Source organism: Streptomyces sp. NPDC041713, from assembly GCF_055591085.1.
Genome location: NZ_JBVIZY010000011.1, coordinates 111,676 through 166,246, shown reverse-complemented (window position 1 = coordinate 166,246; position 54,571 = coordinate 111,676). Strand labels below are relative to the sequence as shown.

Below are 54,571 nucleotides of genomic sequence, written 5' to 3'. Positions count from 1 at the left end.
ACTGCGAAAGGACGCAAGTCGTGAGGAACTCACTGGATTGCGCGGCGCTCGACGCCGCCATGGAAGACGTCCACCGCGCCGGAATGCCGGGCCTGTTCGCCGAGGTGCGGGCCGGCGAGACGGTCTGGCGAGGCGCCGTCGGAGTCGCCGATCTCGGCACCGGCCGCCCGGTCACCGCCGACCTGCGGCACCGGGTCGGCAGCATCACCAAGACGTTCACCGCCGCGGCGGTTCTGCAGCAGGTCGAGAGCGGTCTGATCGGGCTCGACGCGCCGATCGGCCGGTACCTCCCGAAGCTCGTCCCCGGCGAACGCGGTGCCGCGATCACGGTCCGGATGCTCATCAACCACACCAGCGGCCTCGCCGAGTACCTTCCGTACGCGTATCCCTCCCTGAAGACGTTCCCCGATCCCTCGGGCACCCGGCCGCAGAGCCTGGACGACCACCGGCACACCCGTTTCGACCCCGTTGAACTGATCGAGATGGGGGTCACCGCGCCGGCGGTCGGCGCCCCGGGCGGCACTCCGGGGGTGTACTCCAACACCAACTACCTGCTCCTGGCCCAGCTGTTGGAACAGGTGACCGGCGCCCCGGCCGAAGAGTGCATCACCCGGAACGTCATCGAGTGCGCCGGCCTCCGGGACACCGAACTCCCCGCCGGGCCGTACGTCGACGGGCCGCACTCGCGGCTCTACGAGTCGTGGTTCGGCATGATCGACCCGCCGCGCGACTACAGCGTCTACGACATGTCGTTCGTGGGCCCGTCGGCCGCGCTCATATCGACCGTCGCCGACCTCAACCGCTTCTACGCCATGCTGCTCGCCGGAGAGATCGTCGAGCCGTCGTCGCTGGAGCAGATGCAACGCACCACCCCGGTCGTTTCCCAGGAAGGGAAGACGATCGAGTACGGCCTCGGCCTGCACCCGATGGAGGGTCCCGGGGAGGGTGTCTTCTGGGGCCACGGCGGCACGGTCTGGGGCGGTGGAGCGCTGGCCATGACCCGCGCCGACGGCAAGCGGCAGATGGCGCTCGCGGTGAACCTGCAGCGGTGGAGCAGTCTCGACTCCTCGGGCAAGCCGCACCCCCACCCCATCGACGCCGCGCTCGCGGCTCTTTGCCGCCTGGCGATGTACGGCTGAGTACGGCTGACCGGAGCGCTCCGCCCGCGTCCCGGTGCTCTGTCCGTGTCCCGTCGCTCAGGACCGCAGATGGCGGATGGCCGCGAGGACACGGCGGTTGTGGTCGTGCGAGGCGGGCAGACCGAGCTTGCCGAAGACCGCGGCGACGTGCTTCTCCACCGTTCCCGGCGAGACGAAGAGCGCCCGGGCGATGGCCGCGTTCGACCGGCCCTCGGCCATCAGCGAGAGCACCTCGCGTTCGCGCTCGGTGAGCGGCTCCCGCTCGGCCGACCGGTGACCCGCACCCGCGAGCTGCGTGACCACCTCCGGATCGAGCGGTACCGCCCGCCGCCACCCGCTCCAGCGCGTCCGTGAACTCCGCGATGTTCGCCACCCGGTCCTTGAGCAGATACCCGACGCCCGCGGAGCCGGCCGCGAGCAGCCGGGTGGCGTACTTCGTCTCGACGTACTGGGAGAAGAGCAGCACACCGGTGCCGGGGTGCGCGGCGCGGATGTCGATGGCCGCGCGCAGGCCCTCGTCGGTGTGGGTCGGCGGCATCCGGATGTCGACCACCGTGACGTCCGGCCGGTGCGCGGCGACCGCCTCGCGCAGGGCGTCCGCGTCGCCGACGGCGGCACAGATCTCGTGGCCCCGCTCGGTGAGCATCTGGGCCAGCAACTCCCGCAGTACGGCGGCGTCCTCAGCGATCACGACACGCATGTCGGCACCCTCTCACGCGCGGAGCGGCAGCTCGACGGTGATCGCCGTCGGGCCGCCCTCGGGGCTGCGGATGTGGAGGCGCCCGTCGACCGTGCGGACGCGCTGGGCGAGCCCGGTCAGACCGCTGCCCGCTCCGAGGGTGGCGCCGCCGCGCCCGTCGTCCGTGACGTGGAGCCGCAGCAGCCCGTCCCGCTGGGTCACGCCGATCGCGGCGTGCCGCGCCCCGCTGTGCTTGATGACGTTGGTGAGCAGTTCCGCGGCGCAGAAGTACGCGATGGTCTCGATCGCCGGAGTCGGGCGCTGCGGCACGTCCGCCGAGAGCTCGACCGGCACCGTGCTGCGGGCCGCGAGCGTGGCAAGGGCATCGGGAAGACCCTCGTCGAGGGCGGGCGGATGGATGCCGCGCGCCAGGTCGCGGAGTTCGGTGAGCGCCTCGGTGGCGTTCTGGTGCGCGCCGGCGACGAGTTGCCGCAGACGGCCGGTGTCCAGCGGCTTCCCGTCGGCCTCGGCGTCGAGTCGCTCCCTGATCATGTCCAGGCCCATGGCGACGGCGACCAGACGGACTTGCGCACCGTCGTGCAGATCGCGCTCGACCCGGCGCAGCAGGGCGACCGAGTCGTCCACGGCGAGGGCGCGGGTCTCCTCCAGGTCGCGTACCCGGTCGGCCAGCCGTTCGGGCCCGAGCAGCGCCCGGATGAGCCGGCGGTCGCCCTCGACGACGAGGCGTGTCACCCACGGCGCACACGCCAGGGTGGCGACGCCGATGAGGACGGCGAGCCATGTCCCGGCGAAGGTGTCGGCGTCGAGGCCGCCGAAGGGGACCGGCGTGAGCACCGGCATGCCCTCCGGGTCACCGGCGGTGGGCCGCTGGCCGAAGACTCCCCACCGCAGCGGCGCGGTGAGGTTGACCAGGCCGGTGACCCACCACAGGACGGCGTACGCGCCGAGGGTGCCCACCGGCAGCTTCGCGAGGACGTAGGCGGCCGCCCGCCAGCCGACGCCGTCCCGCAGCGGCGCGTCGATCCGTCCCACGAAGCCGCTGCCCGACGGCGTGGGCGGCGGCACGGGGGTCCGTTCGCCGAGCAGCGCGGCGGCGAGCCCGCGGTGGGCGCCGCCGAGCGCGCGGGCGAACCGGAGCCCGGCGACGAGGAACAGCGCGCCGACCACGGCGAGCACGAGGGAGACGGTGAGCCCCGCCCCGAGGGCCAGCACCACGGCGAGGACGACCCCGCCCGCGAGGCCGAGCGGGAAACCGATCAGGCAGTACGCCGCCTCGGCCCAGGCCCGCCGGGTGAAGGGAGCGCGGACGACCTCTGTCGCGGCCCGGTACAGGTGCCGGTACAGGGGGGCGACCGGGTGGTCCGTCGTGCGGTCGGCCGGGCGGCGGCCCCGGTGGTGTCCCGGGCTTTGGTCCGGCCGGTCGGTCTCTTGCACGTGCATGGTGTCAGTGTCCTTCACGCGTCCCGGCGGGCCAGCAGCCGCTCGCCCGCCGCGAGCACCGCGACGGTGTACAGGCAGAGCAGGGCGAAGCCCGTCCAGGGGGAGAAGACCCCCGACACCGGCTTGGCGACGGCGAGGGAGTTGGCGGCGATGATGGTCGGGAAGAACTTCGCGACCGTCGTCCCGGAGACCCCGCCGATCACCGCGGGCAGCACGAACGTGACCCCCACGAGCACCGCCACGGCACTCGCGGTGTGCCGGGTGATGGCGCCGACACCGATGCCGATGAGCCCGATCATCGCCAGGTACGCGCCGGACATCAGCACCGCACGCAGTTCCCCCGCGTCCCCGAGCGAAGGCCGCGGCACCCCGGCGCCGAGCGCCGCCCGGCCCGCGAGGAACGTCACGAAGCTGACCACTTCGCCGACGACCAGCGACATCCCGCCGTACACCGCCGACTTGGCCGCGAGGACCAGACGCCGGTCGGGGATCGCGGCGAGCGTGGCGCGGATCGTGCCCGAGGCGTACTCGCCGGTGACGACCAGGACGCCGAGGACACCGATCACGAGCTGGCCGACGGCCACCCCGGCGAGGACGTTGTTCGTGGCGTCGAAGGCGGCGGCCTTGTCCGCGCTCGGCGCCTTGGTGTTGGCCATCGTCACCACGCCGATGGCGACCATGGCGACGACCACGAGCAGGAGAGACCAGGAGGTGGACCGCAGACTCCGGAGTTTGATCCACTCCATGCGGGTGGCGTGCCGGAAGCGGTAGTGCCCCTCCGGGATCCGTGCGTCGCGTCGCCAAGTGGGGGACGACATGGCCGTACTCATGGGGAAACCTCTTTCGCGGTGGAGCTCGTGGGGAAGCTCGCGGAGTGGCTCACGGACGCGGCGGTCAGGGCGAAGAAGGACTCCTCCAAGGACTGACCGCGGGAGGTCAGCTCGCGCACGGAGGTGTCGGCGAGCAGCCTGCCCTGCCCGATGACCAGCAAGTGGTCGGCGGTGAGCGCCATTTCGCCGATCAGATGGCTGGAGAGCAGGACGGTACGGCCCTCGGCCGCCAGGGACTTCATCAACTCCCTGATCCAGCGCACCCCCTCCGGGTCGAGCCCGTTGACCGGCTCGTCGAAGAGGAGCACCCCCGGGTCGCCGAGCAGCGCGCCGGCGATGCCGAGCCGCTGCGCCATCCCCAGCGAGTACGTGCCCGCCCGGCGCCCCGCGACATCGCCGAGGCCGACGAGACCGAGGACCTCGTCGACGCGGCAGCGCGGCACCCCGCTCGCGGCGGCGAGCATCGTCAGATGCTGGGCCGCGGTGCGCCCGGGGTGGAAGGTGCGGGCCTCCAGGAGCGCCCCGACCTCACGCGCCGGCCAGCGCAGCTCGCCGTATGGCATCCCGTGAATGTGGGCGTGCCCGGCGTCCGGCCGGTCCAGGCCCATGATCATGCGCATGGTGGTCGACTTTCCCGACCCGTTCGGGCCGAGGAAGCCGGTCACGGCTCCCGGCAGTACGTCGAAACTCACCGCGTCGACGGCGACGTTCGGCCCGTACCGCTTGGTGAGACTCTGGGCCTCGATCATCACAACTCCCTGCCGTGTCCCGGACGTGTTCACTGCGTCTCACGCCTCACGCTAGGTCGGTGGGGGGATCGCCCGGAACGCAGCTTTCCTCCGTCTGTCCTGGGGGTTTTCCCCCAGGGGGCGGCGGCGCGCTGCGGCGTCCTGGTGACGGTCTTCTCCTGGTGGCGGTGTTCCTCCCGCGTGGGTGGCTTGATTTCACCCTTGGGTAAAGTGAGGAGAACGTGAAGAATTCGTGACCGTCAGCTTCTGGATGCGGCGGGAGGCTTCTGGACGCGGCGGGAGGCCGATGTGGTCGGCTCCGCGCGGCGGCGTCCATGACCACGGGCCGCGCTCCGGCCCACTGCCCCCAGCGGGGGGCCGGAGCGCTCCGTGGCCGGGGCGTACGGCTCAGCCCACCGCCCGTCGCACGAGCTCGGCGATCCGCGTCTCCACCTCCGGTGTCACCTCGGCGAGGGCGTAGCCGGCCGCCCACATGGGACCGTCGTCCAGCTTCGCCAGGTCGCTGAAGCCGAGGGTCGCGTAACGCGCCTTGAACTTCTCCGCGCTCTGGAAGAAGCAGACGACCTTGCCGTCGAGGGCGTAGGCGGGCATCCCGTACCAGAGCTTCGGTGCGAGGGCCGGGGCGTTGGCCGTGATGACGGCGTGGACGCGCTCGGCCATGACGCGGTCCGGCTCTGCCATGGCGGCGATCTTCGTGAGGACGTCCCGTACGGCCTCCGCCGCCTTCTCCGCGGCCGAGGTGCGGCGGGCCGCCTTCTTGAGCTCCTGGGCGTGATCCTTCATCGCGGCCCGCTCCTCGGCCGTGAATCCTTCGTGCTTGACGCTGTCGGTGCTGGTCATGTCGGTGCTGGTCATGTCGGGGTTGCTCCTTAGGGATGGGGGTTGTGGCGTCAGACCTGGTCGTGGTGTGGGACCAGCCAGCGGCCGTCACGCATCAGGTCGCGGCCCCGCAGCTCGTTCGCCTCTCGCCAGGCCTGGATGAGCACGGGGGTGACGCGGAACCAGCGGTACGACGTGGTCAAGGCGCGCGGGTCGAAGTGCGTACGGGCGACGAAGCGGTCGGTGACGGGGCGCGGGAGCTCGTCGAGGGCGAAGGATTCGACGCCGCCCTCGATCACGGTGACGTCGCGGGTGGCGCCGAGGGCGAGCCGGACGGTCCGGGCGGTGCGTGTGGTGCGGGCGGTGCGTGTGGCGGTCAGGTTCCGGCCGGTGGGGCTGTCCGCGGGGGTGGCCATGAGGAGCGCCTCGCCGTCCCAGTCGAAGGACAGCGGCACCAGATACGGCACGCCGTCCGCCGAGGCGGTGGCCACCCAGACGTCGACGTCGTGGGCGAGCCGGTGCTCGGTGTCGCGACGGCGTTGCGCCGGGGAGCGGGGAGCCGCGGTCACCGGTCCTCCAGGAGGCCGAGCAGGTTGCCGTCGGGGTCGATGAGGGTGGCCACCAGGCGGCCGCCGCCGACGTCGCCCGGAGCGTCCTTCACGGTCGCGCCCGCGGCCGTCAGCTCGGCGACCTTGGCCTCGATGTCCCGTACGTGCCAGTACGCCAGCGACGAGGTCAGTCCCTGCGGCCCGCCGCCCGGCAGGAGGCCGACGTGCTGGCCGACGTGCCGGCCGCCGGTGTCGAAGCCGACGTAGTACGGGTCGTCGACCTGCGGGGCGGTACCGAGCAGCGCGGTGTAGACGGCCTTCGCCTGGGCGAGGTCGGACACGGGAAGCAGCATGGTCCTGAGGTCCGGGGTGTCGGAGGAGGGGCTGAGGGGGCTGGTCACGGTAACTCCTGGTGTTTTGGCGGCCGTTGGCGGGCTCGTTCCTTGTGGTTGAAGCCTCTCCCGGCAGGGGCGGGGGCCGCCTCCGTGCTCACCACGGAAAGGACCACGGAGGGACCACGGAGGGACTACGGAAGAGATCGGTACCTATTCGGAGTCCTGTACGGATAATGAGCCGATGTCCACTCCAGTGATCTCGTCCCGGGAAGCCGAAGTGCTCGCCCTGCTCGGGGAACACCTCAGCAACGCGGAGATTGCCGCACGGCTCTTCATCTCCGTACGGACGGTCGAGTCGCATGTCTCCTCGCTGCTGCGCAAGTTGGAGATGCCGGACCGGCGGGCGCTGTCCCGCCGGGCGGCCGCGCAGGCACGCCCCGCCCCGCCCACCGAACAGCAGCCACGCCCTGCGCCCGCGCTCCCGGCACCGCTGACGGCGTTCGTCGGCCGGGTGCGGGAGCGCGCCGAGTTGGCCGCGGCGGTGACGGAGCGCCGGCTGGTGACCGCGGTCGGCCTGGGCGGGGTGGGCAAGACGCGGCTCGCGCTGGCGGTCGCGGCGGAGACGGCCGGTGCCTTCGCGGACGGCGTGTGGTTCGTCGACCTGGTCCCGGTCACCGACCCGGGCCGGGTGGGAGCGGCGGTCGCGGCGGCGGTCGGTGTGGGGGAACAGCCCGGCCGCGGCGTCGACGACGCGGTGGTGGCCGCGCTGGGGGACCGCCAGGCGCTGCTGGTCCTCGACAACTGCGAGCACGTGCTCGACGGGGTGGCGCCGTTCCTGGAGCGGCTGCTCGGGGCCTGTCCCGGGATACGGGTGCTCGCGACCAGCCGGGCCCGCCTGATGGTGCCGTTCGAGTGGGTCTTCCCCGTCCCGCCGCTCTCCCGGGTGGGCGGTGGCGGTTCGGAGGCGGTCGCTCTCTTCCTGGAGCGGGCGGCGGCGGTCGGAGGGGCACCGGTGCCGCAGGACCGCGCTCAGGTCGCGGCGCTGTGCGAACGGCTCGACGGCATGGCGCTCGCCATCGAACTGGCGGCCGCGCGGTGGTCCACGCTCGGTCTCGACGGGCTGCTGGCCGGCCTCTCCGACCAGCTCAGGATGCTCGCGGGCGGCCCCCGGGCCGATGGCAGGCACCGGTCGGTGCGCGCGGTCCTCGACTGGAGCCACGACCTGCTCGAACCGAGTGACCGGGTGCTGCTGCGGCGGCTGTCGGTGTTCATGGCACCGTTCACCGCGGAGGACGCGGCTGAGGTCGTGGCAGGGGCAGGGGCAGGGGCAGGGGCCGGGGCAGAGGTGGCGGGGTGCGCCGAGTCGGCCGCCGTCGCCGACGGGCTGGGGAGGCTGGCCGAGCAAAGTCTGCTCGCCGTGACGCCGTCCGAGTCCGGCACGTGCTACCAGGCCCTGGAGACCATCCGGCAGTACGGAGCGGAGCGGCTGGCCGACGCGGACGAGGCCGAGGAGGTCCGCGCCCGGCACCTGAGGTGGTGTCTGGCCGGCGCCACGGCCCTAACGGCAGCGACAGCCTCTGCTACCACAACCGCCGCCACCGCCTCAGGCACCGCTGCCGCGGACGCCACCGCTTCGGGCGGTACCGACGGGCACGTACGGGCCGACGCGCTGGCCCGAACCGAATCGCCCGCCCCAAGCGACTCGCCCGCCCCAAGCGAATCGCGCGCCCCAAGCGAATCGCGCGCCCGAACCGACGCGCGCGCCCGAGCCGACTGGCGCGTGCGGTTCGACGCGATGGCGGAGGATCTCCGGGCCGCCCTCGCCTGGGCCGCCGACCGGCCGGAGCGGCGTCAGGACGCCCACCGCCTCGCTCTCGCCCTGGCCGAACTGGCCTTCACGCGCAACCTGTTGGGCGAGGCGCAGCAACGGTACGAGCAGGCGGCGGGGCTCGCCGAGGACGCCGCGGCCTGCGCGGACGCGCTGCGGCACGCCGCCGGGGTGGCCGGCTGCCGAAGACTGGGCGACGACATGTTCCGTCTGCACCGGGCCGCCGCGGAGGCCGCACGCCGGGCGGGGGACGGCCCCGGCGCGGGGCGCGATCTGGCGGCGGCGGCCACCGTCGCGTACCGCTTCTCCACTTCGTTCGCGCGGATTCCCCCCGTGGCCGACGTGACGCACCTGCTGGACGAGGCACGGGAGTGGTCCGGCGAGGCGCCCGCCGCCGTGGCGGCCGTCGCGCTGGCCGAGGCGGCCGTGGTCGTGGACGCGTTCGGCGCGGTCCAGGGAGACGCGCGGAACACCGTGGACGAAACGGTGCGGCGAGCCGAGCGGGCCATCGAGCTCGCCCGGCTCGCGGGCGACCCGGTGGCGCAGTCCGCCGCCCTCGACGCGCTGTCCGGCGCGCGGAGTTGGGCGGGTGACGCGTTCGCGGTCGCGGCGGCGGCCCGACGCCGTATCGACGTGCTGACGTCCGTACCGCCCACACCCGCCGGTACGCACGAGCTGACGGACGCTCTGGCCATGGCCGCAGGCACCGCGCTCGGGGTGGGTGGGCTGCCCGAGGCGCGCCGGTGGGGCGGACAGCTCGCCGACCACCCGCTGCTGGCGGAGGCCGGTCACCACGCCACGTGCTGGATCCTGGCGGCGGACGCGTTCGCGGGCCATGTCGACGCGGTGCTCGGCCGCAGCGTGCGCTTCCTCGACGCCTGGGAGCGGAGCGGCCGCCAGCGATCGCTCTCGCTGGGCGCCGCGGCCGCGTCGGTGGCGATGACGCACGGCCTGCGCGGCGACCACGAAGCCCGTGCCACCTGGCTCGCGATCGTCGAGCAGGCGGACACGGTGCCGGAGCACCGGCACGGTTACGGTGCCGTCTTCGACGCCACGGTCCTGCTGCACCAGGGGGACGCGCAGGCCGCACTGGAACGAGTCGCTCCGGAGCCGGACCAGGTGTGGAAGTGGGTGTGCTGGATCTGGCTGCACTGGTACGTGGCCCTCCGGGCGGAGGCCGCGGTCCTGGCCGGCCACCCGGAGGCCCGCACCAGGATCGCCGCCGCCAAGGCCGTGGTCGTCGGCAACCCGGTGGCTTCCGCCCAGGTGTCCCGCGCGGAGGCGCTGCTCGACGGAGACGTCCCGCGCGTGCTCGCCACAGCGAAGGCGTTCACCGCGGCGGGCTCCCCGTACCAGACGGCCCGCACGCTGATCCTCGCGGGCGGCGCCCACGCGGTCACCGGAGCGACGGAGCTGGCGGGCCTCGGCCTCACGGTCGGAGGCGGCTCCGTCGCGGACACGGCATCCGCCGCGCGCATTACGTCGGGCTGACGCCGAGTCTGTCGCTTCGTCTGCCGCCTCGCCGATCGGCTCGGCGGCTCGTCATCAGGAGAATCCGTGCCCGCGCACCACCCGTACCGTCAGCACCCTCAGTCGGACCACCACCGCCCCGTCCGACGACCCGCACGCGAGGTTCGGCGGAGGGGTACTGCCCTGTGCGTCACGGCTCTGGCGGTGGCGCTCATAGGTCTGCAGGTCGGGCTTGGCTCCGCGGCTCAGGCCGTCGGCGGGCCCCAGCAGCACCTCGCGGCGGAGGTCCGTGTTCCGGTCGGGGCGCAGGCACCCGACAAGGCAACCGTCACAGAGGGGCAGGTCAAGGAGGTGGCGCCCGGGGGAGTGATCACGTACCCGAGCGTGACCAGCTGCCTCACGGTCACCGTGCGGCTGCGCGACGGCGGCCTCATCGGCGCGCACGCCAGTCTGTTCCAGGTGCCCGGTGCGCTGCGGTCCGACGAGATCCTGCCCGCGCTCCTGCGCCTCGTCGGCCCCCGGCCCGTGACCGCGGTCGAGGTCCGGGGCGCCGTCGGCGCCTGGCATCCCGGCTACTTCACGAAGGCGATCGAGAGTTACGGGGAGGGGGAGCAGGTTCCGGTCCCCGCGGCCCCGGACCCCGACGGGCTCGCCCGTGAGGTGTCGCAGGGGCTTGGATTGTCGGCCGGCGCGGTCACGGTCCAGGACGTACCCGACGGAGACCAGATCGTCAGCTGACGGGCAGAGTGCCCGAGCCCGGCCTGCGTGCTGCCGCGCCTGGGCTCGCGCAGGGCAGCAGCAGGCCCGCCCGACGCCTGGGTCACAGGGCCGACCGGGCGAGATGCGCCGCCGTCACGCATGAACGCGCCCGCGCGGGGCGAGGGCTGACAAGCATGGCCCCCCTGCCCCGCCTCGCCCCCATGCTCGCCACCCCGGGTTCGCTGCCGCCCCCACGGAGCGAACACCTGTGGAGCGCGGAGACCAAGTACGACGGGCAGCGCGCGCTGATCTACCTGCCCGGCGACCACACCCTGCTCATCCGCTCGCGCTCCGGCGAAGACATCACCGCCGCGTACCCCGAACTCCACACCCTGGCCGACACGCTGGGCGGCGTGCCGGCGGTGTTCGACGGCGAGATCGTCGTCCTCGACGAGGCGGGCCGCCCGGACTTCGAGCGGCTCCAGCCGCGCATGGGGCTGGCGGGTTCCCCGGCGAAGGCGGCCCGGCTCGCGGCCCGCGCCCCCGTGCACCTGGTCCTCTTCGACGTGCTGTTCTCGGCGGGCCAGGACCTGACCGGCCTGCCCTACGCCCGGCGGCGCGACGTCCTGGAGCAGCTCGTCGAGGCGGGCCCGAACTGGTCTGTGCCGGGCGCGGTCGCCGGACACAGCCGGGAGACCCTGGAGTTCGCCCGCGAACACGGCCTCGAAGGGATCGTGCTGAAACGGCTCGACTCGGTGTACGAACCCGGCAGACGGTCCCCGAACTGGGTCAAGATCCGCAACGTCCGCACCCTCGACGTCGTCATCGGCGGCTGGCTGCCCGGCCAGGGGCGCCTGACCGGACTGCCGGGCGCGGTGTTGGCGGGCCAGTACGAGGACGGCGTCCTGGTGTACCGGGGCAGTGTGGGCACGGGGTGGAACGAGAGGGAACGCGCCGACCTCGCCCACCTCTTGGGCATCGCCGCGATGGACGAGTGTCCCTTCACCCCCGTGCCGGCGGTACCCGGCGCCAGGTGGGTCCTGCCCCGGCTGGTCGCCGAGGTCCGCTACATCGCGCTGACCCGGGCCGGCCTGCTCCGCCACCCGGTCTGGCACCGGCTGCGCCCCGATCTCGCCCCCGACGGCTGACCGGCAGCCCTTCCCTCACCTCACGGACCCGACGACTCCACGAGAGCGCGGAGGAGTTCCGCACCCTCCTCCCACGCGCCCAGGCCGCTCTGCGAGTTGAGGTGGCCGTGGTCGCCGACGAGGTGGCAGCGCACCCCCCACGCCCGCGCGAACGAGGCGGATGCCGCCGGGTTGCAGTAGGGATCGTCACCGCTGGCCACCACTGCGCCGGGGCACGGCAGGGGACGGGCGGACAGGTTCAGGAAGGTGGCGGCCGCCGCACGGGGGAACGCCGCCGCAGCGGGGTCCGGAGGCGCGACCAGGAACGCGGCCACCTTCTCCGGTCGCGCCTGTTCCAGCCACTGCGCGGCGGCCCAGCACCCGAGGCTGTGGGCCACCAGCACCACCTGGCTGTCCCGGCGCGCGGCCGTCTCGTAGGCACTCTGGACGGACGACACCCAGTCCGGCAGATCCGGCGCGCTCCACGAGGCCGGGGCGATCCGGACCGCCGACGTCCCCCAGTGGGTCTCCCACAGGCTCTGCCAGTGCCGTTCGTCCGACCCGTCGATCCCTGGGATGACCACGTACGCGACCATCGTTCTCCACCCTCCCACCGTGTCCGTCGGGGCCCGCTGCTCTGCGGGCCCCACTCGGGACCATTCTCGGTGCGGCGGTGGCCGCGGCGGCAGGTGGGTCAGCCGAGCCAGCCGTACAGGGCCGCGGCGATCAGGAGCAGGACGACGACGCCCGTCAGGATCACCGTGCCGGTTCCGGTCTCCTGCGAACGTTCCTGTTCGGCCCGCTTCTCCTCGATGAACGCCTTCGTGTCGGCGTCCGTACGCGTGCGGACCCACTGCCCGTTCTGCCCCGGATTGAAAACCACCACGTGCCTCCCGTGTCAACTGCGGTGTACCTGACCACTTTTCGCCCCGGCAAACCACGGACCGTGCTGGTCGACGCGCGCGGGCATGTGGTGGCCCGGGGGCGGAACCGGGGCGAGGAGGCCGCCGCCACCGCCCCGCCCGGACAGCTCGCCGGCGCCGCCATCGCGCATGCGGAGGTCAACGTCCTCGGTCAACTCACCGTCGAGCGGTGGAGGGCGAGCATTCGACCACGGGGCACGGGCGGCGGCCCGACGCTGCGCGGAGATCCCCGGGTTCACGGACGCCGAGACGGTCGCCGTCGCCTACCGCCTCGCCCTGTCCCATCTCTCCCCATACCGCGGGCCATACGAAGGGGACGCGGGCGGCAGTGGCGACAAGTGAGCGTGTTCCTCCGGCATCCCCTCTCCGCCCACCATCCAGCCACCTCCACGTATCGTGCGACCGAACACGCCACACGACCGACGCACACCCACATCCCGGAGGAACGCCATGATCGGTGTCGAGGAGCTGGAGGCCACCGCGGCACACATCACGGGCCATGTGGTGCGCACGCCCACCGTGCCCAGCCCGGGCCTGAGCGCACTGCTCGGCGTACCGGTCACGGTCAAACTCGAACTGCTCCAGCGCAGCGGCTCCTTCAAGGCGCGCGGCGCCGTCGCCAAGCTCCTCACCCTGACCGACGCCCAACGCGAGGCCGGCGTCGTCGCCGTCTCCGGCGGCAACCATGGCGTCGCCGTGGCCGAGACCTCCGCCGCCCTCGGCGTACGGGCCACCGTCGTCATGCCCCGCACCGCCCCGGCACGCTCCGTGGACATCGCCAGGGCCGCCGGCGCCGACGTCCGCCTGACCCCCACCATGGCCGAGGCCTTCGCGCTCATGGAACGTCTGGAAGCCGACGGCCTGACCCTGCTGCACCCCTTCGCCGACCCGGTGGTCATCGCCGGACAGGGCACCGTGGGGCTGGAACTGGCCGAGGACGCGGGCCAGTTGACGGACGTCCTGGTCTCCATCGGCGGCGGGGGCCTGATCGCGGGCGTGGCGGCGGCGCTCAAGGCGCGACGGCCCGGCGTACGGGTATGGGGCGTGGAGACGACCGGAGCCGACGCCATGTCGCAGGCGCTGGCCCACGGCGGGCCGCTCCAGGTGGACGTGAACTCACGGATCAGCACGCTCGGCGCGCCCACGGTCTCCCCGCTGACGTACACGATGGTGCGCGACATGGTCGACGAGGTCCTCGTCGTGCCGGAGGCCGAGGCCTTCGCCGGAGTACGGGAACTGGCCGAACACGCCAAGGTATGGGCCGAGCCCGCCGCCGGCTGCCTCCTGCCGGCCGCCCGCCGCGTCCTGGCCAAGACGGGCAACGACACACACCTCGGCCTGGTGATCTGCGGCGGCAACACCACCATCGGCGACATCACCGCCTACACCGCATGACCCCGGTCGTGCCTTGGCCATCTTCTTCCGTTCATCAATTCCTGCCGCCGGATCTCCAGAAATCGGCGTCTGATGCAATGTGGGCGCCGAGCGCCACGTTTTCGTAAGGGGGAGTTTCGAATGAGGGTACCCAAGGTGAGCCGCAAGGCCGGTGTCATCATGGCCCTGGCCTGCGTGGTCGGACCGCTGACCGCAGCCACTCCGGCCGCCGCGTCCGAATCCGGCCGTAGCTGTTACTCCATCTCGAAGCCCTACAAGGGAATCAACGAAATCTTCGGAAAGGCGGGAAAGAAGGCCAACTGCCTGGCGGGGGAGATATCGCTCCAGCGTCATCGTGCGTGGGGCTGGCAGGTAGTGGGGAGTGTCCGCCTCACGGGCAGCTCATCCAAGCTGGTCATGTTCAAGTGCGCCGGACAAGGCACTTTCAACTACAAGACGTCGGTCACGCTGGATTACCAGATTTCCACCTATGAGAGCAAGGAAATCCGGCTGAGTTGCTAAAAGCGCTGCGCAAAAGAAGGTGGCCGGAAGTCCGTCTCACGGCTTCCGGCCACCACTTTTCGGGACTCTTGGGGTTGATGAGCGAGGCGCGATACGGGTCCGCCCCCCGAGTCGGTCCCGTCAGCCCGCCGCAGTGAGCGTCTTGTCGATCTCGCCGAGGAAGTCGTCGAGGTCGCCGGGGTTGCGGGAGGTGATGAGGTCCCAGTCGTTGGCGCCGCAGTGCATCACCGACTTGTCGACCCAGGTGCCCTTGGCGTTACGGATGTCGGTGGCGACCGAGGCGTACGACGTGAGGGTCTTGCCCTCCAAGACGTCGGCCTCCACCAGGAGCCACGGGCCGTGGCAGATCGCCGCGACCTTGCGGCCGGACTCCACGAAGGAGCGGACCATCGAGACGGCGGTCTCCTCGAGCCTCAGGGTGTCGGCGTTGACCGTGCCGCCCGGGATGAGCAGCAGATCGTACGAGGACGCGTCCGCGTCGGCGAGCGTCAGGTCCGGCTGGACGCTCTTGCCCGGGTCCTTGTCGCCCACGAGGGAGCGGATCTCGTCCGACGACACGGCGGCCACGTCAACGTGAGCGCCGCGCTCGCGCAGGTGCTGCACCGGCACCACGAGCTCGTCCTGCTCGACTCCGTAGTTGGTGACGATCGCCAGGACGCGGTGGCCGTTCAGTGTGTTGTCAGCCATGACGTTGCCTTCCTCTGGTGCTGTGCGTTTGGTGCGGTGCCGCGTCGAAGCGATGTCACAGCACCGCAACGCGCAGCCGACCGGACGCTCCGGTACCCCTCTTCAGCATGAGCACACGCCGGGCCGGCGCCAGATGAGTCCGGCGACCGGAGTAACCGTTCCGCAGAGGACGGGTGCCCCTGCACCCGCCGCGTGACCCGGGACCAAAGGCCTTAACTCTCCGGCGCCTCCTCGGCGCCGTGCTCGCTCTTACTCGCTGTGCGTGACTCGCTCTACTCGCTGTGCATGATCTGGATCAGGTTTCCGCAGGTGTCGTCCAGGACCGCGGTGGTGACCGGGCCCATCGCCAGCGGGTCCTGGGTGAACCGCACCCCCGCGCCGCGCAGCCGGTCGAATTCGGCCTGTACGTCGTCCACGGCGAAGGAGGCGGCCGGAATGCCGTCCTCGACCAGGGCCGACTTGTACGGCTTCACCGCGGGGTGGCCGTCCGGCTCCAGCAGCAGCTCGGTCCCGTCGGGCTCGTCCGCCGAGACCACGGTCAGCCACCGGTCCTCGCCCAGCGGGACGTCGTGCTTCTTCGCGAAGCCCAGCACGTCCGTGTAGAAGCGCAGGGCCTTCTCCTGGTCATCGACGAAGACACTGGTCAAATGGATCTTCATGGGGTGTCCTTCGGTGCATCGGATCCGGGCTTGAGCCAGCGGGTCACCATGTGCTCAAGGGGTTCGGTGGTCAGGTCGTGGAATTTGTACCGGCCCTGGCGCCGCGAGCGGACGAGGCCCGCCGATTCCAGTACCGCCAGATGCTGACTGATCGCCTGGCGGGAGAGCCCCACGTCGTGCTTGGTCACGAGCCGTGCGCAAATCTCGAACAGCGTCTGGCCGTCCCGCTCCGCCAGCTCGTCGAGAATGCGCCGGCGGGTGGGGTCGGCCAGCGCCTTGAAGACATCATCCGTCACACCCCCCACCATAGGCAAGTGCAGACTTGCCTATCAAGGTCCCGAGGGGCCCCGTCCCGAGCGGACCACCCGCCCACGGTCCGTCGAGTCAGTGCGCGATGCCGTCGATCAGCTCCCGGGCGCCCTGGCGCAGCAGGGCCACGGCCACCGACGTCCCCAGCGTCGCGGGGTCGAGCCGGCCCGCCCACTCGTGTGCGTTGAGCACCGTCTTGCCGTCGGGCGTGAACACGCAGGCCCGCAGCGACAGGTCACCGCCGCGCTCCGAACGCGCGTACCCGGCGATCGGCGAGTTGCAGTGGCCCTGCAGCACGTGCAGGAACATGCGCTCGGCGGTCGCCTCCCGCCAGGCGTCCGTGTCGCCGAGGTCCGACACGGCGTCGATGGTCGCCGTGTCGTCCTCGCGGCACTGCAGGGCGAGGATGCCCGCGCCGATCGGCGGGCACATCGTCTCCACCGACAGGATCTCGCTGGCCAGCTCGGGGCGGCCGATGCGGTCGAGGCCCGACTGGGCGAGCAGCAGCGCGTCCGCGTCGCCCGCGGCGAGCTTCTCCAGTCGGCGGCCCGCGTTGCCGCGCATCGGCACGCACTCCAGCTCCGGGTGCGACGCGGCGAGTTGCGCCACCCGGCGGACCGACGACGTGCCGATGCGGGTCCCCGCGGGCAGTTCGTCGAGGGTGAGGCCGCCGGGGTGGATGAGCGCGTCGCGGATGTCGTCCCGCTTGAGGAACGCGGCGAACGTCGTGCCCGCCGGCAGCGGCCGGTCCGCGGGGACGTCCTTGACGCAGTGCACCGCGAGGTCCGCGTCACCGGCGAGCAGCGCGGCGTCGACCTCCTTGGTGAACGCCCCCTTGCCGCCGAGCGCCGCCAGGTCGCCCATCCAGCGGTCCCCCGAGGTGGTGACCGGCACGACCTCGGTGCGGATGCCGGGGTGCAGTGCGGCGAGTTCGGCGCGGACGCGCTCCACCTGGGCGAGCGCCATGGGGGAGGAGCGGGAGACGATGCGGATGAGCTCAGGAACGGACATGCGGTCCACGATAAGGGCTCCGGCGGTGTGCATCGGACAGGCGTCCACCTGATCAAAAGACCGCAGGCGCGCGTGAGTTGACGGACGCCGGTGGCATGTCGGGCTCATCGGCTGCGGCGTGTCCGTCCCGGGGCGGGCTGCGAGGTTTCCGCCCGAGGGCCGGCTGCGGCGTGTGCGTCCAGGTCTCGGCGTGCGTCGGAGCTCGGTGCCCGTACGCCCCGGCAGTCCTCCGCATGCGCGTCCCCCGCCCGCCTCATACCGTGAGGTGCACGCAGCCGCGGCCCGGCGCCGCGCCCGCCTTCCGGGAGGCCCCATGTCCAGCCCTGCCGCGCCGGAGCACCCGGCGTCGATCACCCCCGAGCCGATGACGGCCACCCATCTGGCCGACGTCCTCGCCCTGGGCCGCCGGGTCTACGACACGTCCGTGAAGCCGTACACCTCCTGGTCGCTGTCGGCGATCGCCCGCCACATGGACAGCGAGGCCTCCGCCTGCTGGGTCGCCCTTGACGACGGGGACCGGCTGGCCGGGTTCGTGCTCGGCTCGATGGGCTTCGACCAGCGGCCCGACTGGGGCAACCTGGAGTGGATCGCGAGCGCCCCCGAGTACCAGGGGCAGGGCATCGCGAGCCGCCTCGTGAAAGCCTGCTGCGCGACGCTCACGGAGGCGGGCGCCAGCGCCGTCGTCACCGATGTCGAGTCCCGCAACACCGCGTCGGCCGCCCTGATGCGGCGCAACGGCTTCGAGGCGACCGTGTCGGTGACCCTGTTCGTACGCGAGACGCCCCGCTGACCGGCATACCTCGGCCCCCGCCGACGGCACGACTGAGCTCCGCCGACCGGCACACCCTCGGCCCCCCGCCGACCGGCACACATCACTCCCCGGCTCGGCCCCCCGGCTTCAGCGGTGGGGACTCGACCCCCAGGCACGTCTTGCACTGCGGCGCGTTGCCGTGGTCGCCGTGCCAGTCCGTGGGACGCGGCCGTACGAACACCGCGGCGGCCACCGCCGCGAGGAGGAACAGCCCCGCGCACCCCACCGCCGCCTTGCCGAAGGCCGAGTCGAGCGCGCCCGGGTCCGCGTACGCCGTGCCCGACAGGCCGACCGCGAGCGGCAGACCCGCGACGACGAGCAGCTGCGCGATACGGGCGGCCGTGTTGTTGACCCCGCTGGCCAGCCCGGCGCGGCCGGCGTCCACCGAGGCGAGCACGGTCGCCGTGAGCGGCGCGACGAACAGGCTCATGCCGAGGCCGAGCACCACCACCGCGGGCAGCACCTCCGTGACGTACGCCGCGCCCGGCCGGACCCGCAGCATGAGCAGCACCCCGGCGGCCGCCACCAACGGCCCGGCGACGAGCGGCAGTCGGGGCCCCAGACGGCGCGCCAGATCACCGGCGGACGCGGAGAGCAGCAGCATCAGGATCGTGATGGGCAGCGTCGCCGTGCCCGCCTGCAGCGCGTCGTACCCGAGCGTCGTCTGCAACTGCACCGGCAGCATGAACAAGATCCCGCCGATGGCCGAGTACAGGCAGAGCGTCATCACATTGGCCGCGGTGAACAGGCGGGAGCGGAACAGTTCGAGGGGCAGCATCGGATGGCGCCTGCGGTGCTCGACCACGAGGAAGGCGGCGCCCGCGGCGAGGCCGAGGACCCCGGGCAGCACCGCGCCGGACGCCGAGGTGTCACCGGACGCGCCGATCAGCGAGAAGCTGATGCCCGCGAGGAACAGCGCGGCGAGACACGCGCCGGGTACGTCGAAACGCTGCTGGGCCGCCGTCTCGTCGCGGCTCTCGGGCACGTGTCGCACCGCGACGAGGACCAGCGCGGCCAGCGGCACATTGATCAAGAAGATCCACCGCCAGCCCGGCCCGTCGATCAACCAGCCGCCGAGGAAGGGGCCGACGGCGCCCGCCACACCGCCGAGGCCCGACCACGCGCCCACCGCGCGCGCCTGGTCCTCGGGCCGGTAGGACGCGCGGACGAGCGCCAGCGATCCCGGAGTGAGCAGCGCTCCGCCGATGCCCTGCAGCGCGCGGGCCGCGATCAGCGTCCCGGCGTCCTGCGCGACACCGCACAGCGCGGACGCCGCCGCGAACCACACCACCCCGACGACGAGGGTGCGCCGCCGCCCGACGCGGTCGCCGAGCGCGCCGCCGAGCAGGAGCAGCGCCGACAGCGTGAGCATGTAGGCGTTGACGACCCACTGCAGGGAGGAGAGGGACGTATGGAGGTCCCTGCCCAGCGTCGGCAGGGCGACGTTGACCACGGTCCCGTCGAGCATCGCCATGCCCGACGCGAGCACCGCGCACGCCAGGACCCAGCGCCCGCGAGCCGAGGCGAGCGCGACACCGGAGTCCGGCCCGGCGCCGGCGGGCACCCGCCCTGGCGACCCCGGGCGTCCCGGCTGCCCCGGACGCCCCGGCTCTCCCTGCCGCCCTGCCGGACCTGAAGCCATCGCCCTCCTCCGCCCTGCTCTCACCCCTGCACCCCTACATGTGCACCGCGCCGCCGTCGCCCGACTCCCGGTGCGCGGGCGCTCCTCGGCGGTACAGGACGAAGGTAACGATCAGACCGACCGCGAAGAAGAGCGCCGACCACCAGTACGCGGTCGAGTACGACTGCATCGCCGCGTCGGCCCGCACCTGCGGCGTCGACTTCTTGCCGACGAGGTAGTTGGAGGCGGCCGTGGTGGCCAGGGTGTTGAGCAGGGCGGTGCCGATCGAACCGCCCACCTGCTGGCAGGTGTTGACCATCGCCGACGCGACGCCCGCGTCGTGGGCGGCGACACCGGCCGTCGCCATGCTCATCGCCGGGGCGAAGACGAAGCCCAGGCCGAGCCCCGCGACCAGCAGGGGCGGCAGTACGTGCGCCGGGTAGCCGCTCGTCACGTCGAGGGCGGTGAGCCAGGCCATGCCGGCCGCCGCGAGCCCCATGCCCAGCGGCACGATCGGTTTCGCACCCACCCTCGGCACCAGGAAGTTGGTGGTCACCACCGAGCCCACCACCATCACCGCGACCATCGGCAGGAAGGCAAGGCCCGTCTTGACCGGCGAGTACTCCAGGATCTGCTGGAGGTAGTACGTCAGGAACAGGAACACCCCGAACATGCCGGCGCCGGAGATGAACATGGCGAGGAACGACGCACCGCGGTCCCGGTCGAGGACGACCCGGAGCGGCAGCAGCGGATGCGGGGCGCGCGCCTGCCACCATCCGAACGCCGCGACCAGCACCACCCCGACGACCAGGAAGCCCCAGGTCAGCGCGGAACTCCAGGCGTGCGTCTCGGCGTTGGAGAAGCCGTAGACGATGCAGAAGAGGCCCGCCGACACCAGGACCGTGCCGGGCACGTCCAGCTTGGGCCGGTCCGGCGGAGCGCCGGGGTGCAGCAGGCGTGCGCCGCCGACCATCGCGACGACGGCGAAGGCGAGGTTCACGTACAGGCACCAGCGCCAGTTCAGATACTCGGTCAGTACGCCGCCGAGCAGCAGGCCCACCGCGCCGCCCGCGCCCGCGATGGCGCCGTAGATGCCGAACGCCTTGGCGCGCTCCCGCGGATCCGTGAACGTGGTGGTGAGCAGCGACAGGGCGGCGGGCGCGAGCAGCGCGCCGAACAGGCCCTGCAGCGCGCGGGCCGCCACCAGCATCGAGAAGCTGTTGGCCGCGCCGCCGATCGCGGAGGCCACCGCGAATCCGGCGAGACCGGCCAGGAACACGATCTTCCGCCCGACCAGGTCGGCGATGCGGCCGCCGAAGAGCAGCAGGGAACCGAAGGCGAGGGCGTACGCGGTGACGATCCACTGGCGGTTGCCGTCGCTGAACCCCAGATCCCGCTGGGCCGAGGGCAGCGCGATGTTCACGATCGTCGCGTCGAGCACGACCATCAACTGGGCGATGCCGATCACCGCGAGGATCAGCCAGCGGTGTTCGTGACGCCCGCCGCCCGTGCTGAGCACGGTGGCCGACGCGTCGGCCACGCGTGCGGGATCAGGCCCCGACACGGTCCCCGGCGTGGGCATGGCTTCACGGTCCATGGTGGCCTCCAGACGCCCCCGCCCCACGCTAAACGCCCTGATCGGGTGACGCGACCGGGAGCCTGCGCGGCCCGCGACCTGGGCCTGCGCCGGCCCTGCCGGGACGTGTGCGGGACCGTACCGGGGGCCTCTCCTACAGAGGCACCCGGGTACGGCCTGGGGCGCTACGAGGCCCGGTCCGCGGCGAGCAGCAGCTCGCTCACCCGCTCGCGGGCGCGCGCGACCCGTGAGCGCACGGTGCCGATCGGGCAGCCGACGGCGTCGGCCGCGTCCGCGTACGGCAACCCGGCGAGCTGGGTCAGGACGAACGCCTCACGGCGCGGTGCGTCGAGCGACTCCAGGAGGTCCAGCAGGGCCACGCCCTCCTCGAACCCGGGCACCCCGCGTGGCTGGGCGCGCTCGGCGGCCGCCTGCCAGTCACTGGTGTCGGCGATGCGCGGCCGGGCCGCCGCCGAACGGAAGCGGTCGGCGACGGTGCGCCGGGCGATGGCGAGCAGCCAGGTGCGGGCCCCGGCGCGGGCCGCGTACCCCTGCAGCGAGGTGAGGGCCCGTAGGTACGTCTCCTGGGTCAGGTCGTCCGCGCTGTGCAGATCGCCGCTGAGGTGGGCCACGAAGCGCCAGACGTCACGCCGGGTGGCCTGCACGAACTGTTCGAACGCCGCGGAGTCGCCGTCACGGGCGGCGAGCGCCCACTCGGTGATGCGGTCGTCACGGCTCTGGTCGGTGCCGGACCGCGTCCGCAAAAGGGCAGGTGTCATCGCAGAAGGTCCTTCGGTGAAGGGAGTTCGGAGAGCGCCGCGGCACACCCGGCGCGGGCTGTGCTGCCGGGAGCGCGGACGCCGAAGATCCGCCCGGCACCGAGGGGTGCGGGCGGTTGTCAGGAACTGACCGGAAGGACCGGTGGACCTCTGCGGGAGACGACGTGCTGGAGAAGGACCCCGCGCAGCCGCGGTACGGGGACGAGCGCGCCGACCGGGGGCGGCGACGGGGGAAGCGCGGCGACCAGGACCGCGAGAACGAACCGCAGCGGCACGAACACCGCGGCGGCCAGGGCGCGTCCGGTGCGGAAGACGGCGGCCTCACCGCGCCACAGCCACAGCGCGCAGAGCAGCGCGGCGACGACGTGGGCGAGGAGCATGCCGAAGCCGCTGTGTCCGAAGACGGACATGACCCAGTGGGAGACGCCTTCGTCGGGCATGCCGGCGGAGTGCGGGGAGGCCGCGGAGGCGCCGGTGCCGGAGGGCGACCCGGACGTTGACCCGGACATCGGCATCGGGTGGTTCATGTGGTTCAGGCCGTCGCCGCCGGGGCGGGGCGCCATGGACGCCGACGACAGGCCACCGGCGCCCGGCGCGGCGCCCAACCGCTGTGCGAGACCGAACAGTTCGTGCAGGGACAGCTGGGCCGCGACGGTGGCGGCCGTGACGGTCGCGACCCCCCGCTCACGGCCCGTCAGCCACCAGGCCGCGGCGGCCGTGGCGCCGAACGCGTACGCCACCGCCCACCAGGGCAGCGGGGCGGCGGACATGAGCGCGTGACCGAAGGCCGTCGTCACCACGCAGACGGCCGCGAACATCGCGGCTCGTGCGAGGCGGAACGCGGGCCCGGAGGTCATGGGGAGCATCGTGCCAGGCGGCGGCGGGGCAGGGGGCGGCGAGTCCAAGGGATGCCCGAAGTGCACCGAACTGCCGGGATCGTCCCGATGTGGCCCCGGCGGGATGATCCCGGCGGACGGCACGCGTGCCCACCTTCCGCGTGCCGCCCGACGGACGGTTGCCGGACCGCTTCCGCGTGCCGCCCGACGGACAGTTGCCGCCGCCGACGGCCTACGAGCGCTCGGTCGCGTCCTGCACGTCCAGCGTCTCGGCCGCCTCCGGGGACGCCGGAACCTGCGGCGCGGCCTCGGGGCCGGAACCGTCGGTCCTGCCGCGCCGCGCCAGCACCCCGCTCGCGTAACCCGCGATGGGCTGGGCGAAACGGGCCGTCAGCGGGCCGACGATGACCAGGATCAGGACGTACGCCGTCGCCAGCGGACCGAGCGACGGCTCGATGCCCGCCGTGACCGCGAGCCCCGCGATGACGATGGAGAACTCACCGCGCGCCACCAGCGCGCCACCCGCCCGCCAGCGGCCCTTGACGGAGATGCCCGCGCGGCGGGCCGCCCAGTACCCCGTAGCGATCTTCGTCAGAGCGGTGACGACCGCGAGCGCGAGCGCGGGCAGCAGCACCGGCGGAATGCTCGACGGGTCGGTGTGCAGTCCGAAGAAGACGAAGAACACGGCGGCGAACAGGTCCCGCAGCGGCGCGAGCAGCGAGTGCGCCCCTTCGGCGACCTCACCGGAGAGCGCGATGCCGACCAGGAAGGCGCCCACGGCGGCGGACACCTGCAACTGCTGCGCGATGCCGGCGACCAGGATGGTCAGACCGAGCACCACCAGGAGCAGCTTCTCGGGGTCGTCGCTGGAGACGAACCGCGAGATGACCCGCCCGTACCGCACCGCGACGAAGAGGACGAGCCCCGCGGCGCCGAGCGCGATGGCGAGCGTGAGGCTGCCCGCGGCCCAGCCGACACCGGCCAACAGGGCGGTGATGATGGGCAGATAGACGGCCATCGCCAGGTCTTCGAGGACAAGGATGCTGAGGATGACCGGGGTCTCGCGGTTGCCGAGCCGGCCGAGGTCGCCGAGGACCTTGGCGATGACGCCGGACGACGAGATCCAGGTGACACCGGCGAGTACGACGGCGGCGACCGGACCCCACCCCATGAGCAGCGCGGCGGCCGCCCCCGGCAGGGCGTTGAGCGTGCAGTCGACGAGGCCGGCGGGGTACTGCGTCTTGAGATTGCTGACGAGGTCGTTGGCCGTGTACTCCAGGCCGAGCATCAGCAACAGCAGGATGACGCCGATCTCGGCGCCGATGGCGACGAACTCCTCGCTCGCCCCGAGCGGCAGCAGCCCGCCCTCGCCGAACGCGAGTCCGGCCAGCAGATACAGCGGGATCGGCGAGAAGCGGAAGCGGCCCGCGAACCGGCCGAGCAGCCCGAGCGCGAGGATGATCGCGCCGAACTCGATCAGAAAGACAGCGGAGTGCATGCGCTCACTCCCGCCCGAGTATCGTCGCGGCCGTCTCCACGCCTTCGCGCGTGCCGATCACGATGAGGGTGTCGCCCCCGGCCAGCCGGAAGTCCGGCGCCGGCGAGGGGATGGCGTCGGCCCGCCGGAGCACCGCGACGATCGAGACGCCGGTGTCGGTCCGCATCCGGGTCTCGCCGAGCAGGCGGCCGTTCCAGTGCGAGGTGGCCGACAGCAGGATGCGCTCGGCGACCAGGCCGAGATCGGTGGTGTGCAGCAGGTTGGGGCTGTGGTGCGACGGCATCAGGGCGTCGATCAGCGCGTCCGCCTCGCCCGAGCTCAGGCGCATCGACAGCGCGCAGGCGTCCGGATCGTCGGAGCGGTAGGCGCTCACTGTCCGCGCACCGTCCCGGTGTGCGACCACCGAGAGGCGCTGCTGTTCTCGGGTCGTCAGGTCGTACCGGATGCCGATGCCGGGAAGCGGCGTACGGCTGAGTCGTGATGCGGGCACAGGTTCTCCCCTTGCGTGAATAGACGATCTCCCCCGGCTGTCACCCTATCGGGGCCAAGGATTGGCAAAATCCCCTTTGCTCACGACGAGCAGGCGTGCAGACGAGGCGGCGGGATCGGGGGAGAGGGGAGCGAGGCGTCAGTTGGTCAGCGTGACGCAGGGGAGCCCGACGCTGTCGGAACCGCGGAAGCCCTCCGCGCAGAGGCGGGTTCCCGCGGGGAAGTGCCGCTGGGGGTACGCCTGGTCCCGGTAGGTCCGGAACTTCGCGACGTCCTCCACCTTGGTGTTGACGCTCCAGCCGTTGGTGGTCCACACGCGCGCGTGGATGCGGCTCGGCTGGTTGCCGTTGATGACGGACACCTCGACCCGGCCCAGATAGGTGCCCGAGTCGTAGGTCTCGATGCAGACCGAGTGATTGCACCACTTGCCGTCGGCGACCGCCGAAGGACCCGTGGCGATGAGACAGCCGAGCGCGGCGGCGACGGCGCCGATTCCCGCGGCGATCCGCTGGGTGATGTCATGCATGGCGAGCGACCCTCAAGCCTTCTTCACGGGCCCGTGCCCAGGCGGCGGACCCTGTCGGTTGATTCCTTGCGGGCCGGCGCGACGCCACCGTACGGCGTGCGCGCGACCCCGCGCGGACCAACGCGGCACAAGATCACGGGTTACGCGCGGTCACACGTCAGGCGGCCGGGCCGCGCTCGCCGGCGCGCAGCACCGTTTCCACCGTGTCCGCCTCCTCGGGGGACTTGTCCTCGCGGTAGCGCACCACCCGGGCGAAGCGGAGCGTGACGCCCGCCGGGTAGCGGGTGGACTTCTGCAGACCGTCGTAGGCGATCTCCACCACGAGCTCGGGCCGCACCGTCACCACGTAACCGCTGGTCTCGACCGCGAGCTCCTGGAGGCGCTCGGTCTGCCAGGCGAGCATGGCGTCCGTCATCCCCTTGAACGTCTTGCCCAGCATGGCGAACGTGCCGTCGGGCCGCCGCGCCCCCAGATGCAGGTTGGAGAGCTTCCCGGTGCGCCGTCCGTGGCCCCATTCGGCGGCCAGGATGACCAGGTCCAGGGTGTGGACGGGCTTGACCTTGAGCCAGGAGGCGCCCCTGCGGCCCGCCTTGTAGGGCGCGTCGAGCCCCTTCAGGACGACACCCTCGTGACCGCGCCCGAGCGTCGCCTCGAAGAACTCCTGCGCCTCGCCGCGCAGCCGTTCGTCGTCCGGATCGGTCACCAGCGCGCGCCGCACCCGCATCGGCTCGGGCACCAGGGCCGCGAGCTCCGCGTGCCGCTCGGTGAAGGGCAGGTCCAGCAGATCCCGTCCCGCCACGGACAGGACGTCGAAGAAGACGGGGGACAGCGGCAGCCCGGCCGCCGCGGCGGACACGTCGAGGCGCGAGCCGACGCGCCCCGCGATCTCCTGGAACGGCCGCGGCCTGCCGTCCTCGCCCAGCGCGATGACCTCGCCGTCCAGGATGAAGTGGGTCCCCTTCAGGTCGAGCGCGGCGGCGGTCAGTTCGGGGAGCCGGTCGGTGATGTCGTCCAGGGTGCGGGTGTAGACGCGGACGCCGTCCCCGCTCCGGTGCACCTGGACGCGGATGCCGTCGAGCTTCTCCTCGACGGCGCACGCCCCCAGCTTGTCGATGCCTTCGGCGACCGACGCGGCGCTGTGCGCGAGCATCGGCAGGACGGGGCTGCCCACGGTCAGCCGGAACTCGTCAAGCGCCTCGGCGCCGCGCGACAGGAGCCCCTGCGCCACCGGACTCACCGAACCGGCGAGCATCACCGAGCGCCGCACCGCGTCCGCCGGGGTCTCCGTGGCGAGCGCGAGCCCTTCGACGGCCACCGCGTCCAGCGCGCCCTGGCGCACCTCACCGGTGAGCAGACCGATCAGGAACCGCTGCTCGTCGGCGGTGGCGGCGCCCATCAACGCGCCGACGAGCCGCTTGCGTTCGGTCTGCGACCCGGCGCCGGACACCGCACCGATCGCGGTGAGCGCCTCGTCCACGCCGCGCACCGTCAGCGTCGGCTCGTCGGCGGGCGGGCCCGCGTCCTTCAGCAGGCTCCACCCGATGCCGAGCCGCCCCTGCGGGAGCCTGCCCGCCAGGTACGGGATGACGATGGGCACGTCGTCCGGCTCGGCGGCCCGGAACAACTCGGCGAGCAGCGCGATCTTCTTGGACCGCGCCGAGGTGGCGGCCACTTCCTTGGACACGTCCGCGAGCCGGGCAAGCAGCATGGGGCCATCCTGCACCGGCACCGGGCGCGGCGCATGTGCGCCCTCACTTGCCTCCGCCGTCCCCCTCCGCGAAGTCGTCGAAGCCCTCGGGACCCTCGAAGTCCTCGGTGAAGTAGCTGTCGTGCCGGATGCGGAACTCCTTGAGCTCCTCGGGGCCGCGCCGCGACATCTCCGCGACCCGCTCGAAGTACTCCTCGCGCGGGGCGCCCGGCGAGAAGAGCATGAGCATGGAGGTCGGCTCGTCCGTGACGTTCCTGAAGGCGTGCAGACCGCCGACGGGGACGTACAGGAAGTCCCCCTCCCGGCCCGTCACCCATTTGTCGCCGTCGAAGAGCTCCAGCTCGCCGGAGAGGACGTAGAAGGACTCGGACATCGCCCGGTGGAAATGGGGTTTGGCCCCCGCGGAGCGTGGAGCCAGCTCCGACTTGTACAGGCCGAACTCGCCGCCGGTCGACGCATGGGTGGCGAGGTAGTGCGTGGACCCGCCGGGCGAGGAGATCTCCGCCGGTGTGCCGGCCGTACGGAAGGAGGCGTTCACCTCGCCCTTGGTGCCGTGGTAGCGGGGCTGCGGGTATGAGAGATCGTGCGGGTACGACATGACGCGCTCCTTCGGTGGACCCCCGCCGGCCGGCTCCTCCGGTCCGTGGGCGGCTCTGCACCGGCATCGTGTCGCCCGCGCCGGGTGGGCGGCATCGGGCCTGCGACGGATCCCGGAGGGGGCCGGGAGGAGGCCGCGGGGCCTAGGACATTTGACCGAGACGATCACCAACGGGTGACGGCGAAGGAAGTGGAGGCCGGTATTCCAAGGGTCTCGCCGGAGCGGGCGCGAGGGCGCCGTGCGGCGAGGGTGATGTTGCTCGGGGATACGCGTGCAGTCGCCTGTGGCGGGCACCCGGACGGCAGACGTTCCGATCATGAAAGGTGAGTGATGCAGGTCACATGGATCTCTCGGTGGATTTGCGTAATGAGAGTCCTTTGTCCCGGGTCCTAAGGACACAGGAGTCCCCGCGACCGCACCGCCGAGACATGCAGCACCAGAAGTGGAGCCCGACCATGGCCGTCACCCTCGAACAGCACGTACGCGCCCGTCTCGTCACCCCCGAGGGCCGTGAACGTGGGCTGGCCGTGGTCCTGCGCTACTGCGCGGAAGACCCCCTGGCCGTCCAGATGATCTTCCCCGCGGAGGCATCGCTCGACGGTGTCGAAGTGACCTGGATCTTCGCCCGTCAGCTCCTGGAAGAGGGGCTCAGCGCCCCGGCGGGCGGCGGTGACGTGCACATCTGGCCGTGCGGGCGGGCCCGGACGGTCCTGGAGTTCCACGCGTACCAGGGACTGGCCCTCGTGCAGTTCGACACGATGGTGCTGCGCCGCTTCCTGGTGCGGTCGTACGGAGTGGTGCCCGCGGGCGCCGAGGACGAGAGCATCGATCTCGACAGCGGTCTGTCGCGGCTGCTCGGCGGTGTGTGAGTGAACGTTCAGCGCGACGGCAGCGCGGGCGCGGCGCCGGGGAATCCCGCGGCGTACAGCGCCGGGCGCTCGCTCATATCCACCGCGGTGCGCACGCCGGTGCGCAGCGCCGCCACGCCGGCCTCGGCGACGGCCGCCGCCGCGTACCCGTCCCAGGCGCTCGGCCCCGTGATCCGGCCCTCGCGGGCGGCGGCGACCCACGCCCGCACCTCACGGTCGTACGCGTCGGCGAACCGCACCAGGTAGTCCTGCACCACCTCCTCCTGCGCGCGCCCCGACTCCCGCACGACCATCGTGTGCGCGTCGCCCAGCGCCGCGCTGCCCCGCTCGCAGACCGCCTCGCACCGCACCTCGTAACCCCATCCGCTGTTCACGAAGATCTCCACGTCGACGACGGCGCCCCCGGATGTCTCGAAGATCACCAGCTGGGGGTCGAGCAGCCCGTTCGGGGCGTCCGCCGACGGTGTCGGACGTACCACCGTCACCGCGGTGATCTCCTGGCCGAGCAGCCACCGCGCCGCGTCGATCTCGTGCGAGACCGAGCTGCTGATCAGCATCGACGAGGTGAAGTGCGGCGGCGACGAGACGTTCCGGTGGCGGCAGTGCAGCAGTAGGGGGCGACCGAGCCGCCCGGAGTCGAGCAGGGACTTCAGCTCCGCGTACTCGGTGTCGTACCGCCGCATGAACCCCACCTGGATCAGCCTGCGGCCCAGCCGGGCCTCGGCCTCCACGACCCTGAGCGCCGACGTCGAGTCGGGGGTCAGCGGCTTCTCGCAGAGCACCGGGAGGCCGCGCGCGCAGGCCGCGAGCAGGGCCTCCTCGTGCGCCCCCTCCGGCGAGGCCACCAGGACCGCCTCCACCCCGGGAGCGGCCAGTGCGGCCGCCGCATCCCGGTGCACGGACACCCCGGCGCGGCCGGCCACCGCCGCCTCGGCCCGCGCCACGTCGGGGTCGGCGACCGCGACCACCCGGGCCCCGCCCACCGTCGTGCCGATCCGGTGCACATGGTCGGCGCCCATGTGGCCCGCCCCGAGCACGGCCACCCCCAGCAACTCGCCCATCCGACGCCCTCCCGATGCCCGTTCAGTCGCCGCCGCCTCCCGCGCGCGTGCGTCGGGCCACGGTAGCCGCCCGGCGCCGGACCACCACGACGCACCCGGCGAGCAGGGCTGCCGCGCCCGCGCCGACCATCAGCATCGCGGGCCAGTCGGAGTCGTCCGACTCCGCGCTCAAAGCGGCCTTACCGGCGGCGTGCGCGGGCTGCGGGCCCGTCCGGTCCGCCTTCGGCGGGGGCAGCAGCGAGCCCACCGGACCCACCTTCCCGGCGGCCGCGAACCCCCAGTCCAGCAGCGACCTCGCCTCCTCGTACACGGCACGCCCGCCGCCCGCCTGGGGGTTCATCACCGTCACGACGAGGGTATGGCCGTTGCGCTGGGCCGCGCTGATCAGCGTGGACCCCGCGTGGCTGGTGTAGCCGTTCTTCACGCCGAGCAGGCCCGGATAGGGCGTCACGCCATCCGCGCCTGTCAGCAGCCGGTTGGTGTTCTGGATGGGGTACGACCAGCCGCCCGCCGGGAACTTCGCGGTCCGGGTCGAGCAGTAGCTCGCGAACTGCGGGTCGGCGAGCCCCGCCCGCCCGAAGACCGCCAGGTCGTACGCCGACGAGACCTGGCCGGGGGCGTCGTAGCCGTCGGGCGAGACGACGTGGGTGTCCCGTGCGCCGAGCTCGCGGGCCTTGACGCGCATCTGCCGCACGGTCGTGTCCAGGCCGCCGTTGAGCTCCGCGAGGACGTGCACCGCGTCGTTCCCCGAGCTGAGGAAGACGCCGCGCCACAGGTCGGACACCTGGTACGTGCGGCCCGCCGCCACGCCCACCATGCTGCTGCCCTCGCCGATGTCCTCCAGCTCGTGCTCGTCGACGACGTGCTGCATCCGGGCGTCCAGACGGGGGAGCGTCGCCAGGGCGAAGAGTGACTTCAGCGTCGATGCGGGCGGCAGCTGGCGGTGCGCGTCCCGGGCGGCGAGCACCTCGCCCGTCTGGGCGTCCGCCACCACCCAGGCGAGCGCGGACACGCTGCTCGGCAGACCCGGGGCGCCGGGGCCCGGCCTGACCTGGACGCCGGGCCGGTCCAGGAGGGTCGACGAGTAGGCGGGCAGAGGCCGAGGCGGCGCCGGTTCGGCCGGGACGTCGGTGGCCGCGGCGGGCGAGGACAGGAGGACCAGAGCACCGAGCGCGAGGGTCGCGGTGCGTACGGAGGAGGGGCGCGGAAGGTACCTGATGACCATTCAGTCACCGTATGAGCGCCGTCCGAAGTCCGCAGGTCAGCTTGGTCCGGCTGGATGTACGGCGGGGAGGGTGGGCGCCCTGGCCCCCAGCAGGCTCGCGGGCGGCGTGCGAGCGGGCCGTTGGGGACAGAAGCTGACCGCGTCCCCTGGAACAGTCGTCGACGACCGACGACCGACCATCGGCGACGAACGAGCCGCGACCGGCGACCCGCGACCGTCCGGATGAACGACCTCAGGAGCACTCCGCATGCCCATGCTCCCCTTGACCCCACCGGCTCCCCGGTCGACCCCCGGGTCGACCCCCGGGCCGGTCGGCGAACGGTCGGCGGTGAGCCGATGACCGTATGCGGCACCCGGGCCCTGGGCCGTGCGACCCTGGCCCGCCAACTCCTCCTCGACCGGGCCAACATGCCGGCGTCCGCCGCGGTGGCGCACCTCGGCGGTCTGCAGGCGCAGGAGCCGCAGGAACCGTTCGTCGGCCTCTGGACGCGGCTGCGCGACTTCGCGCCGGAGACGCTGTCAGGCCTGCTCGTCGACCGGAGGGTGGTCCGTACGCACCTCATGCGCCGTACGGTCCACCTCGTCACCGCCGAGGACGCCCTGGCCTGGCGCGCCCGGCACGACGCCATGCTGCGCCAGCGGGTGCTCGGCGTCTACCGCCGTGAACTCGACGGGGTGGACCTCGACGCACTCGGTGCGGCCGGACGTGCCGTGCTGGCCGACGGCGAGCCGCGCTCCATGGCCGAACTCACACGGTCGGTCGCCGACCGCTGGCCCTCGACCGCGCCACGCGCGCTGGGGGAGATGCTGATCGCGGCCCTGGTGCCGATGGCCCAGTTGCCGCCGCGCGGCCTGTGGCGCACCAAGGCCGGCGTGCGCAATCTCCCGCTCTCCTCGTGGCTGGGGCGCGAGATCGACCCGCCGGCGCCCGACGGCTCCGACCCGGTCGGCCGGGCGCTGGTGCGGCGCTACCTGGCCGCGTTCGGACCTGCCGCCACCGCGGATCTGCGCGCCTGGAGCGGCCTCGCCGGGCTCCCCGCCGCGGTCGCCGCCGAACGCCCGGACCTGGTCGTCCTCCGCGACGAGGGGGGCCGCGAACTGCTCGACCTGCCCGACGCGCCGCGCCCCGACCCGGACACCCCCGCGCCCGTACGCTTCCTGCCCGCCTTCGACAACGCGATCCTCGGCTACCAGGACCGCGGCCGGATCGTCGACGACGCCCACCGTGGCCTCTCGGTCGCCGGGGAACGGGCCGTGCTGGTCGACGGGCGCGTCGCGGGGACGTGGACCGTGGAGGCGGACACGGTGGTGGTGTCCCCGCTGCGCCGCCTGTCCCGCGCGGAGCGAGCCGACGTGGAGACGGAGGGGGTGACGCTGGCGGCGTTCCTGTCGGACGGGAAGAGCGAACGCGTGCGGATCGCGCCCGCCTGAGCCGGACGGTCACCGTGCCGGTACGCGACACGTGTCCCGGCCCAGGCGACGGCGCCGACCAGCGGCGGCGCGGGCGTGGATCAGGCCGGCAGGTGCTTCTCGACGGCGGCGACGAGCTCCGGTGCGTCGGGCTCGGTCTGCGGCGAGAAGCGGGCCACGACGTCACCCGCCGGGCTGATCAGGAACTTCTCGAAGTTCCAGCGGATGTCGCCGGTGTGGCCCTCCGCGTCCGCCGTGTCGACGAGCTTGCCGTACAGCGGGTGCCGGTCGCCGCCGTTGACGTCGACCTTCTCCGTCATCGGGAACGTCACGCCGTACGTCGCCGAGCAGAACTCGGCGATCTCGTCGGACGTGCCGGGCTCCTGGCCCATGAACTGGTTGCAGGGCACGCCGAGGACGCTGAATCCGCGGGCCGCGTACTGCTCGTGCAGCCGCTCCAGGCCCGCGTACTGCGGGGTGAGCCCGCACTTGGAGGCGACGTTGACGATCAGGACGGCCTTGCCCTCGTACTGGCGCAGGTCGGCGGGGCCACCCTGCAGGGCGCCGATTTCTTCTTCGTAGACAGACATAGTGACCGAGCCTACGCCTCGCGGTGCAGCCTGCCCCGGGCGACCAGCTCCACGGTGAGGGCCACGGCGACCGCCTGGACCGCCATCAGGGCGATCAGCACGAACAGCTGCACGGCTCCGGCGAGGACCGGCGAGGCGCCGCCGAGCAGCATGCCGACGAACGCGCCGGGGAGGGTGACCAGGCCGACCGTGCGGGTCTGGTCGAGGCCGGGGAGCAGCGCGTCCGACGCGGCCGGGCGGATCACCTCCAGACGGGCGTCGCGGTCGGCGAGGCCCAGGGCGATGCCGGCCTCGAACTCGCCGAGCCTGGTGTGCAGTTCGTCCAGGGAGCGGCGCCCCGCCAGGACGGTCGCGGTGAGCGCCCCGCCGATCAGGATGCCCGCCACGGGGATCATGGCGACGCCCCGTACGGGGACGAGGCCGGCCAGGGCGAGGCCGGTGACCACCGGGACGACGGGCCCGGCGATCGGCAGCACCGTCCACCACCACGTGCCGTTCGGCGTGACCCGCCGCCCCGCGGTGCGGACGGCGACGGCGCACATCAGGAGCAGGAACGCGAACAGCGCCGGCGTGTGGTGCACCACCCAGCCGATCGCCAGCGAGACCACCGCCAGTTGGGCGCTCGCGCGGACCCCGGCGACCAGGATCTCGCGGGCCCGGCCGCGCGAGCCGTCCGGGGCGAGCCGGAAGACGGCGGCCGTCGTCGCCGCGGCCAGCAGCAGCACGAGCAGCGCCACGGCGAGCGCGGTGTTGACCGGCAGAAGGGCCTGGGCGGCGAGGTTGCGCACGGGCTCACCCTAGATCGCCCTGCCGGCGCGCTCGACCTGTAACGATGGGTGCGTAAGACGTGCAGCGACAGAAGGGCTGGAGTCATGGCGCAGCAGGTGCGGGGCGTGATCGCACGCGCGAAAGGCGAGCCGGTACGGATCGAGACGATCACCGTCCCGGATCCGGGGCCGGGAGAGGCCGTGGTGAAGATCCAGGCGTGCGGCGTCTGCCACACCGACCTGCACTACCGGGAGGGCGGCATCAACGACGACTTCCCGTTCCTGCTCGGGCACGAGGCCGCGGGCGTCGTGGAGTCGGTCGGCGACGGCGTCACCGAGGTCGCCCCCGGCGACTTCGTGATCCTCAACTGGCGAGCGGTGTGCGGCCAGTGCCGCGCGTGTCTGCGCGGCCGCCCGCAGTACTGCTTCGACACGCACAACGCCCGGCAGAAGATGACTCTGGCGGACGGCACCGAGCTCTCGCCCGCGCTCGGCATCGGCGCCTTCGCCGAGAAGACCCTCGTCGCCGCGGGGCAGTGCACCAAGGTCGACCCGGACGCCTCGCCGGCCGCGGCGGGGCTCCTCGGCTGCGGCGTGATGGCGGGCATCGGCGCCGCCATCAACACCGGCGACGTGGGCCGCGGCGACTCGGTCGCCGTCATCGGCTGCGGCGGCGTCGGCAACGCCGCGGTGGTGGGCGCCCGGCTCGCGGGCGCCGCCCGGATCATCGCCGTGGACATCGACGACAAGAAGCTGGAGACCGCGAAGAGCCTGGGCGCCACGCACGCGGTCAACTCCCGCTCCGCCGACCCCGTCGAGGCCGTGCGCGAGCTGACCGGCGGCAACGGCGCCGACGTCGTCATCGAGGCGGTCGGCCGCCCGGAGACGTACGAGCAGGCCTTCTACGCCCGCGACCTGGCGGGCACGGTCGTCCTGGTCGGGGTGCCGACCCCGGACATGAAGATCGAGCTGCCGCTGCTCGACGTCTTCGGGCGCGGCGGCGCGCTCAAGTCGAGCTGGTACGGGGACTGCCTGCCGTCCCGCGACTTCCCGATGCTCATCGACCTCTACCGGCAGGGCCGTCTGGACCTGGACGCGTTCGTCACGGAGACCATCGCTCTGGAGGACGTGGAGAAGGCCTTCGAGCGCATGCACCACGGCGACGTGCTCCGTTCGGTGGTGGTGTTCTGATGGCCGCCGAAGCCACATCGGGCGTGACCGCGCCGCGCGTCGACCACGTCGTCACCTCCGGGACATTCTCGCTCGACGGCGGCACCTGGGACGTCGACAACAACGTCTGGATCGTCGGGGACGACAGCGAGTGCCTCGTCATCGACGCCGCGCACGACGCGGAGGCCATCGCGGAGGCGGTGGGGGAGCGCAGGCTCGTCGCGATCGTCTGCACGCACGCCCATGACGACCACGTCGACGCGGCCCCGGCGCTCGCCGACCGCACGGGCGCCCCCATCCTGCTGCACCCGGCCGACACGGAGCTGTGGAAGCTGACCCATCCCGACCGCGCGCCCGACGGTGAGCTGCACGACGGCCAGGAACTGGCCGTCGCGGGCACGGTCCTGAAGGTCCTGCACACGCCCGGCCACTGCCGCGGCGCGGTCAGCCTGCACGCCCCGGGCCTCGGCACCGTCTTCACCGGCGACACGCTCTTCGCCGGGGGCCCGGGTGCGACGGGCCGTTCCTTCAGCGACTTCCCGACGATCGTGGAGTCCATCAAGGAGCGGCTGTTGACCCTGCCGCCGGCGACGGTGGTGCGTACGGGCCACGGCGACAGCACGACGGTCGGTGCCGAGGCGCCGCACCTGGAGGAGTGGATCGCCCGCGGGCACTGACGCTCCGTCCGCTCTTCGACCGTCTGCTCTTCCGACGTACATCACTGACGTACATGACTGACGTGCATCGCATGGCCTCGCGTGGTTCGCCGCGCGGGGCCATGCGCCGTACCGGCCCGCGTACTGGCCCTGTTCCGCGATCTCGGATAAGTTAGGCAAGGCTTACCTAATGGAGGTTGGGAATGGGTGTCCGTCACAGCAGCACGACCGTGCCCTCAGCGGCGGCACGCGCTCGATCAGTGCTCGCCACTGCCTGGTCCTGCGCGGTGACCACGGAGATCGGCAGGGACGAACTCGTGGGCGCGCACAGCGTCACGCAGGACGGCAGGATCCGGCTGTCGCCGCCCGAGGACAGCGCATTGGCCGCCGCCCTCATCTGCGCGCCGCGCGGTGAACCGTCCACCCTGGTCGAGTTCGCCGACGTCGCGCCGGTGCCGCTCAGGGACCGGATCCGCGCACGGCTGTGGCTGTCCGGGTCGCTGTCGTACGACGGGGAAGAGCTCATCTTCGAGCCGACCTGCGCCGTCCTGCACGACTCCACCGGGGAACGCCAGGGCATCGAGCTCGACGAGCTCGCCTTGTCCGTGCCCGACCCGCTCGCCGAGGCGGAGTCGCGGCTGCTCACCCACCTCGCCGACGCCCACCCGGACGCCGTCGAGCAACTGACCCGCCTCATCGGCCCGGACAGTCTGCAGGGCGTGGTGCGGGTCCGCCCGCTCGCCATCGACATGCACGGCATCTGTCTGCGCCTCGAACGCGCCCGCGGCCAGGCGGACGTGCGTCTGCCGTTCCATCAGGTGGTGGAGGACGTCACCCAGGTGACGGAGTGCATGCACGCACTCCTGATGAAGGCGCGCCTCTCAGCCACGCGGCGCGGCCGGCCCGTCGGAGGCTGACCCCATCGCCCGCAGGGCCAGCACGAGCACCCCGATGTCGTCCAGAAAGATGGGGTCAGGCAACAGATCGGCGGGCAGTACGAGATAGGCGATCGCGGCCCAGAACACCCACTGCCGCTCGACGGGAAGCCCGGCTCTGCGCAGCGCGCGCCGGGCCCGGACGAGACGGACGAGCAGTACCACCGCGACGGCGAGGGTCGCGACGACCAGAACGGCTGCGCCGACGAGAAGTGCGGTCAGATCCGTGCTCATACCCCCATACGTTAATCACCTGGAGGCCTCGCGTCCCGCAGGCAGACGGCGGGATGACCGAACGCCGAAACCCACGCACCTCGCCCCGCCTCACGCGCCCCGCGGGACGGCCACGTGGCCGGGATGACCGTACTCGGCGAGCGCCTCCAGCACCTTGGCCAGCAGCGCGCTGTCCGTCTCCTCGGCGGCCCAGGCGATCAGGAGCTCGGCGTCCTGCTCCGCGTGGCGGGGACTCCCGGTGACGACGAACGACTTCCGCCGCAGGTAGTCGGCGACGAACCGGCGGTGCACCGGTTCGGGGTGGTGGCGGTGGGCCACGACGGCCGACCGGGTCTCGTCGCTGGGCCGGTCGACGAGGACCCAGCAGACCGCCGACCAGTCCACGTGATCCTCGTCGGGCGCACGGACCGCGCGGTCGATGAGTTCCTCCACGGGCGTCAGCATGCGGAAGGCCCACTCGAGCGAGGTCAGGATGGCGCCGTGCCCGGCCCGAAGGGTGAGACCGCCGAGCGTGACCTGGTCGACCCAGTCGTACGCGTCGTCCATGACCCGGTCCGTGACGGTGGGCCCCGCCGCGCCGGTCCTGCGCCGCAGTTCCGCGGCCGCTCCCGTCTCGTACCGGCGACGGGCCAGCGCGATGAGCCGCTCGCGGGCGGGCGCCGGCAGTCGCAGCCGCGGTTCCCTGCCCAGTACGGCGGCGACGACGGCCGGAGAACCGCCGTCAACGGCCCGCCACAGCGGGGTGGTTCCGTCCGGCAGCGTCCGGTCCGGGTCGGCTCCCGCCTCCACCAGCGCTTCGGCGACCGCCGGGTCATGGCCCGCCACCGGCACACACAGCACCGGTAGACCATCCGCGGTCCTCGTGTCGGGATCGGCGCCCGACTCCAACAGGCGCCGCACCGCGTCGACTTCGTGGGCGCGCACCGCAGCCACGAGCCGCGTGCCGAGCCCATCCTCTGCCCGACGCACGGACGTCACCCACTGGCCCCGCGGCGCGCGGCCATGTCGCGCATCATCGACATCAGGAGGTCGTGCGTCTCGGCGTCGGCCGCCGCCACGAGACCCCGGCCCCCATCGCCGACGGGAAGACCGTCGATTCCGGTGACGACACAGCCGGCGGCCCGGCACAGGGCGATGCCGGCGGCGAAGTGGACGCTCCCCGAGAGGTCACCGCCGTCGGTGACGTACGCGGCGCGCTTGCCTGCGGCGACCCACGCCAGGGCCAGCGTGGTCGACACGACGCGCGGCCGGAACCGTGCCACGAACTCGGGGTGGGCCAGCAGATCCACGCCCCGGAACCCGGGTGCGCCCGGAAACGGCGGGTCCAGGTTGACGTCCACCAGGCGGCTCGCGGCGGAGGGGGCCAGCGGGGCCTCGACGCCCGCGTGCCGCACCCGGGCGGTCGTTCCGTCGGTGAAGAAGACCTCGCCGCCGAAGGGGTCGGCCACCGCGGCGGGGCCGTCGCGCAGCGCCACGTTGACGGCCGCGAGCATGGTGCCGACGGCGTAGTTCAAGGTGCCGCACAAGGGGTCGACCAGCCACTGGCGTGCGGCGTCGGCGCCACCCCGCTGTCCGCCTTCCTCGCCGAGCACCCCGTCCTCGGGACGGGCGGCACGGATGACGTCGAGGATCGCCTTCTCGGCCGCCACGTCCGCGGCGGTGGCGAAGTCACCGGCGCCCTTGTCGATGCGGGTGAGCTGCCGGCCGTACAGGGAGCGCACCACGTCGGCGCCCGCACGTGCCCCGGCCGTCGCCACGTCGGTGTCGTCCGATGCCGCGAGTGCCGCTGATGTCGCGGGTACCCATGATGTGGCGTGTGCCGCCGCTGAGTTGATCACGCCGGGCAGGATAGCGAGCCGAACTCGGGCCCCGGCCAGGGGATGTGGCGTTTCTGTGCCCAGCCGTGAAGTTCTACGGCGATCGGTGGAGCTGTGTGGGACATTGTGGGAGATCTCATGATCACCGAGGGGTGCGGTCCACGGCCGCAGCGGCTTTAATCACGCCATGACCGAAACGAATGGACTGCTGGCCGGCAAGGCCGTCATGATCACGGGTGCGTCGAGCGGAATCGGTGAGGCGGCGGCCCGCCTGTTCGCCGCCGAGGGGGCGGCGGTCCTCCTGATGGCACGCCGCGCGGACACGCTGCGCCGCATCGCCCAGGAGATAAACGACGCGGGCGGCAAGGCGGCGGTCAGCGTGGGCGACGTCTCGGTCGCCGAGGACGTCCAGCGCGCCGTCGACGCGACGCGCGAACACTTCGGCGCCCTGGACGCGGCGTTCAACAACGCGGGCTACGCGGGCCAGGACCTGCAGCCTCTGCACCAGCTCGACCAGAAGACCTTCGACCGCACGATGGACGTCAACGTCCGTGGCACCTGGAACTGTCTGCGCTCCCAGATCCCCGTGATGCTGGAGGCCGGCAAGGGCGCGATCGTCAACACGGCGAGCACGGCGGCCATGGTGGCCACCGGCGCCCCGGTGCCGTACGTCGCCGCGAAGCACGCCGTGCTCGGCATGACCAGGGCCGCGGCGGCCGAGTACGCCGCGCACGACATCCGCATCAACACGCTCGTCGTGGGCACCACGCGCACGGAGATGATCAGCGAGGTCGTCGAGGCCAGGCCGGAGCTCGAACAGGCCTTCGTCGCCCGGCAGATGCAGAAGCGGATGGCCGAGCCGGTGGAGATCGCCCAGGCGGCCCTGTGGCTGTGCAGCGACCGCGCGTCGTTCTCCACGGGGGCGGCGCTGGCCGTGGACGGCGGTCTGACCTCCAATTGATGACGGCTGTCTGGTGACGTTGGCTGATGACGTCCGGCATGTGGGCCTTTGGCCGCTGACCTTCAACTGACGGGCGCTGCCGCCCCGTTGCTCAGAGCGGCAGCGCGCACACCGCGATCGGCGCTGCGAACGGCTTGCCCGTCAGACGCAGTTCGCCGCTGGTCGCGTCGACGTGGAACACGCTCACCGAGCTCGACTTCTGGTTCGCCGTGAACAGCAGCTGTTGCGACGGGGAGAGCGCGAGCTGACGGGGGAAGTCCCCCGAGACGGAGACCGTGTCCAAGAGCCGCAGCCGCACGCCGTCCCCCTCGATCGCGTACCGCGTGATGCTGTTGTGCCCTCGGTTGGCGAGGAACGCGAAGCGCCCCTCGCGGGTCACCACGATCTGGGCCGGGTAGTTGGTGCCCTCGCCGGTACCGGTCGACTGCGGTTCGCCCGGAGTGAGGCGGCCGGTGGCGGGGTCGTACGCGCAGACGACCACCGTGTTGTCCAACTCGTTGGCGAGATAGGCGAATCGCCCCGAGGGGTGGAAGGTGAGGTGGCGCGGGCCCGCGCCCGGTCGCAGGCTCGCGTACGAGACCTGGCGGAGCCTGCCCGCCTTCTCGTCGAGCCGGTACGTGTAGACGGTGTCGTTGCCCAGGTCGACCGCGAGGACGTGGCGGCCGTCCGGGGACGTGCTGATCTGGTGTGCGTGCGGGCCGTCCTGCCCCGGGCCCGGCGGCGGCGCGGAGTGCGTGACCAGGTCGGTGCGCTCGCCCAACGCGCCGGACTCCGCGATGGGATGGACGGCCACGCTGCCGGAGCCGTAGTTGGCGCTGAGCAGCCAGCGCCCGCCGGGGTGCACGGAGAGGTGGCAGGGGCCGGCGCCGCCCGTGTCCCGGGTGCCGAGGACCTCGGGCTCACCGGTGGAGGGGAGTGCGATGGCGGTGACGCCGCCCTTCTCGCGCTCGTCGACGGCGTAGAGGGTGCGGCCCGAGGGGTGCACCGCCAGGTAGGAGGGGTCGGGGACGCCGGTGAGCGTGCCGGTGGCGGTGACGCGACCGGTCGCGTCGTCGTACGTCGCCAGACCGATGCCCCGACCGCCGCCCTCCTGCGAGGTGTACGTGCCCAGGAACAACTGCCCCTTGCTGCGCGGCTGGTGAGTCGAGCGGCCCGACGAGGAGGCCGCGGTGCGGAGGGTGCGGTCGGGACGCAGCTGCTCCGGCGGTGCCGGTGAGCCACAGGCCGAGACGGAGGACAGCGCTCCCGCGGCGGCCGCGCCCAGCAGCCCTCCGACGAACCGCCGCCGCCCCGGACCGCTCCCGGCCCCCGTGCCCGACCCTGCTCCGCTGTTCATACCTGCACCTCGTGCGTCGATGGTGACGGATGTGGCAGACACAGTGTCGCGTACGAGGGGGGACGGGCAAGGGGGACGAGGCTGTCGTGTCCGGTGGGGGACCGGGGTGGGCCAACGGGTGGCTCCGCCGACCAGCGGCGCGCCCTCTTGAGAGCCGCGCCCCTGCTCCGCCGGACAGGCCCTAGTCCCCGCCGCCTCCATCCCCGCCGCCGTCGCCGCCCCCGTCGCCGCCTCCATCCCCGCCGTCACCGCCGTCGGAGCCCCAGCCGTCCGAGCCGCCCGGTTCGTTGTCGTCGCCGCCGATGCCCAGGTTGCTGAACCAGGGGCGGTCCCAGGCGTGGTCCGCGGCGATCGGCTCGCCGCTGTCGGACTGCGGGCGCCGGAGCCGGAAGCGGGCCGTGCCCGTGGTGTTGCCCAGGCCGAAGGCGACCGCGAAGGCCTGGGCCATGACGGCGTCCAGTGGGTCCGCGCTCTCGTGACGCACGGGGGAGAGGGGGAGCAGCACCGTGTCGGGGTCGAGGTCGGGGCGGCGCGGCGGCCGCTCCAGCAAGGCGACCCGCCGGTCGTCGCGCAGCAGCCAGGAGCTCGTGGAGTTCTCCCGTCGCAGCGTCCAGACGCCGAGGGGCAGTTGCACCCGCGCGAAGCTCTTGGACTTGCGCACCTTCTTCTTGAGGACGAGAGGGGCCCGTACGTCCCCCACGGTCATCCGCAGTCCCTGACTCTGGTCGGCGGTGCTGGGCAGGAGGCCGCGGGGCGCCCGTATCCGTACGGGGGGAGCGTCGGGCCCCCACACGTCCACACGCACCAGGCGGCGGTCCACCGCGACGGCTATGGGGCCGGCGGGCCCGTCGGCGTACCGTCGGGCCATCCACAGCGGCACGCCCATCGCCCGCGCCTGCTCGGCCAGGGCGTTCAGCCGGGCGGGACCGCCGCTGTGTCGTACCGCGAACGTGCCCAGTTCCTGGGTGAATTCGGCCGCCCGGCGCACCTTTACGGGGACGGTGGTGCCGGTGACGCGGGTGATTGGGACGACGCCGTTGTCGGCGGGCAGCCGGTCCAGCGGGCGCTCCGAACCGCCGCCGCCGAGCCAGTGGCCCCGCAGGAACGCCTCGGCCATGGCCGGCAGGTTCAACTCACCGAGCGGCGTCACCTTGCCGCCGCGCCGCAGCTCCTCCTCCGTCAACTCGACGGTCCGCGCCAGCGGATTCCACGACTGTTCCTTGTAGAGCGTCTGGCTCATGCATCCCCCGTGGGCGTGCGGTGCAACAAATCAACGAACGAGCCTATCGACCCTCAGGACGTACTCGAACACCGTCCGGTTTCTGGAGAACGGGACCGCTCACGATGTTCAGGATGTCTTCCACGTCAGAGTCCGGGCTCCCTCGGCGGTGGGCGTGAAGGTCGCCGTGAGGGGCTTGTCGCCCTTGCCGAGGAGGTAGACCCCGCACTGCCGCACCGTCTTGCCGGCCGGGACCATGCCGTAGGGGACGGCGGACGCGCATCCCTTGGGTCCGGAGCTGCCCATGGAGAGCAGGGTCATCTTCTCCACCGTCCGGCCGGCCTCGGTCCGAAGGACCACCGCCTCGTCCATGCCCGGGTACAGCTTGGTCGTTCCGTCATTGCGGTATTCGTACGTGACGAAGTAGAAGTCCGCCTTCTTCTGGTCGTCGTCGAGGTCGTAACCGGCGAGGGCCTCGGGGCCGACCTTGCGCACGCTCTTCGGCGTGACGGTGAGGGGGAAGTCCTTGTCGTGCACGTCCCTCCACGTCGTCTTGGCGGGCCGGCCGACGGGCAGGATGCCGTTGTCCGCACCATCGCCGCCCTTGACCTGCCAGGTCCGGGCGCCCGCGTCGTCGCTGTAGGAGACGGCGGAGGGCTTGGCGTCCTTGGGCAGCATGACGACCTGGCAGCCTGTGGCGGTCTGTCCCGGGGGCAGCTTGACGGGTGCCTTGGTGCCGTTGCACGTCTCCAGCGGGCCGGTGCCCGGTGAGGCCAGTGGGTTGCTGTTGTAGAACGACATGGTCTGGCCGCGGGTGCCGTCGGCGAGGACGAGCGCGAACTGGTCCGCGGCAGCGCTCGCGTCGACGGTGTCGGTGCCGGTGTTGGTGACGGACACGGTCAGGTAATGCGGCACCATCCCCTTGACGTCGTCGTCGAGCCGAACGTGCGCGACATCACCGGTGGTTCCGCGCTTGAGGGAGGAGGGCGCGACCTTCAGGTCGACCGCCCTCTCGTCCCTGTCGGTGTACTTCGCCTGTCGCGCGGCGGTGTCGAGCGGCAGGGGCGTGCCGGCGGACGCGGCCTTGTCCGTCTTCGGCTTGTTGTCGCGGTGGTCGTCGGCCGGGCCCGAATCCCCGCAGCCGGCCAGCAGCAGGGCGATGAGGCCTGCTCCGGCGATGGTCGTGATCCGGCGTTCTGTGCGCTGCACTGCAACCCCCGTTGCTCCTGTGGTTCCTCGCAACTACCGTTGCGACCGAGGCAACCCTAAAGCCCACATAAGTTCCGGCCGCGCCCGGTGTCCCTTGTCCTTGTTGGCAGAGTGACGTGAAGCCCGGGAGACGGACCGGCTTGCGTCTGCGGAGAGTGACGCAAACCGGTGGACAAAGATCCTGCGAGCGGCACACTGGCCCGTGTGAAGCGACTGCTGGTGGAGGTGGAGAGCGCCACTGCCCGGTTGGTGGACCGATTCGGCCCCCATGTCGCCGAATGGTGCGCGGAGGCGCCCGAGCTGGTCGAGCGGCTGGCGTCCCAGTGGGGGCTGTCGCTCGGTGGACCCCTCCCAGACGGCGCTTCGTCGATCGCTCTGCGGTGCCGCTGGACCGACGGCACGCCTGCGGTGCTGAAGATCAGCCCGGAGAAGGACCTGATGGCCGAACAGGCCGAGATGCTGGGATGGTTCGCCCCCTCGGGCCGGGTGCCCTCCGTGCTGGCCACCGACGAGGCGGCAGGGGCAATGGTGTTGGAGGAGATCGTCCCCGGCACGCCGGCGGAGTACATGCCTGCCGCTGGGCTCCCGGATCAGTGGTCGGAGTTGCTCGCCGCCTTGCACGCGGTCGCGTTGCCTGCGCAACCGACGCGTGCGCTGCGGGGGCGATGCGAGGAGGCCTTTGCCCGGGTCGGCAAGCGGCTGGCCGAGCCCGTTGTCAGCGCATGCATGGACGTCACCGTATGGGACAAGGCCATCCAGCGGTGCGAGCGGCTCCTGGAGACAGAAGCGACCACGGTGTTGCTCCACGGAGACTTGCACCTGGGCAACGTCCTCGACGGCGGGCGGCGCGGGCTCATGGCCATCGACCCGAAGGCCTGTGCCGGTGATCCGTGCTTCGACGCCGTGGACTACGTCCTGGCCGCGGCCGGGCAGGAGGGCGTCGACATCCGCTGCGCGCGTGTCGCGGCGGCATGCGGACTCGATGGCGACCGGCTCCACGCCTGGAGCCAGGTGATCGCACCGTTCGCAGCCATCGCCCATCTCAGAGGCGGTGATGAGAGCCAGGCGGTCGATGAACTGCTCGCGTTGTCCCGGTGAGCACAGAAGCAGCTCTCGAACAGACCACGCACAGGGGAACTCCCCTCCCGGGTCCGGTTTTCGCCATACGAGGGTGTAGGGGCCGCACTTGCGGACACTGAGAGCGATCGTGCATATACGGTGTGCGAGCGATTTATGTCGACTGCACGCACCCGTATGAGGAGTTGCCGAGTGGAGCACAGCCGTGTGATCCGGATCCGTACCGTCCTGGCCGCGCTGGGAGTCGCCGGCGTCATGGCGGCCGCGCCCGCCGCGAGCGCCTCGGCTCCTGCCGGGCCCGCCTCCGCCGTGCCCGCGCCCCCGGTGGGCGCGGCCGCCGCGCACGAGCCCTGCACGGGGGAGTTCCACGGTGACTCACGGCTCGGCCCGGCCTGGCTTCCCAGGTCGGGGCAGCGCCCCGTGGGACCGCTCCTGAAGCACTGGAAGCGGACCGGGAAGCTCTCGCCGAAGGCCTTCCTGAAGAAGTACTGGGAGGGCCCCGCGGACACCGGCAGCTGGAAGTACCCGCCCAACGACGGCTTCGGGTCCGTCGACGGAAAGGTCGACAAGCACCCCGAGCGTCTGCGGCGCGGCGAGCGGCTCGACCGCTTCGGCTCCGAGTACGGGGGGTACCTCGCGCCCGCCGGGGACTCCTACGCCGAGCGCGCCCTGCCCCCGCAGAACCTCAACACCCGCGACGCCGCCTTCACCTGCGACTACCACGTCTACAAGGTGACCAAGCCGTTCCGCGTCTGGCAGGGAAGCATCGCCCCCTGGTTCGCGCAGCCCGGCGGCGGCCGGCAGATCAAGCTGGACCCGACCTTCCTGAACCCCGGCGATGGACAGCGCCTCAACGTGAAGTGGCTGCTGGACCACGGCTACCTCAAGCCCGTCCGCTCCTAGGTCTACCGATCGCGAGCCGGGCGAGGCCCCGGAGCAACGGAGAGCGACCGTGGACGTCCGAGAACTGGCTGCGGCCCTGCGCGACGCCCACGTCGCCGACGGCTACTACTGGATCGAGGGCGTCCACGAACCGGCGCCCACACCCCCTGACTTCGTCTATCTGCGCCGGGTCGAGGGAGGGGCGTGGGAAGTCGGTACGTACGAGCGGGGCGCCCACCACCCCCTCGCCCGGCACGACGACGAGGCGGCGGCCTGCGACCAGCTGCTGCGTCAGCTCGTATGACTCGTATGATTCGTATACGCGGGATTGACCCTCACGTCACGTCAGGCTGCAGGCTGAACGTCGACGAAAGGCGAGGGTTATGAGTTATACCGTCGGTCAGGTCGCCGGCTTCGCGGGCGTCACCGTCCGCACCCTGCACCACTACGACCGCGCCGGGCTCCTCACACCCGGCGAGCGCAGCCCCGGCGGATACCGCCTCTACGGCGACGCCGATCTGGCCCGGCTGCAACAGATCCTCTTCTACCGCGAACTCGGCTTCGCCCTCGACGAGATAGCCGAGATCCTGGCCGACCCGCAGGCCAACGCCCTCGCCCAGCTCAAGGCGAGACGCCGGTCGCTGCGCGAGCAGATCGGCAAGCTGGAGCGCCTCGTGGAGGTGGCCGAACGGGCCATGGAGGTGCAGCAGACCGGGGTGCGCCTCAGCCCCGAGGAACGGTTCGAGGTGTTCGGCGAGATCACCTTCGACCTGAGCTACGCCACCGAGGCCGAGTTGAAGTGGCAGAACAGCGCGGGGCATCGCGCGGCCATGGCGAGCGCCGCCGCGCACTCCAAGGAGGACTGGGCGCGGCTCATGGGCGAGGCCGCGCGGTGGCGCGAGGACCTGCTCGCGGCCTTCGACGCCGGGGAGCCCCCGGAGAGCGAGCGGGCCCGGGACGTTGCGGAAGCCCACCGGCAGCACATCGCCCGGTGGTTCACGCCCTGCCCGCCCGAGATGCATCAGCGCATCGCGGACGACTTCGCGGACGACCCCCGGGCCTTCGCCCTCGTCGTACCGCCGCCCCAGCAGCGCCAAGGGCTCGCCGCGTATCTCCGTACCGCCGTACACGCCAACGCGGAAAACCGGTCGCGACGTGACGCGAGCGGGGTGAGCCCGCACGTTCGACCTGAACCTGAGGTCAACCCTCACGCTAAAGGTGAGGTTGAGGCATGCACTCCGGCCGGGGCCGCGCCGAGCCCCGTGGACGACCCCGGCCCAGGCCCGAGCCCAGATACCAGCCCTGACCCTGGCCCCACACCCCCGTCGAGCCCCGCACCCGCGCCCAGCCCCGCCCCCGCCTCCGCCCTCAACTCCGCCCTCAGCCCCGGAGGAAGCCGATGACCCGGATCCTGATCGCCGCAGCCGGTTCGTACGGCGACGTCGCCCCGTACACCGGTCTCGGCGTCCGGCTCCGCGAGGCCGGATACGACGTCGCGCTTGCCACCCACGCGACTTTCGCGCCGCTCGTCGAGGCCGCGGGCCTGAGGTTCCGCGAGCTGCCGGCCGACGCACAGGCCCAGCGGCGCGCCGACGGGCGCAAGGAGCTGATGCGAGCCGCGGCAGGCTTCGTCCGCGAGCTCGGGGGCGGACTCGTCGACGCGGCCGTGCGGGGCGCCGACCTGCTGGTGCTCTCCACGACCACCGCCCCGCTCGGCTGGCAGCTGGCCGAGGCGATGAGCATCCCCACGCTGGGGGCCTATCTCCAACCGGCGCACCCCACCCGGGCCTTCCCGCCCGTGGTCGGCGGCACGCGCTCGCTCGGAGGCCTCGGCAACCGGGCTCTCGGGGGCTTCTCGCTGCGCATGGTCGACCGCGTGTACGCCGACGCGGTCCGCGACCTGCGCGCCCGCCTCTCACTGCCCGCCGCCGCGCCGGGCACCATCCGCGCCCGACAGGAGCGGGCGGGGTGGCCGGTGCTGCACGGGTTCAGCCCGGCCGTGGTGCCCCGGCCCGCGGACTGGCGCGCCGGCCTCGACGTCGTCGGCAACTGGTGGCCGTACCACGACCGCGAGACCGTGCTGCCGCCGGAACTCGACGCCTTTCTGCGGGCGGGGCCGCCCCCGGTCTTCATCGGCTTCGGGAGCATGGCGGGCGGGGAGGGCGCACGGCTGAGCGAGATCGCGGTGTCGGCCCTGCGCGCGGCCGGGCTGCGGGGCGTGCTGCAGGCGGGGCGGGCAGGTCTCGCGGCGTCCGGCGACGACATCCTGACGGTCGGTGAGGTGCCGCACGCCCTGCTCTTCCCCGAGGTGGCGGCCGTGGTGCACCACGCGGGCGCGGGCACGTCGGCGGCGGCGCTGCGCGCGGGCGTCCCCGCCGTCCCCGTCCCGGTCACGGCGGACCAGCCCTTCTGGGCGGCCCGTCTCGCCTCGCTCGGCACGGCGACCGCCCCCATCCCCTTCAAGGACCTGACCGCACCCCGTCTCGCGGAGGCACTCGGTCGCGCGGTCCGAGACGAGACGTACGCGCGTTCCGCCGGACGTCTCGCCCATGCCATGGCCGCGGAGGACGGCGCCGGGCACGTGGTGAAGGCGGTCGAGCGGTTGACCTAGGCCCCCAACCGTCCAACCGTCCAGCCGTCCTACTCGGCCGGAACGCCGACCGCCTCCCGCGCCTCCCACCGCTTGCCCCGCGGCAGCAACAGCGGGGTGGCCAGCAGGAGGAGACCGGCGACGGCGATGGCCGTGCGCGGGCCGGTGAGCCCGGCGAGCGCTCCCCACAGGCCGGTCATGGTCGCGACGGTGGCCTTGCTGCTCACCGACCAGGCGGACAGCGTGCGAGTGACCCGGTCCGTCGGGGTCTGCGCGAGCCGGTAGGTGGCGTACACCGGGTTGAAGACGCCCATGCTGGTGATGAGCCCGAGTTCCAGGACGACGACGAGCACGAGCCCGGCCGGACCGGGGCTGACGAAGGCGAGCCCGACGGACCAGCACGCGCGCAGCGTGCCGGCGGTGAGCATGACCGCTCGCTGTCCGAACCGGGCGACCAGGGGCCGGGACAGCCGTGAGCCGATGAGACCGCCCGCGCAGGGCAGCGCGAACGCGAGGCCGTACTGCCACGGTGCGAAGCCGAGCGGGCCGAGCATGAGGACGGCCAGCGGCGGCGAGGCCGCCATGATGAGGCCGCTGACCAGGACGGTGTTGAAGAACAGCCGGCGCAGCACGGGGTCGGCGAGGATGAACCGCCAGCCGTCGAGCAGGTCACCCGCGCGGAGCCGGGGCGCCTCGCCCGTACGTACCGGGCGCGGCTCGTCGCGGTCCGTCGGGCCGATCGCGCGGAGCCCCACCGCCGAGAGGAGGTAACTGACGGCATCGGCCACCACGGCCAGGAGGGGACCGAAGAGGCCGACCGCGGCCCCGCCGAGCGGCGGTCCCAGCATGGTCGTGGTCCAGGTTGTCGACTCCAGCCGGCCGTTGGCGACCAGCAGATCCTCCCGCGGTACGAGCGTCTTCAGATACGCGCCGCTCGCCGCCCCGAACGTGATGTCGGCCGCGGCGACCACCACCGACACGACCAGGAGCTGGGTGAAGCCCAGCGCGCCGAGCGCGAACGCGGCGGGGACACTCAGCAGCGCCGCGCACCGCACCAGGTCCATCGCCACCATCACCGGCCGCTTGCGGCGGCGCTCCACCCACGGTCCGAGCGACACCGCTGCCACCGCCCCCACCGCGAGACCCGCGGACGCGAGGAGCGCGACCTGCGCCGTGCCCGCGTCAAGGACCAGGATCGCGATCATGGCGAACGCGTCGAACGCGAGCCGCGTCCCGAACGAGCTGACCGCGTACGCCGCCCAGAGCCACCCGAACCGCCGCCCCAGGCTCCGCCTGCCCGTCATCCCTCGCCGCTCCCCGCACCCATCTCACCGGACGACCTCGTGTCGCCGGGTGACATCCAAGCGGGCGACCCACCGGCCGATCAAACAACCGTTCCGCCCGCACGCCACAACCGCCGGTTGTGGGGCGGAGCCGGTGCCCGCCCGCCGGAGTGTGCGGACGACAGCCAGGTCAGACCGGTACGTGGACCTGTCTAGGGTGGCGGCCATGGATCTCGATGCTGTGCGCGCCTTCGTCGCCGCCGCGGACGCCGGCCAGTTCCAGGGCGCCGCCGCGGACCTGGCGATCACCCAGCAAGCCGTGTCGAAGCGCGTCGCAGGGCTTGAGAAGGAGCTGGCGGTGCGGTTGTTCACGCGCGCCTCACGCGGCGTCGTGCTCACCATCGACGGACAGGCCTTCCTGCCCCACGCCCGCGACCTCCTGCAGGCCGAGGAGCGCGCCGCCGCCTCCGTACGGCCGGGCAGCCGGGCGCTGCGCGTCGACGTGATCGGCCGCAGGCTCGCACCGGCCGATCTGCTGCGCGACTTCCACCGCGCACATCCCGAGACCCCGCTCGACGTCGTGACGCTCTTCGACGCCGACGCGGCCGTCGCCGCCCTCAAGGCCGGCACCATCGACGCGGCCTTCCGCGCCGTCACCCGGCCGGTGCGCCAGTTGCCCGACGGCATCGAGGCCGAGCGGGTCCACGACGAGCCCATCCAGCTCCTCACAGGACCGCGGCACGCCCTGGCCGGTGCTCGCGCAGTCACCCCCGACCAACTGGCCGGGCACCGCATCTGGATGCCCGGCATCGTCAGCGGGACCGAATGGGCGGCCTACTACGAGGCGCTCGCCGACACCTTCGGGCTCACCATCGAGGCGACCGGACCGGACTTCGGCACCGAGCCGCTCCTCGACACCATCGCCGAGTCCCCGGGCCTCGCCACCCTGGTCGGGCAGCAGACCCGGCTCGTCTGGCCCGCCGACGACGACCTGCGCCGCATCGTGCTGCACGACCCGACCCCGGTCTACCCGCACTCCCTGATCTGGCGCGCCGACAACCCGCACCCCGCGCTGACGGCGCTCCGCGGCCACCTCGGTGCCGCGAGGGCAGCCGACGACGGGGCCGGAACCTGGACCCCCGCCTGGGCGCGGTGACCAACCGGGCTCGTCCCGTCCCGCTCGTCGCGGCCGCCGCCTACCGTTCGACGACCATCTCCCCGCCCACCACGACCACCTCGGCCACGGTCCCGGGGATCTCCTCGGGGCGTACGCGCAGAATGTCCCGGGAGAGCACGACGAAGTCGGCGAGCTTGCCGACCGTCAGTGAACCGCGCTCGTCCTCGAGGAAGTTGGCGTACGCGGAGCCCATCGTGTAGCCGTGCACGGCGGTCGCCACGTCCAGGGTCTCGCCGGGCTGCCAGGGGGCGCCGCCGCCGAGCGGGCGGCGCGTGACGGCGGTGTAGATGCCCGCCATCGGGTCCATCTCGGCGACGTTCCAGTCGCTGGACAGGGCGAGGACGGCCCCCGCCTCGTGGAGGCTGCGCATCGGCCAGGCCTTGTGCCAGCGGTCGGCGCCGATGTTCTCCGCCCAGTCCTTGCCGGGTCCCGCGATGTCGGGGGCGCAGTGTCGGGGCTGCATACAGGCGACGACGCCCAGGTCGGCGAAGCGCGGGGTGTCGCGCGGGTCCAGGCACTCGACGTGGACGACCTGGTGGCGGGCGTCGCGCGGCCCGTTCACGGCGCGGGCTCGCTCCACCGCGTCCAGGACGGTACGGATGCCCCGGTCGCCCGTCGCGTGGACGAAGCACTGGAAGCCGCGGGCGTCCAGCTTCGTCAGGAGCTCCGCGAACTCCTCGGCCGGGTAGAAGGTGTCGCCCCGATGGCGCCCGCACCCGGCGTACGGAGCGAGGAGCGCGGCCGTACGAGGCTCCACGACGTCGTCGATGTACAGCTTCAGCGGCCCCACCCGCAGCCGCTCGTCGGCGAAACGCTCCGCGGCCTCGGCGAAATCGTCCAGATCCGCGTCGGTGGTGCCACGCGGATGGAAGAGGGCGGCGACGATCCGCGAGCGCAGCCGGCCCTCGGCACGTGCCCGCTCGAAGAGCGCCAGGTCGTCCAGGGAGTTCTGGGGCTCGACCACCGTGGTGATGCCGTAGCCGATCGCGTCGTCCAGGCTCTTGGCGAGGCGCCCGTACTGCCGGTCGGGCGACGCCCACGGAACGCCCAGCGCGCGCAGCGCCCGGTGGCCGTCCCGGCTCAGGCCCCGCACCGCGAAGTCCTTGACGAACCCGGTGGGCTCGCCGGTGGCCGGATCGGTCTCCGCCCGCCCGAACGGCAGCGTCGTGTGGTCGCGGTCGACGCCGAGGCGGCGCAGGGCGGCCGTGTTGAGCCAGGCGGTGTGCACGTCGTAACTCAGGACGAACGCGGGGGTGTCGCCGGTGACCGGGTCGAGGTCGGTGGCGCGGGGCATGCGGCCGTCGGGGATCGCGGAGTAGTCGAACGCCTCCGCCTCGATCCACGGTGCGTCGGGGTGGTCGGCGCGCCAGGCGTGGATCCGGGCGTGGATCTCGTCGAGGCTGTCGGCGCCTGCGAGCTGCACACAGGCGTCGTCGGAGCCGAGCCGGACGTGGTTGTGGGCGTCGATGAACCCGGGCAGGACGAGCCGCCCGCGCCCGTCGACGACGCGGGTGGCGGGTCCCGTCCACCGGTCGGCCTCCGCGTCGGGGCCCAGCCACAGGATCCGGCCGCAGCGCACCGCGAGCGCCTCGGCGGCGGGCAGTTCCGGGTCGACGGTGTGGATACGGGCGTTGCGCAGGACCAGGTCGGCGGGGGAGGGGGTGACGGAGGTTGTGGTGCGGGGCATGAGGGGCGAGCTCCTGGGTTGGTGCGGGTGGTTCGTGTCGTACGGGAGAGGGATTCGTGTCGTACGGGAAAGGAGAAGGGGGCCGGGGCGCGGGTGACGTCACACAGGCATCGCGGCCCGCACGGAACGGCGGGCCAGGCCCCAGTAGGCGAGGCCGGAGACGACCGAGCCGAGGAGGGTGAGGTCGCCCCCGCCGAGCGGCGCCACCAGCGGGCCGGTCCAGAGCTCGGAGTCGCAGGTCAGCGCGGCGAAGACCATGCCGAGGGCGAGCGCGGCCATCCCGGCGGGATGGAAACCGGCGCGGTACCAGTACGCGCCTTCCCGCCCCCGCGTGTGCAGCGCGCCGGTGTCGTAGTGGCAGCGGCGCAGCAGCATGTCGGCGAGGAACACCCCGCCCCAGGGCGCGAACACGATGATCAGCAGGGAGAGGAAGCTGAGCAGCGACTCGGTGAAGTCCGTCAGGAAGAGGGCGCCCAGCGAGCCCAGCGCCGTCACGGCGACGCTGATGACGATGGCCTTGGCCCGGCTCCAGGGGATGCCGAGGACCTGGAGGTTGAGGCTGGAGGAGTACAGGGTGAGGATCGAGTTGGTCACCGAACCGCCGAGCACCAGCAGCAGGAACACCGGCCGGAACCAGCCCGGCAGGAGCCCCTCCACCCCGGCGACCGCGTCCGTCATGTCGGCCTGGCTCGCGGCGGCGGCCCCGGCCACGCCGAGCGCGACGGACGAGACGAACCCGCCGAGCGCCCCGGCCACCGTGATCGAGCGCAGTGAGGTCTCCGGCGGCAGATAGCGCGTGTAGTCGGCGGGCATCGGCAGATACGAGAACGGGCCCGCGAGCATCACGACGAAGGCGAGCGTCCACCCGGAGAAGCCCGCCCCGCCCCCGGCACCGGCCGCGCCGAGGTCGGCGTCCGGCAGGAGCAGGAGCAGCAGGACGCCGAAGCCCGCCGCGAGGACGTAGGCCATCCACCGCTCGGCGAGCTGCACCGTGGCGTGGCCCCACATGGCGACGGCGAAGGTCATGGCCAGGGTGACCGCGAGGGCGAGGGCCCGTGCCGTGTTCCCGCCGCCGAGGCCGAGGTCGGCGAAGAGGGCCTCCAAGGCGAGCGTGCCCACGACCGTGTTGACGACGGTGTAGCCGATCGAGACGACCCAGTTGAGCAGGCCGGCCGGGAAGTTCCCGCGCACGCCGAAGGCGGCCCGCGAGATCACCAGGGTGGCGGTGCCGGTGCGCACGCCGCTGAGGCCGGCCGCGCTGATGGCGAAGAACGACAACCCGCCGATGACGACGACGGCCGTGGCCTGCCAGAAGCTGAGGCCGAAGGAGACGGCGAGGGCGCCGTTGATCACGTACGTGAAGGTCAGGTTGGAGCCGAACCAGAGCCAGAACAGGTCCTTGGCGCTGCCGTGCCGGTCCGCCGCGGGGATCGGGTCGATGCCGTGCGTCTCGACCCGGAACACCTCGTCGCTGGTGACTCCCGTGCCCATCCCGGCGGACACCGGGGCTTGTTGCGCCATGCGGGACCTCGCTCTCCGGCATCCAGAGTTTGAATGCCGTTCTATGTTTTAGAACGGCATTCAAAGTGCGGCACGTCCCCCGGCGCCGTCAAGACCCCGGCCGAAATCGACCTGCCGGCGCGCGGGGATAGGGTCGGCACTCAGGGAGAGGCGGGAGCACACACGTGGCACGACGGCGGGACGGCCAGGTCGCGCGGGACCGGATGCTGGACGAGGCGATGACGGCGATCGCGGAGCAGGGCCTCGCGGCGCTCACCATGTCGGCGCTCGCCGAGCGGCTCGGCACCAGCGGCGGCCACATCCTGTACTACTTCGGCAGCAAGGACCGGCTGTTCCTGGAGGCGCTGCGCTGGAGCGAGGCGGCGCTCACCGAGGAGCGGCGCGCGCTGCTCGCCGGGCGGTCGGCGCCGGCCCGCAAGCTGGAGCGTTTTCTGCGGCTGTATCTGCCGACGGGGCCGCGCGACCCCCGCTGGATGCTGTGGATCGAACTCTGGGCGCGCGCCGGGGCCAACGCATCGCTGCGCGCGGCCCAGGAGGAACTGGACCGGGGCTGGCAGGAGGACCTGACGGCGCTCCTCGCCCAGGGCGTGGCCGCGGACGTCTTCGCACCCGACGCGGGCGCGGACCGCGCCGGTGAACTCCTCGCACTCCTCGACGGGTTGAGCACGCGCGTGGTGCTCGGCCAGCGGGACGCGGACCGCGCGCGGGCCCTCGCCACCGCCCGGTCCGCAGCGGCCCGGCTGCTCGGACAGGCGGCCGAAGGGGCGACAAACGCGAGACCCTAGCCCGAGCGGCCGAGTGACGAGGCGCTGATGCCGGTCGGAGTGGAAGAGTGCGAGGCATGACCGAAAGCGCGTATCTGTACATGGCGAAACCCCGGATCACGGTGCTCGGTGTCCAGCCCGGACACCCGCCGTTCCGCATCGTGGAGATCGACGGTGAGGTCGTCGGCAAGGCGAAGACCGTGACGGACGTCCTGGACGCGGCCGCGATGGCGGGCATCACCGTGCACGACCTCGACGACCCGGACACGGTGCGGTGGGTGGGCGGCGACAAGTTCACCTGGCGTACCGGCACGGAGCCGTTCCCTGAACGGAAGCAGGAACGGCTCGTCGACCCGGCACAGGGCCCCCTCGCGGATCCGGGCAACGCGACGGGCTGAGACCGGCGGGACGGCCTAGGGGCCACGGATGGCCCCGGCGCCGCCGCCCGACGGGGGCCCGAGGCCATCGGAAGGACTCAGGCCCCGGGCCGCCCCGTGGCCGGCACCTCCTCGCCGGCGGG

Annotated in this window: 54 protein-coding genes and 3 pseudogenes (1 of these 57 cut by a window edge); 21 read left to right on the top strand and 36 right to left on the bottom strand. The window is 72.6% G+C overall.

Annotation, left to right across the window (positions count from 1 at the left end; genetic code table 11):
- Positions 1–59 precede the first annotated feature (59 nt).
- Positions 60–1,139 carry a serine hydrolase domain-containing protein gene (locus tag ACZ6CV_RS29280; RefSeq protein WP_469253962.1) on the top strand — a complete coding sequence of 360 codons (1,080 nt, stop codon included), beginning with the start codon at positions 60–62 and terminating at the stop codon, positions 1,137–1,139.
- A gap of 57 nt (positions 1,140–1,196) precedes the next feature.
- Here ACZ6CV_RS29280 and ACZ6CV_RS29275 read toward each other — a convergent pair.
- From ACZ6CV_RS29275 to ACZ6CV_RS29245, 7 genes and pseudogenes are all read right to left on the bottom strand, one after another.
- Positions 1,197–1,839, bottom strand: a pseudogene (locus tag ACZ6CV_RS29275) (LuxR C-terminal-related transcriptional regulator).
- Between the two features lie 12 nt (positions 1,840–1,851).
- Entirely contained in the window at positions 1,852–3,279 is a 1,428-nt protein-coding gene (locus tag ACZ6CV_RS29270) for a sensor histidine kinase (protein ID WP_469253790.1), read from the bottom strand.
- 14 nt (positions 3,280–3,293) lie between these two features.
- Positions 3,294–4,109, bottom strand: a complete 816-nt coding sequence (locus tag ACZ6CV_RS29265) for an ABC transporter permease (protein ID WP_469253788.1) — start codon at positions 4,107–4,109, stop codon at positions 3,294–3,296.
- The gene (locus ACZ6CV_RS29260; protein WP_469253786.1) at positions 4,106–4,858 is read right to left on the bottom strand and encodes an ABC transporter ATP-binding protein; all 753 of its coding nucleotides are present in this window, start codon (positions 4,856–4,858) and stop codon (positions 4,106–4,108) included. The genes ACZ6CV_RS29265 and ACZ6CV_RS29260 overlap by 4 nt, the downstream gene beginning before the upstream one ends.
- A gap of 387 nt (positions 4,859–5,245) precedes the next feature.
- Complete coding sequence (locus ACZ6CV_RS29255; protein WP_469253960.1) at positions 5,246–5,698, bottom strand: iron chaperone; 453 nt, start codon at positions 5,696–5,698, stop codon at positions 5,246–5,248.
- A gap of 50 nt (positions 5,699–5,748) precedes the next feature.
- On the bottom strand, positions 5,749–6,246 hold the full coding sequence (locus ACZ6CV_RS29250; protein ID WP_469253784.1) for a pyridoxamine 5'-phosphate oxidase family protein: 498 nt from the start codon (positions 6,244–6,246) through the stop codon (positions 5,749–5,751).
- Positions 6,243–6,578, bottom strand: a complete 336-nt coding sequence (locus tag ACZ6CV_RS29245) for a VOC family protein (protein WP_469253958.1) — start codon at positions 6,576–6,578, stop codon at positions 6,243–6,245. The genes ACZ6CV_RS29250 and ACZ6CV_RS29245 overlap by 4 nt, the downstream gene beginning before the upstream one ends.
- Positions 6,579–6,801: 223 nt before the next feature.
- On the opposite strand from ACZ6CV_RS29245, the gene ACZ6CV_RS29240 reads away from it, so the two are divergent.
- The 3 genes from ACZ6CV_RS29240 (at position 6,802) to ligD (ending at position 11,705) form a co-directional block, all read left to right on the top strand.
- The gene (locus ACZ6CV_RS29240; RefSeq protein ID WP_469253782.1) at positions 6,802–9,879 is read left to right on the top strand and encodes an ATP-binding protein; all 3,078 of its coding nucleotides are present in this window, start codon (positions 6,802–6,804) and stop codon (positions 9,877–9,879) included.
- Between the two features lie 363 nt (positions 9,880–10,242).
- A complete protein-coding gene (locus ACZ6CV_RS29235) occupies positions 10,243–10,596 on the top strand; it encodes a hypothetical protein (protein WP_469253780.1) in 354 nt (117 codons plus the stop codon).
- 155 nt (positions 10,597–10,751) lie between these two features.
- Positions 10,752–11,705, top strand: coding sequence for a non-homologous end-joining DNA ligase (ligD, locus tag ACZ6CV_RS29230; protein WP_469253779.1), 954 nt, complete (start codon positions 10,752–10,754; stop codon positions 11,703–11,705).
- Positions 11,706–11,725: 20 nt separating this feature from the next.
- Here the strand turns inward: ligD and ACZ6CV_RS29225 are convergent, their stop codons facing one another.
- Together ACZ6CV_RS29225 and ACZ6CV_RS29220 are read right to left on the bottom strand one after the other, a co-directional pair.
- Positions 11,726–12,280: an RBBP9/YdeN family alpha/beta hydrolase gene (locus ACZ6CV_RS29225; RefSeq protein ID WP_469253778.1), complete on the bottom strand. Its 555-nt coding sequence runs from the start codon at positions 12,278–12,280 to the stop codon at positions 11,726–11,728.
- Positions 12,281–12,378: 98 nt separating this feature from the next.
- A complete protein-coding gene (locus ACZ6CV_RS29220) occupies positions 12,379–12,570 on the bottom strand; it encodes a hypothetical protein (RefSeq protein ID WP_469253777.1) in 192 nt (63 codons plus the stop codon).
- Between the two features lie 487 nt (positions 12,571–13,057).
- Here ACZ6CV_RS29220 and ACZ6CV_RS29215 point away from each other — a divergent pair, with 487 nt between their 5' ends.
- Positions 13,058–14,002: a threonine/serine dehydratase gene (locus ACZ6CV_RS29215; protein WP_469253776.1), complete on the top strand. Its 945-nt coding sequence runs from the start codon at positions 13,058–13,060 to the stop codon at positions 14,000–14,002.
- A gap of 135 nt (positions 14,003–14,137) precedes the next feature.
- On the top strand, positions 14,138–14,503 hold the full coding sequence (locus ACZ6CV_RS29210) for a hypothetical protein (RefSeq protein WP_469253775.1): 366 nt from the start codon (positions 14,138–14,140) through the stop codon (positions 14,501–14,503).
- 120 nt (positions 14,504–14,623) lie between these two features.
- Here the strand turns inward: ACZ6CV_RS29210 and ACZ6CV_RS29205 are convergent, their stop codons facing one another.
- The 4 genes from ACZ6CV_RS29205 to hemC form a co-directional block, all read right to left on the bottom strand.
- Positions 14,624–15,190, bottom strand: coding sequence for a type 1 glutamine amidotransferase domain-containing protein (locus tag ACZ6CV_RS29205; RefSeq protein WP_469253774.1), 567 nt, complete (start codon positions 15,188–15,190; stop codon positions 14,624–14,626).
- 272 nt (positions 15,191–15,462) lie between these two features.
- Complete coding sequence (locus ACZ6CV_RS29200; protein ID WP_469253773.1) at positions 15,463–15,849, bottom strand: VOC family protein; 387 nt, start codon at positions 15,847–15,849, stop codon at positions 15,463–15,465.
- Positions 15,846–16,145, bottom strand: coding sequence for an ArsR/SmtB family transcription factor (locus ACZ6CV_RS29195; RefSeq protein WP_469253771.1), 300 nt, complete (start codon positions 16,143–16,145; stop codon positions 15,846–15,848). The genes ACZ6CV_RS29200 and ACZ6CV_RS29195 overlap by 4 nt, the downstream gene beginning before the upstream one ends.
- Before the next feature lie 88 nt (positions 16,146–16,233).
- Positions 16,234–17,169: a hydroxymethylbilane synthase gene (gene hemC / locus ACZ6CV_RS29190; protein WP_358708152.1), complete on the bottom strand. Its 936-nt coding sequence runs from the start codon at positions 17,167–17,169 to the stop codon at positions 16,234–16,236.
- A 313-nt stretch (positions 17,170–17,482) separates the two neighbouring features.
- On the opposite strand from hemC, the gene ACZ6CV_RS29185 reads away from it, so the two are divergent.
- On the top strand, positions 17,483–17,959 hold the full coding sequence (locus ACZ6CV_RS29185) for a GNAT family N-acetyltransferase (RefSeq protein ID WP_469253769.1): 477 nt from the start codon (positions 17,483–17,485) through the stop codon (positions 17,957–17,959).
- An 82-nt stretch (positions 17,960–18,041) separates the two neighbouring features.
- On the opposite strand, the gene ACZ6CV_RS29180 is transcribed toward ACZ6CV_RS29185, so the two are convergent.
- From ACZ6CV_RS29180 to ACZ6CV_RS29140, 9 genes are all read right to left on the bottom strand, one after another.
- Positions 18,042–19,622: a DHA2 family efflux MFS transporter permease subunit gene (locus ACZ6CV_RS29180; protein WP_469253767.1), complete on the bottom strand. Its 1,581-nt coding sequence runs from the start codon at positions 19,620–19,622 to the stop codon at positions 18,042–18,044.
- A gap of 34 nt (positions 19,623–19,656) precedes the next feature.
- On the bottom strand, positions 19,657–21,198 hold the full coding sequence (locus ACZ6CV_RS29175; protein ID WP_469253765.1) for an MFS transporter: 1,542 nt from the start codon (positions 21,196–21,198) through the stop codon (positions 19,657–19,659).
- A 164-nt stretch (positions 21,199–21,362) separates the two neighbouring features.
- Positions 21,363–21,956, bottom strand: a complete 594-nt coding sequence (locus ACZ6CV_RS29170; RefSeq protein ID WP_469253763.1) for a sigma-70 family RNA polymerase sigma factor — start codon at positions 21,954–21,956, stop codon at positions 21,363–21,365.
- 119 nt (positions 21,957–22,075) lie between these two features.
- Positions 22,076–22,813 (bottom strand): hypothetical protein, encoded by a 738-nt coding sequence (locus ACZ6CV_RS29165; RefSeq protein ID WP_469253761.1) that lies wholly within the window; start codon positions 22,811–22,813, stop codon positions 22,076–22,078.
- A 211-nt stretch (positions 22,814–23,024) separates the two neighbouring features.
- Positions 23,025–24,290, bottom strand: coding sequence for a cation:proton antiporter (locus tag ACZ6CV_RS29160; RefSeq protein ID WP_469253759.1), 1,266 nt, complete (start codon positions 24,288–24,290; stop codon positions 23,025–23,027).
- A 4-nt stretch (positions 24,291–24,294) separates the two neighbouring features.
- Complete coding sequence (locus ACZ6CV_RS29155; protein ID WP_355815639.1) at positions 24,295–24,780, bottom strand: cation:proton antiporter regulatory subunit; 486 nt, start codon at positions 24,778–24,780, stop codon at positions 24,295–24,297.
- Positions 24,781–24,918: 138 nt separating this feature from the next.
- On the bottom strand, positions 24,919–25,305 hold the full coding sequence (locus ACZ6CV_RS29150) for a hypothetical protein (protein WP_469253758.1): 387 nt from the start codon (positions 25,303–25,305) through the stop codon (positions 24,919–24,921).
- Between the two features lie 157 nt (positions 25,306–25,462).
- A complete protein-coding gene (locus ACZ6CV_RS29145; protein ID WP_469253756.1) occupies positions 25,463–27,013 on the bottom strand; it encodes an ATP-dependent DNA ligase in 1,551 nt (516 codons plus the stop codon).
- A 43-nt stretch (positions 27,014–27,056) separates the two neighbouring features.
- A complete protein-coding gene (locus ACZ6CV_RS29140; RefSeq protein WP_469253754.1) occupies positions 27,057–27,611 on the bottom strand; it encodes a cupin domain-containing protein in 555 nt (184 codons plus the stop codon).
- 455 nt (positions 27,612–28,066) lie between these two features.
- Here ACZ6CV_RS29140 and ACZ6CV_RS29135 point away from each other — a divergent pair, with 455 nt between their 5' ends.
- Positions 28,067–28,480: an SsgA family sporulation/cell division regulator gene (locus tag ACZ6CV_RS29135; RefSeq protein ID WP_469253957.1), complete on the top strand. Its 414-nt coding sequence runs from the start codon at positions 28,067–28,069 to the stop codon at positions 28,478–28,480.
- A gap of 8 nt (positions 28,481–28,488) precedes the next feature.
- Here the strand turns inward: ACZ6CV_RS29135 and ACZ6CV_RS29130 are convergent, their stop codons facing one another.
- Together ACZ6CV_RS29130 and ACZ6CV_RS29125 are read right to left on the bottom strand one after the other, a co-directional pair.
- Positions 28,489–29,541 carry a Gfo/Idh/MocA family protein gene (locus ACZ6CV_RS29130; protein ID WP_469253752.1) on the bottom strand — a complete coding sequence of 351 codons (1,053 nt, stop codon included), beginning with the start codon at positions 29,539–29,541 and terminating at the stop codon, positions 28,489–28,491.
- A gap of 22 nt (positions 29,542–29,563) precedes the next feature.
- The gene (locus ACZ6CV_RS29125; protein ID WP_469253750.1) at positions 29,564–30,766 is read right to left on the bottom strand and encodes a D-alanyl-D-alanine carboxypeptidase family protein; all 1,203 of its coding nucleotides are present in this window, start codon (positions 30,764–30,766) and stop codon (positions 29,564–29,566) included.
- A gap of 336 nt (positions 30,767–31,102) precedes the next feature.
- Between ACZ6CV_RS29125 and ACZ6CV_RS29120 the strand changes: the two genes are divergently transcribed.
- On the top strand, positions 31,103–32,197 hold the full coding sequence (locus ACZ6CV_RS29120; RefSeq protein WP_469253748.1) for a winged helix DNA-binding domain-containing protein: 1,095 nt from the start codon (positions 31,103–31,105) through the stop codon (positions 32,195–32,197).
- A gap of 80 nt (positions 32,198–32,277) precedes the next feature.
- Here ACZ6CV_RS29120 and ACZ6CV_RS29115 read toward each other — a convergent pair whose 3' ends face one another.
- Positions 32,278–32,766 carry a glutathione peroxidase gene (locus ACZ6CV_RS29115; protein WP_362362360.1) on the bottom strand — a complete coding sequence of 163 codons (489 nt, stop codon included), beginning with the start codon at positions 32,764–32,766 and terminating at the stop codon, positions 32,278–32,280.
- Between the two features lie 11 nt (positions 32,767–32,777).
- Positions 32,778–33,554, bottom strand: a complete 777-nt coding sequence (locus ACZ6CV_RS29110; protein ID WP_469253746.1) for an ABC transporter permease — start codon at positions 33,552–33,554, stop codon at positions 32,778–32,780.
- 84 nt (positions 33,555–33,638) lie between these two features.
- On the opposite strand from ACZ6CV_RS29110, the gene ACZ6CV_RS29105 reads away from it, so the two are divergent.
- From ACZ6CV_RS29105 to ACZ6CV_RS29095, 3 genes are all read left to right on the top strand, one after another.
- A complete protein-coding gene (locus tag ACZ6CV_RS29105) occupies positions 33,639–34,724 on the top strand; it encodes an S-(hydroxymethyl)mycothiol dehydrogenase (protein ID WP_469253744.1) in 1,086 nt (361 codons plus the stop codon).
- Positions 34,724–35,380, top strand: coding sequence for an MBL fold metallo-hydrolase (locus ACZ6CV_RS29100; protein WP_469253742.1), 657 nt, complete (start codon positions 34,724–34,726; stop codon positions 35,378–35,380). The genes ACZ6CV_RS29105 and ACZ6CV_RS29100 overlap by 1 nt, the downstream gene beginning before the upstream one ends.
- A 182-nt stretch (positions 35,381–35,562) precedes the next feature.
- Positions 35,563–36,276, top strand: coding sequence for a DUF2470 domain-containing protein (locus ACZ6CV_RS29095; RefSeq protein ID WP_469253740.1), 714 nt, complete (start codon positions 35,563–35,565; stop codon positions 36,274–36,276).
- On the opposite strand, the gene ACZ6CV_RS29090 is transcribed toward ACZ6CV_RS29095, so the two are convergent.
- The 3 genes from ACZ6CV_RS29090 to ACZ6CV_RS29080 all read right to left on the bottom strand — a co-directional run bounded on the left by ACZ6CV_RS29090 (position 36,241) and on the right by ACZ6CV_RS29080 (position 38,363).
- Positions 36,241–36,528 carry a YkvA family protein gene (locus tag ACZ6CV_RS29090; RefSeq protein WP_469253738.1) on the bottom strand — a complete coding sequence of 96 codons (288 nt, stop codon included), beginning with the start codon at positions 36,526–36,528 and terminating at the stop codon, positions 36,241–36,243. The genes ACZ6CV_RS29095 and ACZ6CV_RS29090 overlap by 36 nt on opposite strands.
- 90 nt (positions 36,529–36,618) lie before the next feature.
- The gene (locus tag ACZ6CV_RS29085; RefSeq protein WP_469253736.1) at positions 36,619–37,497 is read right to left on the bottom strand and encodes an ankyrin repeat domain-containing protein; all 879 of its coding nucleotides are present in this window, start codon (positions 37,495–37,497) and stop codon (positions 36,619–36,621) included.
- Positions 37,498–37,502: 5 nt separating this feature from the next.
- On the bottom strand, positions 37,503–38,363 hold the full coding sequence (locus ACZ6CV_RS29080; protein ID WP_469253955.1) for an inositol monophosphatase family protein: 861 nt from the start codon (positions 38,361–38,363) through the stop codon (positions 37,503–37,505).
- Positions 38,364–38,532: 169 nt separating this feature from the next.
- On the opposite strand from ACZ6CV_RS29080, the gene ACZ6CV_RS29075 reads away from it, so the two are divergent.
- Positions 38,533–39,306 (top strand): SDR family NAD(P)-dependent oxidoreductase, encoded by a 774-nt coding sequence (locus tag ACZ6CV_RS29075; protein WP_469253734.1) that lies wholly within the window; start codon positions 38,533–38,535, stop codon positions 39,304–39,306.
- A 91-nt stretch (positions 39,307–39,397) separates the two neighbouring features.
- Here the strand turns inward: ACZ6CV_RS29075 and ACZ6CV_RS29070 are convergent, their stop codons facing one another.
- The 3 genes from ACZ6CV_RS29070 to ACZ6CV_RS29060 all read right to left on the bottom strand — a co-directional run bounded on the left by ACZ6CV_RS29070 (position 39,398) and on the right by ACZ6CV_RS29060 (position 43,070).
- Positions 39,398–40,642, bottom strand: a complete 1,245-nt coding sequence (locus ACZ6CV_RS29070; RefSeq protein ID WP_469253733.1) for a lactonase family protein — start codon at positions 40,640–40,642, stop codon at positions 39,398–39,400.
- A 181-nt stretch (positions 40,643–40,823) separates the two neighbouring features.
- The gene (locus tag ACZ6CV_RS29065) at positions 40,824–41,882 is read right to left on the bottom strand and encodes a hypothetical protein (protein WP_469253731.1); all 1,059 of its coding nucleotides are present in this window, start codon (positions 41,880–41,882) and stop codon (positions 40,824–40,826) included.
- A 108-nt stretch (positions 41,883–41,990) separates the two neighbouring features.
- Entirely contained in the window at positions 41,991–43,070 is a 1,080-nt protein-coding gene (locus ACZ6CV_RS29060; protein WP_469253729.1) for a hypothetical protein, read from the bottom strand.
- A 225-nt stretch (positions 43,071–43,295) separates the two neighbouring features.
- Between ACZ6CV_RS29060 and ACZ6CV_RS29055 the strand changes: the two genes are divergently transcribed.
- The 5 genes and pseudogenes from ACZ6CV_RS29055 to ACZ6CV_RS29035 all read left to right on the top strand — a co-directional run bounded on the left by ACZ6CV_RS29055 (position 43,296) and on the right by ACZ6CV_RS29035 (position 47,640).
- Positions 43,296–44,168, top strand: a complete 873-nt coding sequence (locus ACZ6CV_RS29055) for an aminoglycoside phosphotransferase family protein (protein WP_469253953.1) — start codon at positions 43,296–43,298, stop codon at positions 44,166–44,168.
- Between the two features lie 186 nt (positions 44,169–44,354).
- Positions 44,355–45,050 carry a TNT domain-containing protein gene (locus ACZ6CV_RS29050; protein WP_469253951.1) on the top strand — a complete coding sequence of 232 codons (696 nt, stop codon included), beginning with the start codon at positions 44,355–44,357 and terminating at the stop codon, positions 45,048–45,050.
- Positions 45,051–45,099: 49 nt separating this feature from the next.
- Positions 45,100–45,333, top strand: coding sequence for a hypothetical protein (locus ACZ6CV_RS29045; protein ID WP_362362398.1), 234 nt, complete (start codon positions 45,100–45,102; stop codon positions 45,331–45,333).
- Between the two features lie 79 nt (positions 45,334–45,412).
- Positions 45,413–46,175 (top strand): annotated as a pseudogene (locus ACZ6CV_RS29040) (MerR family transcriptional regulator); the annotation flags it as partial.
- A 253-nt stretch (positions 46,176–46,428) separates the two neighbouring features.
- Positions 46,429–47,640, top strand: a complete 1,212-nt coding sequence (locus tag ACZ6CV_RS29035) for a glycosyltransferase (protein WP_469253727.1) — start codon at positions 46,429–46,431, stop codon at positions 47,638–47,640.
- Positions 47,641–47,669: 29 nt separating this feature from the next.
- Here ACZ6CV_RS29035 and ACZ6CV_RS29030 read toward each other — a convergent pair whose 3' ends face one another.
- The gene (locus ACZ6CV_RS29030) at positions 47,670–48,923 is read right to left on the bottom strand and encodes an MFS transporter (protein WP_469253725.1); all 1,254 of its coding nucleotides are present in this window, start codon (positions 48,921–48,923) and stop codon (positions 47,670–47,672) included.
- Positions 48,924–49,128: 205 nt separating this feature from the next.
- Here ACZ6CV_RS29030 and ACZ6CV_RS29025 point away from each other — a divergent pair, with 205 nt between their 5' ends.
- Entirely contained in the window at positions 49,129–50,058 is a 930-nt protein-coding gene (locus ACZ6CV_RS29025; RefSeq protein ID WP_469253723.1) for a LysR family transcriptional regulator, read from the top strand.
- A 40-nt stretch (positions 50,059–50,098) separates the two neighbouring features.
- On the opposite strand, the gene ACZ6CV_RS29020 is transcribed toward ACZ6CV_RS29025, so the two are convergent.
- Together ACZ6CV_RS29020 and ACZ6CV_RS29015 are read right to left on the bottom strand one after the other, a co-directional pair.
- Positions 50,099–51,766: an amidohydrolase gene (locus ACZ6CV_RS29020; RefSeq protein ID WP_469253721.1), complete on the bottom strand. Its 1,668-nt coding sequence runs from the start codon at positions 51,764–51,766 to the stop codon at positions 50,099–50,101.
- A 99-nt stretch (positions 51,767–51,865) separates the two neighbouring features.
- Positions 51,866–53,287, bottom strand: a complete 1,422-nt coding sequence (locus ACZ6CV_RS29015) for a purine-cytosine permease family protein (protein ID WP_469253719.1) — start codon at positions 53,285–53,287, stop codon at positions 51,866–51,868.
- Between the two features lie 203 nt (positions 53,288–53,490).
- On the opposite strand from ACZ6CV_RS29015, the gene ACZ6CV_RS29010 reads away from it, so the two are divergent.
- Both ACZ6CV_RS29010 and ACZ6CV_RS29005 read left to right on the top strand, forming a co-directional pair.
- On the top strand, positions 53,491–54,072 hold the full coding sequence (locus ACZ6CV_RS29010) for a TetR/AcrR family transcriptional regulator (RefSeq protein ID WP_469253949.1): 582 nt from the start codon (positions 53,491–53,493) through the stop codon (positions 54,070–54,072).
- Between the two features lie 56 nt (positions 54,073–54,128).
- Positions 54,129–54,353: pseudogene (locus ACZ6CV_RS29005) on the top strand (hypothetical protein); the annotation flags it as partial.
- 173 nt (positions 54,354–54,526) lie between these two features.
- Here the strand turns inward: ACZ6CV_RS29005 and ACZ6CV_RS29000 are convergent.
- Positions 54,527–54,571, bottom strand: the 3' end of a protein-coding gene (locus ACZ6CV_RS29000; RefSeq protein ID WP_469253717.1) for a glutathione S-transferase family protein. The gene runs 978 nt beyond the window's last position; 45 of the gene's 1,023 nt are visible here — the last part of the coding sequence; its start codon lies beyond the right edge, outside the window; it ends in the stop codon at positions 54,527–54,529.

Excerpts from the sequence above, each read along its gene's own strand:
- ACZ6CV_RS29025 (WP_469253723.1), top strand. The coding sequence starts at position 49,129 with ATGGATCTCGATGCTGTGCGCGCCTTCGTCGCCGCCGCGGACGCCGGC.
- ACZ6CV_RS29030 (WP_469253725.1), bottom strand. The coding sequence starts at position 48,923 with ATGACGGGCAGGCGGAGCCTGGGGCGGCGGTTCGGGTGGCTCTGGGCG.
- hemC (WP_358708152.1), bottom strand. The coding sequence starts at position 17,169 with ATGTCCGTTCCTGAGCTCATCCGCATCGTCTCCCGCTCCTCCCCCATG.
- ACZ6CV_RS29240 (WP_469253782.1), top strand. The coding sequence starts at position 6,802 with ATGTCCACTCCAGTGATCTCGTCCCGGGAAGCCGAAGTGCTCGCCCTG.
- ACZ6CV_RS29215 (WP_469253776.1), top strand. The coding sequence starts at position 13,058 with ATGATCGGTGTCGAGGAGCTGGAGGCCACCGCGGCACACATCACGGGC.
- ACZ6CV_RS29135 (WP_469253957.1), top strand. The coding sequence starts at position 28,067 with ATGGCCGTCACCCTCGAACAGCACGTACGCGCCCGTCTCGTCACCCCC.
- ACZ6CV_RS29020 (WP_469253721.1), bottom strand. The coding sequence starts at position 51,766 with ATGCCCCGCACCACAACCTCCGTCACCCCCTCCCCCGCCGACCTGGTC.
- ACZ6CV_RS29035 (WP_469253727.1), top strand. The coding sequence starts at position 46,429 with ATGACCCGGATCCTGATCGCCGCAGCCGGTTCGTACGGCGACGTCGCC.
- ACZ6CV_RS29255 (WP_469253960.1), bottom strand. The coding sequence starts at position 5,698 with ATGACCAGCACCGACAGCGTCAAGCACGAAGGATTCACGGCCGAGGAG.
- ACZ6CV_RS29265 (WP_469253788.1), bottom strand. The coding sequence starts at position 4,109 with ATGAGTACGGCCATGTCGTCCCCCACTTGGCGACGCGACGCACGGATC.
- ACZ6CV_RS29090 (WP_469253738.1), bottom strand. The coding sequence starts at position 36,528 with ATGAGCACGGATCTGACCGCACTTCTCGTCGGCGCAGCCGTTCTGGTC.
- ACZ6CV_RS29200 (WP_469253773.1), bottom strand. The coding sequence starts at position 15,849 with ATGAAGATCCATTTGACCAGTGTCTTCGTCGATGACCAGGAGAAGGCC.
- ACZ6CV_RS29095 (WP_469253740.1), top strand. The coding sequence starts at position 35,563 with ATGGGTGTCCGTCACAGCAGCACGACCGTGCCCTCAGCGGCGGCACGC.
- ACZ6CV_RS29120 (WP_469253748.1), top strand. The coding sequence starts at position 31,103 with ATGACCGTATGCGGCACCCGGGCCCTGGGCCGTGCGACCCTGGCCCGC.
- ACZ6CV_RS29075 (WP_469253734.1), top strand. The coding sequence starts at position 38,533 with ATGACCGAAACGAATGGACTGCTGGCCGGCAAGGCCGTCATGATCACG.
- ACZ6CV_RS29160 (WP_469253759.1), bottom strand. The coding sequence starts at position 24,290 with ATGCACTCCGCTGTCTTTCTGATCGAGTTCGGCGCGATCATCCTCGCG.
- ACZ6CV_RS29165 (WP_469253761.1), bottom strand. The coding sequence starts at position 22,813 with ATGACCTCCGGGCCCGCGTTCCGCCTCGCACGAGCCGCGATGTTCGCG.
- ACZ6CV_RS29280 (WP_469253962.1), top strand. The coding sequence starts at position 60 with ATGGAAGACGTCCACCGCGCCGGAATGCCGGGCCTGTTCGCCGAGGTG.
- ACZ6CV_RS29145 (WP_469253756.1), bottom strand. The coding sequence starts at position 27,013 with ATGCTGCTTGCCCGGCTCGCGGACGTGTCCAAGGAAGTGGCCGCCACC.
- ACZ6CV_RS29150 (WP_469253758.1), bottom strand. The coding sequence starts at position 25,305 with ATGCATGACATCACCCAGCGGATCGCCGCGGGAATCGGCGCCGTCGCC.
- ACZ6CV_RS29015 (WP_469253719.1), bottom strand. The coding sequence starts at position 53,287 with ATGGCGCAACAAGCCCCGGTGTCCGCCGGGATGGGCACGGGAGTCACC.
- ACZ6CV_RS29180 (WP_469253767.1), bottom strand. The coding sequence starts at position 19,622 with ATGGCTTCAGGTCCGGCAGGGCGGCAGGGAGAGCCGGGGCGTCCGGGG.
- ACZ6CV_RS29185 (WP_469253769.1), top strand. The coding sequence starts at position 17,483 with ATGTCCAGCCCTGCCGCGCCGGAGCACCCGGCGTCGATCACCCCCGAG.
- ACZ6CV_RS29170 (WP_469253763.1), bottom strand. The coding sequence starts at position 21,956 with ATGACACCTGCCCTTTTGCGGACGCGGTCCGGCACCGACCAGAGCCGT.
- ligD (WP_469253779.1), top strand. The coding sequence starts at position 10,752 with ATGGCCCCCCTGCCCCGCCTCGCCCCCATGCTCGCCACCCCGGGTTCG.
- ACZ6CV_RS29100 (WP_469253742.1), top strand. The coding sequence starts at position 34,724 with ATGGCCGCCGAAGCCACATCGGGCGTGACCGCGCCGCGCGTCGACCAC.
- ACZ6CV_RS29225 (WP_469253778.1), bottom strand. The coding sequence starts at position 12,280 with ATGGTCGCGTACGTGGTCATCCCAGGGATCGACGGGTCGGACGAACGG.
- ACZ6CV_RS29130 (WP_469253752.1), bottom strand. The coding sequence starts at position 29,541 with ATGGGCGAGTTGCTGGGGGTGGCCGTGCTCGGGGCGGGCCACATGGGC.
- ACZ6CV_RS29065 (WP_469253731.1), bottom strand. The coding sequence starts at position 41,882 with ATGAGCCAGACGCTCTACAAGGAACAGTCGTGGAATCCGCTGGCGCGG.
- ACZ6CV_RS29245 (WP_469253958.1), bottom strand. The coding sequence starts at position 6,578 with ATGCTGCTTCCCGTGTCCGACCTCGCCCAGGCGAAGGCCGTCTACACC.
- ACZ6CV_RS29105 (WP_469253744.1), top strand. The coding sequence starts at position 33,639 with ATGGCGCAGCAGGTGCGGGGCGTGATCGCACGCGCGAAAGGCGAGCCG.
- ACZ6CV_RS29175 (WP_469253765.1), bottom strand. The coding sequence starts at position 21,198 with ATGGACCGTGAAGCCATGCCCACGCCGGGGACCGTGTCGGGGCCTGAT.
- ACZ6CV_RS29140 (WP_469253754.1), bottom strand. The coding sequence starts at position 27,611 with ATGTCGTACCCGCACGATCTCTCATACCCGCAGCCCCGCTACCACGGC.
- ACZ6CV_RS29115 (WP_362362360.1), bottom strand. The coding sequence starts at position 32,766 with ATGTCTGTCTACGAAGAAGAAATCGGCGCCCTGCAGGGTGGCCCCGCC.
- ACZ6CV_RS29070 (WP_469253733.1), bottom strand. The coding sequence starts at position 40,642 with ATGAACAGCGGAGCAGGGTCGGGCACGGGGGCCGGGAGCGGTCCGGGG.
- ACZ6CV_RS29260 (WP_469253786.1), bottom strand. The coding sequence starts at position 4,858 with ATGATCGAGGCCCAGAGTCTCACCAAGCGGTACGGGCCGAACGTCGCC.
- ACZ6CV_RS29010 (WP_469253949.1), top strand. The coding sequence starts at position 53,491 with ATGCTGGACGAGGCGATGACGGCGATCGCGGAGCAGGGCCTCGCGGCG.
- ACZ6CV_RS29125 (WP_469253750.1), bottom strand. The coding sequence starts at position 30,766 with ATGGTCATCAGGTACCTTCCGCGCCCCTCCTCCGTACGCACCGCGACC.
- ACZ6CV_RS29270 (WP_469253790.1), bottom strand. The coding sequence starts at position 3,279 with ATGCACGTGCAAGAGACCGACCGGCCGGACCAAAGCCCGGGACACCAC.
- ACZ6CV_RS29205 (WP_469253774.1), bottom strand. The coding sequence starts at position 15,190 with ATGGCTGACAACACACTGAACGGCCACCGCGTCCTGGCGATCGTCACC.